At 64.7% G+C, this 57,671-nt stretch carries 50 protein-coding genes (2 of these 50 running past the window's edge); 28 read left to right on the forward strand and 22 right to left on the reverse strand.

The annotated features are described in order from the left end of the window. The 4 genes in view from F562_RS0113985 to F562_RS0114000 are tightly spaced (at most 27 nt apart) and all read left to right on the forward strand, a layout consistent with a single transcriptional unit that may run on beyond the window. On the forward strand, positions 1-367 hold the 3' portion of the coding sequence (locus F562_RS0113985; RefSeq protein ID WP_018157594.1) for an ABC transporter ATP-binding protein. Its footprint begins 503 nt before the window's first position; the window shows 367 of its 870 coding nt (coding positions 504-870); the start codon falls outside the window, past its left edge; it ends in the stop codon at positions 365-367. 11 nt (positions 368-378) lie between these two features. After that, positions 379-1,401, forward strand: coding sequence for an ABC transporter substrate-binding protein (locus tag F562_RS0113990; protein ID WP_040386006.1), 1,023 nt, complete (start codon positions 379-381; stop codon positions 1,399-1,401). Positions 1,402-1,428: 27 nt separating this feature from the next. Continuing rightward, positions 1,429-2,097, forward strand: a complete 669-nt coding sequence (locus tag F562_RS0113995) for a hypothetical protein (protein ID WP_156822672.1) — start codon at positions 1,429-1,431, stop codon at positions 2,095-2,097. Positions 2,098-2,104: 7 nt separating this feature from the next. Further along, a complete protein-coding gene (locus F562_RS0114000) occupies positions 2,105-2,449 on the forward strand; it encodes a hypothetical protein (protein WP_018157597.1) in 345 nt (114 codons plus the stop codon). Here the strand turns inward: F562_RS0114000 and F562_RS0114005 are convergent, their stop codons facing one another. Further along, entirely contained in the window at positions 2,450-3,670 is a 1,221-nt protein-coding gene (locus F562_RS0114005; protein WP_018157598.1) for an MFS transporter, read from the reverse strand. Between the two features lie 66 nt (positions 3,671-3,736). On the opposite strand from F562_RS0114005, the gene F562_RS0114010 reads away from it, so the two are divergent. Beyond that, entirely contained in the window at positions 3,737-5,005 is a 1,269-nt protein-coding gene (locus tag F562_RS0114010; protein WP_018157599.1) for an NAD(P)/FAD-dependent oxidoreductase, read from the forward strand. A 9-nt stretch (positions 5,006-5,014) separates the two neighbouring features. Here the strand turns inward: F562_RS0114010 and F562_RS0114015 are convergent, their stop codons facing one another. Next, positions 5,015-5,335 (reverse strand): putative quinol monooxygenase, encoded by a 321-nt coding sequence (locus F562_RS0114015; protein WP_018157600.1) that lies wholly within the window; start codon positions 5,333-5,335, stop codon positions 5,015-5,017. 140 nt (positions 5,336-5,475) lie between these two features. Here F562_RS0114015 and F562_RS0114020 point away from each other — a divergent pair, with 140 nt between their 5' ends. The 5 genes from F562_RS0114020 to F562_RS0114045 all read left to right on the forward strand — a co-directional run bounded on the left by F562_RS0114020 (position 5,476) and on the right by F562_RS0114045 (position 9,634). Beyond that, positions 5,476-6,231, forward strand: coding sequence for an IclR family transcriptional regulator (locus tag F562_RS0114020; protein ID WP_018157601.1), 756 nt, complete (start codon positions 5,476-5,478; stop codon positions 6,229-6,231). 503 nt (positions 6,232-6,734) lie between these two features. Then, positions 6,735-7,184, forward strand: coding sequence for a hypothetical protein (locus tag F562_RS19345; RefSeq protein ID WP_018157603.1), 450 nt, complete (start codon positions 6,735-6,737; stop codon positions 7,182-7,184). Between the two features lie 9 nt (positions 7,185-7,193). Then, positions 7,194-8,783 carry a GMC family oxidoreductase gene (locus F562_RS0114035; RefSeq protein ID WP_018157604.1) on the forward strand — a complete coding sequence of 530 codons (1,590 nt, stop codon included), beginning with the start codon at positions 7,194-7,196 and terminating at the stop codon, positions 8,781-8,783. Positions 8,784-8,849: 66 nt separating this feature from the next. Continuing rightward, complete coding sequence (locus F562_RS0114040) at positions 8,850-9,119, forward strand: hypothetical protein (RefSeq protein ID WP_018157605.1); 270 nt, start codon at positions 8,850-8,852, stop codon at positions 9,117-9,119. Then, positions 9,116-9,634 (forward strand): hypothetical protein, encoded by a 519-nt coding sequence (locus tag F562_RS0114045; protein WP_018157606.1) that lies wholly within the window; start codon positions 9,116-9,118, stop codon positions 9,632-9,634. The genes F562_RS0114040 and F562_RS0114045 overlap by 4 nt, the downstream gene beginning before the upstream one ends. Here F562_RS0114045 and F562_RS0114050 read toward each other — a convergent pair. After that, the gene (locus F562_RS0114050) at positions 9,621-10,121 is read right to left on the reverse strand and encodes a nitroreductase/quinone reductase family protein (RefSeq protein WP_018157607.1); all 501 of its coding nucleotides are present in this window, start codon (positions 10,119-10,121) and stop codon (positions 9,621-9,623) included. The two genes, F562_RS0114045 and F562_RS0114050, sit on opposite strands and share 14 nt — an antisense overlap. Positions 10,122-10,217: 96 nt before the next feature. On the opposite strand from F562_RS0114050, the gene F562_RS0114055 reads away from it, so the two are divergent. After that, positions 10,218-11,255, forward strand: a complete 1,038-nt coding sequence (locus tag F562_RS0114055; RefSeq protein WP_018157608.1) for a 1-aminocyclopropane-1-carboxylate deaminase — start codon at positions 10,218-10,220, stop codon at positions 11,253-11,255. Here the strand turns inward: F562_RS0114055 and F562_RS0114060 are convergent. Beyond that, positions 11,252-12,229 carry a formylglycine-generating enzyme family protein gene (locus F562_RS0114060; RefSeq protein WP_018157609.1) on the reverse strand — a complete coding sequence of 326 codons (978 nt, stop codon included), beginning with the start codon at positions 12,227-12,229 and terminating at the stop codon, positions 11,252-11,254. The genes F562_RS0114055 and F562_RS0114060 overlap by 4 nt on opposite strands. 233 nt (positions 12,230-12,462) lie before the next feature. Between F562_RS0114060 and F562_RS0114065 the strand changes: the two genes are divergently transcribed. From F562_RS0114065 to F562_RS0114075, 3 genes are all read left to right on the forward strand, one after another. After that, a complete protein-coding gene (locus F562_RS0114065) occupies positions 12,463-14,673 on the forward strand; it encodes an MMPL family transporter (RefSeq protein WP_026181285.1) in 2,211 nt (736 codons plus the stop codon). 109 nt (positions 14,674-14,782) lie between these two features. After that, the gene (locus F562_RS19350; RefSeq protein ID WP_018157611.1) at positions 14,783-15,427 is read left to right on the forward strand and encodes a winged helix-turn-helix transcriptional regulator; all 645 of its coding nucleotides are present in this window, start codon (positions 14,783-14,785) and stop codon (positions 15,425-15,427) included. 36 nt (positions 15,428-15,463) lie between these two features. Next, positions 15,464-15,844, forward strand: coding sequence for a VOC family protein (locus F562_RS0114075; protein WP_018157612.1), 381 nt, complete (start codon positions 15,464-15,466; stop codon positions 15,842-15,844). Here the strand turns inward: F562_RS0114075 and F562_RS0114080 are convergent. Together F562_RS0114080 and F562_RS0114085 are read right to left on the reverse strand one after the other, a co-directional pair. Beyond that, on the reverse strand, positions 15,831-17,021 hold the full coding sequence (locus F562_RS0114080) for a macrolide family glycosyltransferase (protein ID WP_425386862.1): 1,191 nt from the start codon (positions 17,019-17,021) through the stop codon (positions 15,831-15,833). The two genes, F562_RS0114075 and F562_RS0114080, sit on opposite strands and share 14 nt — an antisense overlap. A 97-nt stretch (positions 17,022-17,118) precedes the next feature. Continuing rightward, positions 17,119-17,712, reverse strand: coding sequence for a flavin reductase family protein (locus F562_RS0114085; RefSeq protein WP_018157614.1), 594 nt, complete (start codon positions 17,710-17,712; stop codon positions 17,119-17,121). Positions 17,713-18,245: 533 nt separating this feature from the next. On the opposite strand from F562_RS0114085, the gene F562_RS20830 reads away from it, so the two are divergent. Next, entirely contained in the window at positions 18,246-18,809 is a 564-nt protein-coding gene (locus tag F562_RS20830; protein WP_156822673.1) for a hypothetical protein, read from the forward strand. A 195-nt stretch (positions 18,810-19,004) separates the two neighbouring features. Then, positions 19,005-20,300, forward strand: a complete 1,296-nt coding sequence (locus tag F562_RS0114095) for a hypothetical protein (RefSeq protein ID WP_018157616.1) — start codon at positions 19,005-19,007, stop codon at positions 20,298-20,300. 71 nt (positions 20,301-20,371) lie between these two features. Here F562_RS0114095 and F562_RS0114100 read toward each other — a convergent pair whose 3' ends face one another. Beyond that, positions 20,372-21,145, reverse strand: coding sequence for a GTPase domain-containing protein (locus F562_RS0114100; RefSeq protein WP_026181286.1), 774 nt, complete (start codon positions 21,143-21,145; stop codon positions 20,372-20,374). A gap of 80 nt (positions 21,146-21,225) precedes the next feature. On the opposite strand from F562_RS0114100, the gene F562_RS19355 reads away from it, so the two are divergent. Together F562_RS19355 and F562_RS0114110 are read left to right on the forward strand one after the other, a co-directional pair. Continuing rightward, a complete protein-coding gene (locus F562_RS19355) occupies positions 21,226-21,966 on the forward strand; it encodes an MOSC domain-containing protein (RefSeq protein WP_018157618.1) in 741 nt (246 codons plus the stop codon). 48 nt (positions 21,967-22,014) lie between these two features. Next, positions 22,015-23,532 carry a sugar porter family MFS transporter gene (locus F562_RS0114110; protein WP_281164240.1) on the forward strand — a complete coding sequence of 506 codons (1,518 nt, stop codon included), beginning with the start codon at positions 22,015-22,017 and terminating at the stop codon, positions 23,530-23,532. A 25-nt stretch (positions 23,533-23,557) separates the two neighbouring features. Here F562_RS0114110 and F562_RS19360 read toward each other — a convergent pair whose 3' ends face one another. Then, positions 23,558-24,844 (reverse strand): aspartate aminotransferase family protein, encoded by a 1,287-nt coding sequence (locus tag F562_RS19360; RefSeq protein WP_040386010.1) that lies wholly within the window; start codon positions 24,842-24,844, stop codon positions 23,558-23,560. A 121-nt stretch (positions 24,845-24,965) separates the two neighbouring features. Here F562_RS19360 and F562_RS0114135 point away from each other — a divergent pair, with 121 nt between their 5' ends. Continuing rightward, positions 24,966-30,515, forward strand: a complete 5,550-nt coding sequence (locus tag F562_RS0114135) for an ATP-binding protein (protein WP_026181288.1) — start codon at positions 24,966-24,968, stop codon at positions 30,513-30,515. A gap of 7 nt (positions 30,516-30,522) precedes the next feature. Here F562_RS0114135 and F562_RS0114140 read toward each other — a convergent pair whose 3' ends face one another. Beyond that, the gene (locus tag F562_RS0114140; protein WP_018157622.1) at positions 30,523-31,017 is read right to left on the reverse strand and encodes a GNAT family N-acetyltransferase; all 495 of its coding nucleotides are present in this window, start codon (positions 31,015-31,017) and stop codon (positions 30,523-30,525) included. A gap of 24 nt (positions 31,018-31,041) precedes the next feature. Beyond that, positions 31,042-32,610 carry an alkaline phosphatase D family protein gene (locus F562_RS0114145; RefSeq protein ID WP_018157623.1) on the reverse strand — a complete coding sequence of 523 codons (1,569 nt, stop codon included), beginning with the start codon at positions 32,608-32,610 and terminating at the stop codon, positions 31,042-31,044. Positions 32,611-32,692: 82 nt separating this feature from the next. Here F562_RS0114145 and F562_RS0114150 point away from each other — a divergent pair, with 82 nt between their 5' ends. The 4 genes from F562_RS0114150 (at position 32,693) to F562_RS0114165 (ending at position 36,523) form a co-directional block, all read left to right on the forward strand. After that, positions 32,693-34,186 (forward strand): carboxylesterase/lipase family protein, encoded by a 1,494-nt coding sequence (locus F562_RS0114150; RefSeq protein ID WP_018157624.1) that lies wholly within the window; start codon positions 32,693-32,695, stop codon positions 34,184-34,186. A 65-nt stretch (positions 34,187-34,251) separates the two neighbouring features. Then, the gene (locus tag F562_RS0114155; protein WP_018157625.1) at positions 34,252-35,154 is read left to right on the forward strand and encodes an ABC transporter ATP-binding protein; all 903 of its coding nucleotides are present in this window, start codon (positions 34,252-34,254) and stop codon (positions 35,152-35,154) included. Next, positions 35,151-36,218, forward strand: a complete 1,068-nt coding sequence (locus F562_RS0114160; RefSeq protein ID WP_018157626.1) for an ABC transporter permease — start codon at positions 35,151-35,153, stop codon at positions 36,216-36,218. Before F562_RS0114155 ends, F562_RS0114160 begins: the two co-directional genes overlap by 4 nt. After that, positions 36,215-36,523, forward strand: a complete 309-nt coding sequence (locus F562_RS0114165; RefSeq protein ID WP_018157627.1) for a GNAT family N-acetyltransferase — start codon at positions 36,215-36,217, stop codon at positions 36,521-36,523. The genes F562_RS0114160 and F562_RS0114165 overlap by 4 nt, the downstream gene beginning before the upstream one ends. A gap of 16 nt (positions 36,524-36,539) precedes the next feature. Here the strand turns inward: F562_RS0114165 and F562_RS0114170 are convergent, their stop codons facing one another. Both F562_RS0114170 and F562_RS0114175 read right to left on the reverse strand, forming a co-directional pair. Then, the gene (locus F562_RS0114170; RefSeq protein WP_018157628.1) at positions 36,540-37,409 is read right to left on the reverse strand and encodes a GNAT family N-acetyltransferase; all 870 of its coding nucleotides are present in this window, start codon (positions 37,407-37,409) and stop codon (positions 36,540-36,542) included. Between the two features lie 75 nt (positions 37,410-37,484). Continuing rightward, positions 37,485-37,799: a hypothetical protein gene (locus F562_RS0114175; RefSeq protein ID WP_051080248.1), complete on the reverse strand. Its 315-nt coding sequence runs from the start codon at positions 37,797-37,799 to the stop codon at positions 37,485-37,487. Between the two features lie 584 nt (positions 37,800-38,383). On the opposite strand from F562_RS0114175, the gene F562_RS20340 reads away from it, so the two are divergent. Then, complete coding sequence (locus F562_RS20340; RefSeq protein ID WP_018157630.1) at positions 38,384-38,818, forward strand: FAD-dependent monooxygenase; 435 nt, start codon at positions 38,384-38,386, stop codon at positions 38,816-38,818. Here F562_RS20340 and F562_RS0114185 read toward each other — a convergent pair. The 3 genes from F562_RS0114185 to F562_RS0114195 form a co-directional block, all read right to left on the reverse strand. Then, complete coding sequence (locus F562_RS0114185; RefSeq protein ID WP_018157631.1) at positions 38,777-39,655, reverse strand: alpha/beta fold hydrolase; 879 nt, start codon at positions 39,653-39,655, stop codon at positions 38,777-38,779. The two genes, F562_RS20340 and F562_RS0114185, sit on opposite strands and share 42 nt — an antisense overlap. Before the next feature lie 5 nt (positions 39,656-39,660). Continuing rightward, complete coding sequence (locus F562_RS0114190) at positions 39,661-40,401, reverse strand: PIG-L deacetylase family protein (protein ID WP_018157632.1); 741 nt, start codon at positions 40,399-40,401, stop codon at positions 39,661-39,663. A gap of 102 nt (positions 40,402-40,503) precedes the next feature. Next, a complete protein-coding gene (locus F562_RS0114195; RefSeq protein ID WP_018157633.1) occupies positions 40,504-41,166 on the reverse strand; it encodes a hypothetical protein in 663 nt (220 codons plus the stop codon). 239 nt (positions 41,167-41,405) lie between these two features. On the opposite strand from F562_RS0114195, the gene F562_RS20345 reads away from it, so the two are divergent. Then, a complete protein-coding gene (locus F562_RS20345; RefSeq protein ID WP_018157634.1) occupies positions 41,406-41,990 on the forward strand; it encodes a 4'-phosphopantetheinyl transferase family protein in 585 nt (194 codons plus the stop codon). Between the two features lie 3 nt (positions 41,991-41,993). Here the strand turns inward: F562_RS20345 and F562_RS0114205 are convergent, their stop codons facing one another. After that, positions 41,994-42,794 carry a siderophore-interacting protein gene (locus F562_RS0114205; RefSeq protein WP_051080249.1) on the reverse strand — a complete coding sequence of 267 codons (801 nt, stop codon included), beginning with the start codon at positions 42,792-42,794 and terminating at the stop codon, positions 41,994-41,996. A gap of 128 nt (positions 42,795-42,922) precedes the next feature. On the opposite strand from F562_RS0114205, the gene ppc reads away from it, so the two are divergent. Further along, positions 42,923-45,703: a phosphoenolpyruvate carboxylase gene (ppc, locus tag F562_RS0114210; protein WP_018157636.1), complete on the forward strand. Its 2,781-nt coding sequence runs from the start codon at positions 42,923-42,925 to the stop codon at positions 45,701-45,703. An 83-nt stretch (positions 45,704-45,786) separates the two neighbouring features. Next, entirely contained in the window at positions 45,787-47,334 is a 1,548-nt protein-coding gene (locus tag F562_RS0114215) for a M20/M25/M40 family metallo-hydrolase (protein ID WP_018157637.1), read from the forward strand. A gap of 13 nt (positions 47,335-47,347) precedes the next feature. On the opposite strand, the gene pntB is transcribed toward F562_RS0114215, so the two are convergent. The 6 genes from pntB to F562_RS0114245 all read right to left on the reverse strand — a co-directional run bounded on the left by pntB (position 47,348) and on the right by F562_RS0114245 (position 55,806). Beyond that, positions 47,348-48,766, reverse strand: a complete 1,419-nt coding sequence (gene pntB, locus F562_RS0114220) for a Re/Si-specific NAD(P)(+) transhydrogenase subunit beta (protein WP_018157638.1) — start codon at positions 48,764-48,766, stop codon at positions 47,348-47,350. A 7-nt stretch (positions 48,767-48,773) separates the two neighbouring features. Continuing rightward, positions 48,774-50,300, reverse strand: coding sequence for a Re/Si-specific NAD(P)(+) transhydrogenase subunit alpha (locus F562_RS0114225; RefSeq protein ID WP_018157639.1), 1,527 nt, complete (start codon positions 50,298-50,300; stop codon positions 48,774-48,776). A 117-nt stretch (positions 50,301-50,417) separates the two neighbouring features. Continuing rightward, the gene (locus tag F562_RS0114230; RefSeq protein ID WP_018157640.1) at positions 50,418-52,673 is read right to left on the reverse strand and encodes a xanthine dehydrogenase family protein molybdopterin-binding subunit; all 2,256 of its coding nucleotides are present in this window, start codon (positions 52,671-52,673) and stop codon (positions 50,418-50,420) included. Next, positions 52,670-53,656: an FAD binding domain-containing protein gene (locus F562_RS0114235; protein ID WP_018157641.1), complete on the reverse strand. Its 987-nt coding sequence runs from the start codon at positions 53,654-53,656 to the stop codon at positions 52,670-52,672. Before F562_RS0114235 ends, F562_RS0114230 begins: the two co-directional genes overlap by 4 nt. Further along, the gene (locus F562_RS0114240) at positions 53,653-54,168 is read right to left on the reverse strand and encodes a (2Fe-2S)-binding protein (RefSeq protein WP_018157642.1); all 516 of its coding nucleotides are present in this window, start codon (positions 54,166-54,168) and stop codon (positions 53,653-53,655) included. The genes F562_RS0114235 and F562_RS0114240 overlap by 4 nt, the downstream gene beginning before the upstream one ends. A gap of 87 nt (positions 54,169-54,255) precedes the next feature. Then, complete coding sequence (locus F562_RS0114245) at positions 54,256-55,806, reverse strand: DHA2 family efflux MFS transporter permease subunit (RefSeq protein WP_018157643.1); 1,551 nt, start codon at positions 55,804-55,806, stop codon at positions 54,256-54,258. 520 nt (positions 55,807-56,326) lie between these two features. Between F562_RS0114245 and F562_RS0114250 the strand changes: the two genes are divergently transcribed. After that, positions 56,327-57,671: the 5' portion of an alpha/beta fold hydrolase gene (locus tag F562_RS0114250; protein WP_169333393.1), read on the forward strand. 350 nt of this gene lie beyond the right edge of the window; only the first 1,345 of its 1,695 coding nucleotides appear in the window; its start codon is at positions 56,327-56,329; its stop codon lies beyond the right edge, outside the window.

The raw sequence follows: 57,671 nt of genomic DNA on the forward strand, positions 1-57,671 counted from the left end.
GTTGCTGGACGAGCCCACCACATACCTCGATCTGGCCCACCAGCTTGAGGTATTGGAGCTGTGCACCACCCTCTACCAGGACGGCACCACCCTGGTCGCCGTTTTGCACGACCTCAACCAGGCCGCCCGCTACGCGACGCACATCATCGCCATGCGCAGCGGCGAGATCATCGACCAGGGACCCCCGGCCGAGATCGTCACTGAGGAACTCGTCGAGCGCGTATTCGGTGTGCGCTCGCGGGTGATTCAAGACCCCGAAACTGGCACCCCGATGGTCATTCCCCTGGCCGAAGGCGCGGTCTCCTTCGATGCCGTTGCCGGCGACACCGCCAACTTGCGGGCCACCGCAGACTCCCCGAAATCGTGAAAGGCACCACCATGAATACCTCTCGACGTACCGTCGCCGCTGCGGCCGCAGGCGCCCTCGCACTCACTCTTTCCGCATGCGTTAAGACCAGCGAGGAGGCGGCCGAGTCCGCTGGAACCTCTGGCTCCGCTAAGGGCAGCGCGACCACGCTCTACAACGACCCCGAAGCAGAACCCAACCTCGACCTTCCGGCGAACCCGCGCGTGGTCGCGTTGGGTTGGTCCGATGGCGAGATCGCGGTCAGCCTTGGGGTGAAGCCGGTCGCGATCTATGACTGGATGGCCTTCGGTGCCAAGACCAAGGGCGTGGGCTCATGGGCCAGCGACAAGTTCGGTGACTCCAAGCCGAAGATCATCTCGGCGCAAAGCGCGGGCAAGTTCAACTACCAGCAGATCAAGGAGTTGAAGCCCGACGTCATCCTGAACGTGCGTGGCGCCTCCGACGACAAGGTGCAACGCAGCCTGCGCAAGATTGCGCCCGTGGTCGCGGCACCCAAGGGCGCACCTGACTTCGCGGTCAACTGGAAGACCCAGACCACGCTGATCGGCAAGGCGCTGGGCAAGGGCCAGGACGCGACCAAGTTGGTTTCCCAGACCACGGGAGCACAGGACAAGATCAAGAAGGATCACCCTGAGTTCGCGGGAAAGACGTTCGTGTACGGCGCGAAGTTCGGCGAGGCATACGGCGCCTACACCGAGGGCGACGCCCGGTTCGACACCTTCGCGACGCTGGGCTTCACGCAGAACCCGCCGGTCGAGCAGCTGAAGAGTTCGGGCTTCTTCGCGGCGGTTCCCACCGAGAAGGTGAAGTCGCTCGACGCTGAGGTAGCGATCTTGACCACCATCGGCAAGCCGCTGAGCGAGCTCAAGAGTGACAAGAGCATCAACAGCCTGGGGGTCGTGCGTGATGATCGGGCCGTGATGTTGGACGGCATGGACCCCTCGATGCAGGCGATGTCGGCTGGCACGCCGTTGTCTCTGCAGTTCGCTCTCAAGGAACTGACGCCCAAGCTGTCGGCGGCAGCCAAGAAGTAGGACCTGGCCCATCCAATGCAGGATCCTGTGATCGAACCTGTCGAGGTGACCTGGGCCCCGGTGCGCAAGTCCATGATTGCTGCCGCCGTGGCCGGCTTGCTGTCCGCCGCCGTGATCTTCGGCATCACCCAGGAATGGATCGTGCGCCGAAGAACCTACGGCGAGCAGATTCCCGCGCAGGATGCGCCGCTGATGGCCGCGATCCTCCTTGCGGTCTGCGGCTGGTCCGCCTGCTTCCTGGTCAACGAGCTCTCGTTCAACAAGGGAAAGCGCGGCCCCCGGGTCATCGTGTTCAGCCCGCACGGACGAGTCCTTGCGTCGCTTGCGTATGCCGCCGTCCTCTGTTCGATGACCATGCTCCTGCCGCTGCTCCCGGACTTCCCCGACGACGGTTCGGCCCAGTCCGCGTGGCATGACCCGGCCGTTGTCCTGCTCGCGTTCCTGGGGGTGGCGACCCTCACCATGCTCAACGCGGGAGCGATGGCGCTGTTCATGACGAGGCAGACCTGGGCGATCGCGGCGGGGCTCACGGCGCTGCTCGTGGTGTCGCCGCTGGCCGGATGGTTCGTGCTGATGCGTCCGCTGGGGATGCCGGTCGCCGACGCGCGGGCGTACGTCCCCCTCGCCGGGGCCGCAATGGTTATCGCCCTCGGATGGGCATGGGGCGTCGGGCTCGCCACCCGCCTGCCGAGGTGATCCGGCGATGATGCTCGCACTGCTCGTGCTCTTCGGAGTACTGCTGATCGCGAGTACGTTCATGGTGATCATCGCGCGACGAGGGCTCGCGACCACCGACGACGGTTACGACGCCGTGCCCGATCATGTGCGCTCGGACCCCGAGCTAGCCCGCCGGGCCAACGCTGCGATCGGGCGGCACGGACTGTACGGCGTGATTCTGTCGCTAGCACCAGTCCTGTACGCGACGTGGATGCTGACGTTCGAGATGAGTCGTCACGTGCCCACCGAGGTCCTGGCGGCCGCTGCCGCCCTGGGCGCACTTGCCGTGATCGTGCTTCGGTTGCCGTTCGAACGGATGAAGCACTGGTGATCAGGTGAGCGTCGGCCTGGTCTCCCGCGCCATCAACCACGGCACCATCGCGATCAGGCTGATGGCTGCGGTCACCAGGAAGGCGGCGCCGAAGCCGGCCTGGTCGGCGACCACCCCCACGAGCACCGGACCAAGGATGGCGCCCGCGTCCTGGGTCATCTGGAAGGTCGAAAGCACCGTGCCACCGCTGCGGTCTTGACCCACCACGTCGGCGACAGTTGCTTGCTGAGCGGGGTTGAGGAGGCCGGCTCCGACACCGGACAGCACCGAGAGGGCAAGCAGCATCGCGATCGAGCCGCTCTGCCCGAGTAACCCGAGTCCGAGACCCGTCATCGCGAGCCCGGCCAGCGCCACCGGGCGACGACCGACGCCGTCGACCAAGCGACCCGCGACTTGCAGGGTCGCGGCGGTGCCGACTGCGCCGAGGGCCAAGACCAATCCGGCCACCCACGTGTCGTCGTGCAGCGCCACCGCGAACTGTGGCAGCACCGCGACTCGGACCCCAAAGTTGCTCCACCCATTGGCGAAGGCAGAGGCGAGCGCCGCGCGATAGGCCGAGTCGCCGAGGGCTTCGCGCACCCGCATCGGGGTCTGGGGTTTGGCATCGGGTGCGGGGCGTAGCGATGCCGCCGAGAGGCGTACGGCCACCACGCCGGCGGCGATCACTAGGGCGATGGCGTAGGCGATGAACGGCAGTCGCAGACCCCACCCGGCCAATGCGCCTCCGAGTACCGGGCCGACCATGCCGCCGATGAGGAAGGAGCTGGCGTATGCCGACGAGACCCGGCCGCGCATCTGGGGCGGGGCGATCCGTACCAGCAGCGCCATGGCCGACACGGTGAACATCGTCGAACCAATGCCGCCCACGCCGCGCAGCACCAGCAGTTGCCCGTATGACTGGGCGAACGCCGTCGCCACGGATGACGCGGCCACCACCAGGAGGCCGGTGAGGTAGATAGGCCGTTCTCCCAGCCGGGTGACGAGCGCTCCGCCGACGGGCGCAAAGATGAGCCGGAAGAAGGCGAAGGCTGAGACAACCAGGGACGCGGCGGCGACGCCGACGTCGAAGGAGCGGGCATACGCCGGGAGTACTGGTGAGACGAGCCCGAACCCGATCGCGATCACGAATGCGGCGGCGATGAGGACCTTGATTTCACCGGGCAGCGCAGGTCGGTCCGTTGCGCGCTGTGTCCGTAACCTCACGACGCAGAACAACCACATCGGACCGAGCCTTGTTCCACGCGACCCAGACAAAGGTGACCCTTACCACACGGGTAGATTCGAAGTATGTCTGAAACTCCGGTGGTGTTGATCGTGGGCGGTGGCTTCGCAGGGCAGCGCGCCTACCGCGAACTGAGTGGTCAGGGTTACCAGGTGCGCTTGGTGGACCGGCACCCGTATTCCAACTTCCAGCCACTGCTTTACCAAGTCGCGACCGGCGGCTTGAACCCCGGCGATGTGGCGTACTCGCTGCGGGAGTTCGTTGCTCGCAAAGGTGGCCGGGGCAGCATGTTCCGGCGGGCCACCGCCACCGGCATTGACCACGAGAACAAGCAGTTGCTGGTCAGCCGGGGCGAACCCATCCCCTACGACAAGCTCATCCTTGCTGCGGGGGTCGGGGCCAACTATTTCGGCATCCCTGGCGCTGAAGAGAATTCGCACACGATCTACACCCGCGGCGACGCGCTCAATGTGCGTGACCTGATCTTCACGGGGCTAGAGCGGGTCGCGGCTGGGGAGGACCCCGACGGGCGGTTCACCGTACTCGTGGTCGGTGGTGGTGCGACTGGCGTCGAGATGGCCGGCACTCTCGCGGAGATGAAATCCGAGGCGCTGCCGTTGGTCTATCCCGAGTTGAGCACGGACAGCATGCGGGTTGTGCTCGCCGAGATGGCACCCACCCTGCTCGGTCCGTTCAAGCCGGCGCTGCAGGACTACACCCTGGAAGAACTGCGCAAGCGCGGTGTCGACGTCAAGCTCAACACCGCGGTCGAGGAGGTACGCCCCGGCCGGGTCGATCTCGACGGCGATTCGCTTGACGCGGATCTGGTGATCTGGGCGTCGGGTGTCGGTCCGCACGAGACGGTGAAAGATTGGAACGTCCCGTTCGGCAAAGGCGGGCGCATCGTGGTGGACGAGCATCAGCGGGTTGAGGGTCACCCGGACGTGTACGCCGTCGGCGACTGCGCTATCCGCCCCGACGAGCCGCTGCCGCAATTGGCGCAGCCCGCGATCCAGAGCGGTCGCCATGCCGCCAGGCACATCATGGCGACCGACCGCGGCGAGTCGATCCCGCCGTTCAGTTATCACGACAAGGGCACGATGGCCACGATCGGCCGCAATGACGCGGTCGTGCAGTTTCCCAAAGGTCAGTCGCTCACCGGGTTCCCGGCGTGGGCGCTGTGGGCCGGCGTACACCTCGCGACGTTGCTGGGTGGACGCAACCGGGTCCAGGCCATGATCAACGGTGGTTTCCGCTACATGGCCTGGCCCAAGTCCGCCACCGCGATCGTCGGCGACGTGGTGACCCTCGACGAGCGGGACGAGCCCAACTGATCGGAGGGGCTAGCCGACTTCCATCTCGCCAAGGTCGTCCCACTCGTCGGCCTGACCCTGCATGTTGCGCACCTTCGGCGTCTCGGCGAGGTACTGCGGCAGGTCGGCCTGCGCCTGCTTGAAGTGACCGCTGGTGACGTGGGCTTCGGCAGCGTCGTCATCGAAGGCCTCGACCACGACATATTCGGTGGGGTCATCGACACTGCGCGACCAGTCGAAGAACCGGTTGCCCGGCTCGGCGCGGGTCCCCTCAGTGAAAGCGCGCGTGAGTTCTGGCCATTGGTCGGCGTACTCCGGCTTCACTTTCCACTTCACAACGATCAAGATCATGACTACTCCTCGCGTGGGAACATCTGTGCCGACACCAGCATCGCAGGCCGGCGCGGCGTGGGTGGAGGGTGCTCTCACCTGGTGATAACCGCAGGCTGAATCGCGACGCGGGCGCGACACCGTGACCTAGGCTGACCGGCATGTCCGGCTCGGTCTCTCGCACGCTCGACATCCTTGAAGTGGTGGCGACTCGTGGTGGTGCTTCCGCCAAGGACATCGCCGCCGAGACCGGGTTGCCGCTTCCGACGGTCTACCGCCTGGTGCGTGAGTTGCTCGACGGCGACTATCTCGTACACATCAGAGGCGAGCAACGCTTCGAGCTCGGGTTCAAGGTGCACGCGCTCGGTCGGTCCCTGCACGCCCAGGTGGGTGTGTCGCGAGAGGTGTACCAAGCGGTCACCGCGTTGCACCAGCAACTGCACGTCGCGGCCTATCTGGCGATCCACCGCGGGTCGCAGATCGTCGTGGTCTTCACCGCCGACTCGCCGGAATGTCCTCGGTTGACCCCGATTGAGGTCGGCTATCACGAGGCAGCGCACGCCACCTCGCTCGGCAAGATTCTGCTCGCCAACATGGACACCGAGGAACGTCTTCTGCATCTCGACCCGGAGCCGATGCCGAAGTTCGGCCCGGGAACCATGACGACGCACGCCGAGCTGTTTGCGCAGCTCGACGAGGTTGCTGGACGCGGAATCGCATGGGAATACGGGGAGTTCAAGGAGGGGGCGACCTGCGCAGCGGCCGCAGTGCGAGATCGCACCGGCACACTCATCGGCTCCGTCGCAGTGTCGGCACCCGACGCGCGGCTGGAGTATGGCAAGACCAAGACCGAGCAGGCGCTCCGCGCGACAGCCTCCCAGGTCAGCCGGTTCTATCGGCTGAACGCCAGCTCCTGACCAACGCCGGTCGAGCGCAACGCCGGTCGAGCCCCTAGCGCTGGTCGAGCCCCTAACGCCGGTCGAGCCGCTAACGCCGGTCGAGCTTGTCGAGACCTCTTGCCTTGGTCTCGATACGGCTCGCGCTGGGGCGCTCGCCTACTCGACCAGCGGTGTGTGGCGGGGTCTTACGACGGTTGGGCCCCTAGCGCTGGTCGAGCCCCTGACGCTGGTCGAGCTTGTCGAGCTTGTCGAGACCTCTTGCCTTGGCCTCGATACGGCTCGCGCCAGGGCGCTCGCCTACTCGACCAGCGGGACGACCGGCGGAGTGTTGCTCGCCCGCTCGCCCGGCGTGGTGACTGCGCCTTCTCACTGGCCGATAACTGCTCTGGGCGGCGGCCGCGTAGCGGCTCTATTGTGACTCAGGTCACGTCAGTGCGCGGTCTGGATACGGCTCGCGCCAGGGCGCTCGCCTACTCGACAGGCGGGACGACCGACGTGGAGTTCAGTATTCGGAGGTTCTGATGACCGATCTCAAGGCAGTGCTGGTGCGCGTGCTGCGTGCCGCCTACCCGCATGAGCAGTTTCCTGATGGGCCGTATGAACGTACGGCCGACACCATCTTGGCTGGCGTTGAGGATGACCTGTGGCATCGCGTCGCGCTGGAGAGTGGTCTGAAGTCGTTGCAGGACAGCGGATTTCAGGACCTGAGCGATCAAGCGACAGAAGCGGTTCTTCAGGAGATCGCCACTGCCGAGTTCTTTGCCCACATACGTGGAGTCGCGGTCGTGACGCTCTACAACGACCACGAAGTATGGGAGCTGCTGGGTTACGAGGGCGCCTCGTTCGATCAGGGCGGCTATGTCAATCGCGGGTTCAACGATCTCGACTGGTTGCCGGACCCGAGGGTCGAGGAGTACGACGGCCCCGACGAGTTCGTCGCCGTGGCCGACCAAGACCAGCCGACGGTGTGAGGAGCCGACATGAGTGACACCCAGACCCAGTTCGGAACTCCGATTGACCACGAGACCGAGGCAGTCGTCATCGTCGGTTCCGGTGCAGGCGGCGGCACGGTCGCCTACGAACTGACCCAGCGGGGCATCCCGTGTGTGGTGCTGGAGGCTGGCCCGTTCCTCAAACCTGAGGACTATGAGAACGACGAATGGGCGGCGTTCAACCAGATGGCCTGGCTGGACCAGCGCACCACGTCCGGCAGTTACCGGATTACCCGTGACTTCCCCAACCTGCCTGCCTGGATCGTGAAGGCGGTGGGTGGTACGACCACGCACTGGAGCGGCGCCACTCCGCGCTTCCACGAGCACGAGTTCAAGGCGCGCACCCACTATGGAGAAGTCGCCGGGGCGAACCTGCTCGACTGGCCCATCACGCTGGCTGATCTCGCGCCGTACTACGAGCGCGCGGAGAAGGCGATCGGCTCGACCCACCGACATGGACGACCACCGCTGCCAGCGAACAACAACTACAAGGTCCTGGCCAACGGCGCCGAACGCATCGGATACCAGTTTTACGCGACGGGCCCATATGGCACGAATGCTGAGCCGTACGACGGCCGCCCGGCGAGCATTCAAGATGGCTTCAACTTCCAGGGTGACAAGAGCACGGCGAAGTGGAGCACCGCCGTGCGAGAGATTCCGCGGGCGCTGGAGACCGGCAAGTGCGACCTGCGGGCGCTCAGCCACGTCGTGCAGGTGACGCACGACGCGAAGGGCCGAGCCAATGCCGTGCTCTACCTGGATTCTGAAGGCAACCTGCACCGCCAGGCGGCCAAGGTTGTCTGCGTCGCGGGCAACTCCATCGAGACCCCGCGACTGCTCCTGATGAGTGCTAGCGCTTCGCATCCGGACGGCCTGGGCAACTCCTCGGGACAACTCGGTCGCAACTACATGCGCCACACGACCGGGTCGGTCTACGCCCGCTTCGACCAGCCCGTACGGATGTATCGAGGGGAGACGATGGCCGGCATCGTTGCTGATGAGGCGCGCCTGGACACCAGCCGCGGATTCGCCGGGGGGTACTACATGGAGACGCTGTCCCTCGGCCCCGCCTTCCTCGCGGCCTTCGCCGAACCCGGTTCGTGGGGAAGGGAATTCACCGAGATCCTGGATGCGTACGCCAACACCGCCGGCATGTGGATCGTCGGTGAGGACATGCCTCAAGAGTCCAACCGAATCACCCTGGACGGCGCCGCGAAAGACCAGTGGGGTCTGCCTGCCTCCAACGTGCACTTCGACGATCACCCCAACGACGTCGCCATGCGCGAGCACGGCTATCGGCGCGCCGATCTGCTCTACGAATCGGTGGGCGCGACGGGGACCCACCACACCCCGCCGTACCCGGCGACGCATAACCTCGGGACGGCCCGGATGAGTGCTCGACCAGAAGATGGTGTGGTCGGTGCATACGGTGAATCCCACGACGTTCCAGGGCTTTTCGTGAGTGATGGCTCAGTCATGACGACCGGTGCTGCGGCCAATCCCACACTCACGATCGTGGCGCTCGCGATGCGCCAAGCCGAGCACATCGCCGACCGGTTCGCGCGGGGAGACCTGTAGCCCGCTGCGTACGTCATCGTCAAGATCTTCTTGACAAAACTCCGTGCGTCAATGAATCATTGACGCATGGCTACCAACATCAAGACCGTGGACTACTCCGCTGGCATCGCCTTGATACTTCCGGGTATCGCGTTGACGCTGGTGTCCGCCAGGTTCGACGGATTCGTCAAAGGCGCGTGCCAGGGCGCCGGCATCATGATGCTCCTCATCGGCGTCTATCTGATCGCCGCCCGGATGAGGAAACCAGCTGCGCGCGCGGACACCGACGGCATGTGGTTGCCGAGCCGCGACGGTGACGCCTCCCATGACGACACACCCCGCGACGACGCCCGATGACATCCCTTCCTGATGCCATCGGTCGGGCGATCCTTGCGGACACCGACGGGTCGCCTATCACTCTCGTACGGCGAGCTGCCGAAGCCGACCAGGCCGCAGGCGACTTGCTCCAACAGGCCGTGACTGCCGCTCGCGCCCAGGGCCATAGTTGGACCGAAGTTGGCGAGGCCCTCAACCTCACGCGCCAGGCTGCGCAGCAACGGTTTGGCAAGGGTGGGCGAGAGGACGAAGTCACTTCAGGTGAAGAGTCCGGTGAGCGCTGGCTCGGGCCGGTCACTGGGTTGGATGAGATGGCCGAGTTAGCGCTAGCGGGTGACCAGGGCTGGCACACGATCGGCGCCGGAATGCTGCGCCATCGGATCGTTCGTACCTCCACTCGGTGGGAGCACAGGCGCATTCTGTGGGGTCCGTTGTCGCGGTACGAAGCCCAGGGCTGGCAGGTCGGCTGCCGTGCCTTTCCCTGGATTTATCTGATTCGGGACACTGGCGAACCGGTCACCGTCAGCGAGCGGTAAGGCGGAACACCCGAAGCTCTCGATCCGTCCGGGTCTTGTAGACGGCGTACACCGAGGCGGATTCCACCATCGTGGCGAACCCAGCGTCAGCGTCGGCACCGCGCAGCCGTTCGGCGCGAACCGGCACCTCGACCCCGCCGATGATGATGTTCGCGTCGGGGTTGGCGATGAGATTGCCCGTCCAGGCGGGGTGGTGTTCCTGGCCGAAGTTGGATCCGACCACGATGATCGACTCGCCATCGCGGGCATAGAGCAGCGGGCTCACGCGCTTCTGGCCGGACTTGCGGCCGATCGATTCCAAGAGCATGGACTGGACGCCCACCGGGCCTAGCACGCTGCGCTTTCCGCGGGTCTTCACCATGACCTTGCGATCCAGCGGCATAAGTTTGCGGATGGCCCACGAGCCGGGCTTGGTGGAGGCGAAAAGTATCGCGCCCTTGTTGAGGGCTTTGATGTTGCCCCAGCGGTACTCCGGGATGGCTGTCATGACCTGATCTAACCAGGACCAAGCGCCCGGCGTCCGATACCGGCCACACTTGATTCAAGGCCACCAACCGCGCGGCCGTCGAGACCGGAGGCATTGATGAGACTGCACGAGTTCCCCCGCTACCCCTTGACCTTCGGACCGAGCCCAATCCATCACTTGAAGCGCGTCTCCGGCCACCTCGGCGGAGCCCAGGTCTGGGCGAAGCGGGAGGACGTCAACAGTGGGCTTGCTTACGGCGGCAACAAGATTCGCAAACTCGAGTATCTCGTACCGGACATTTTGGAGTCCGGCGCTGATGTCCTGGTCTCGATCGGCGGCTACCAGTCGAACCACACTCGACAAGTTGCCGCCGTGGCTGCGCACCTCGGCCTGCAGTGCCGACTGGTGCAGGAAACCTGGGTGCCCTGGGAAGACCCCACCAACAGTCAGGTGGGAAACATCCTGCTGTCCCGCATGATGGGCGCCGACAGTCGACTGGACGACGCCGGCTTCGACATTGGAATCCGCGACTCCTGGAAGCAGGCGCTGGAGGAGGTTGAAGCATCCGGTGGTCGGCCGTATGCCATCCCCGCCGGCGCTTCCGAGCACCGACTCGGGGGCCTGGGCTTTGCGAACTGGGCGTTCGAGGTCGCTGAGCAGGAGAAGGCCCTCGGTGTCGTCTTCGACACCATCGTGGTGTGCACCGTCACCGGCTCGACCCACGCCGGGATGATTGCCGGGTTCGCCGCACTAGAAGATCTCACAGGCATCACCCGCCGGGTGATCGGCATTGATGCCTCCGCGACCATTCAGAAGACCCGCGACCAGGTCGGTCGAATTGCCCGCCACACAGCCGAACTCATCGAACTAGGCCGTGAACTGCGCGATGACGAGATCGAGGTTCTCGACGGATGGGCCGGTGAACTCTATGGCCTCCCAGTCGATTCGACGATGGAAGCGATGAGCTTGGCGGCGCGGCTCGAAGCGATGATTACCGACCCGGTCTATGAGGGAAAGTCTTTCGCCGGGCTGATTGACCTGGTACGCACCGGTGAGATTTCGGCAGACTCGAACGTGCTGTATGCCCACCTCGGCGGCCAGCCTGCGCTCAACGCCTATCACCGCCTATGGGACCCCGACGCAAGCCCTCTCTAGCGGACGACGGCGCTGTCGCTGGCGACGCGGAAGCCGGTGTTCCCCGCGGTGCTGTCTGGCGTGTTGGCGGAGCGCGCGGCAACCCGATAGCGATTGCAGTAGGAGTCGTGACAAAGGTACGAGCCGCCCCGGATGACCTTTGCCGGCCCGTCCTTGGGTCCGGTCGGGTTCGCGCACGGGCTCGGGGAGTGCGTCGTACCCCACCAGTCAGCGCACCACTCCCAGACATTTCCCGCGACGTTGTAGAGGCCAAAACCGTTGGGGTAGAACGCATCCACCGGGCAAGTTCCTTTGTACCCGTCTTCTGCCGTGTTCTTGGTGGGGAAGTGACCTTGCCAGATGTTGCAGTGATGCTCGCCGCTAGGCGTGAGTTCGTTGCCCCACGCAAAGCGTTGTTGCTCGAGGCCGCCGCGGGCGGCGTACTCCCATTCCGCCTCGGTCGGGAGTCGCACGCCTGCCCAGGTGCAGTAGGCCATCGCGTCGCGCCAGGACACGTGCACGACCGGGTGCATGCCGCGCTCGCGGGTGTCGCTGCCGGGTCCCTCGGGCGCGTTCCAGGTCGCGCCGTCGATGCCGCACCACCACGGCGCAGCATCGGGCCGTGGTGCGCCTCGGCGCAGGTGAGCGGGAAGGAAGCTGGCGAAGACGTAGGACCACCCGAACTCCTCGGCGTCGGTGACGTGACCCGTCGCTTGAACGAAGGCGGCGAACTCATGATTCGTGACTGCATGGGGGGCGATGTGCAGCGGGGCGATCTCCACCGAGCGCACCGGAGCTTCACCGTCCCCGGGGAAGCCAGCCACGTCATCCGTACCCATCAAGAACGTGCCGCCCGGCAGGCTGAGCATCGGAACTGTTGTGCCGGAGGGGTATTCGCCGCCAGCAGTGGGTAGGGAGGATCCTGACACCGTGGGAGCGGTCGCCTCGTGGGATCCGCGGGAGGGCGCGCAGCACGCAGCGGGTTCGTCCGACATGCTCTCAATTGTTGCGGTTGGTGCTGCCGCGTGCCGACAACCCCACCCCGACCAAAGAACGAACCACTACGACTCACGGCTAGTTCTGTGTGACCTTGGCCTCTGAAGTGGCCGATTGGTACGGCACGGCCCAAGACCTACCGCAGAATGATCAGCAGGGGGGCGCCTGCGTCGGATCGACCTGGTCCCGTCATGCCGAAACCGCCTCTGGCGGACTGACTAGAAAGTGTGCGATGGCTTCATTTCTCTACAAGGTGGGTCACTTCTCGTACCGACGATGGTGGGCCGTGCTGGCTGCCTGGATCGTGGCGGCAGTGATTATTGGCGGGGTCAGCTCTGCCGTATCCAAACCGTTCCAGGACGACTTCGAGTTGCCTGGCAGCGAAGCGGTGACGGCTCAAGAGGTGCTGGCCAAGGAGTTCCCGAGTGCTACCGCCGATGAATTGTCGACTGCCACGATCGTCATGCAGTCCAGCAACGGCAAGAAACTGACGGAAGGCGCTAACGCAGCCGCCGTCGAGAAGGTCGTGCGCGAGTTGCGTGAGGTCAAGCAGATGACCCCGGCGCAGCGCGCGGCCGTCGTCAACCCGACGCGGGGGCCGACTGCCGCTGAAACGCTCAGCAAGGACGGCACCGTTGCGGTCCTGAAAATCGCGTTCGACGCCAAGCCTGAAGGCGCAGAGACCGGAGTGACTGACAAAACCATCGAGTCGGTGACTGCCGCGAAGAAGGCGGGCCGCGATGCAGGCCTGGTCGTCGAGTCCGCTGGTACGGCTAACGAGGCCATCGTCGAACCACCCGCCGAGCTGATCGGTATCGCGGTTGCGATCCTCGTCATGATCATCACCTTCGCCGCGCTGCTGTCGGCTCTCATGCCGCTCGGTGCCGCCATCGTCGGCATCGCCCTGTCGACGTCAATCATCGGGATCGGCACCGCTTTCCTGACCTTGGGCACCTCGACCACCGGCCTGTCGACCATGATTGGTCTCGCGGTCGGAATCGACTACTCCCTCTTCGTGATTTCCCGATATCGAGCCGAGCTGCAGACCACTGACGACCGAGCGCACGCGGCCGGAGTCGCGGTCGGTACGGCAGGCTCCGCCGTCATCTTCGCCGGTGCCACGGTCGTCATCGCCCTCGCCGCGTTGTCGCTGACGGGTCTGTCGTTCCTCGCCCAGATGGGCCTTGGCGCCGCGGTCACCGTGGTCCTCGCCGTGTTCGTCGCGCTCACCGTGCTGCCCGCCCTGCTCGGACTGTTCAAGGGGATCGTCTTCAAGCCGCGGATTCCGCTGCTGTGGACCCCGGAACGCTCGAAGCATCGCACGATGGGAGACCGTATTGGTACCGAGTTCACGAAGCGTCCGTGGCCGTACCTGCTTGCTTCAGGTGCGATCTTGATTCTCTCCGCCATCCCGATCACTCAGCTTCAACTTGGCCTGGACGTTGCTGCGCAGTCGGACAAGGCCGCGATGAAGATCGAGGCGCAGGCCTTTGGCGAGGGCAAGCGATCCCCGCTCATTGCTGTTGTGGACGCGGACAGCAAGCCCGAACTCACCGCGGCCGCAGGCAAGTTCGCGTCTGAGGTGAAGGGTCTGGACAACATCGCTGAAGGTGGCGTGATCGGACCTATCCCAAACAAGTCCGGAACCGCCGCCCAGATGATTGTCGTGCCCGAATTTGGGCCTTCATCGCCGGAGACCAAGGATCTGCTCGAACAGATGCGCAGCCGTGCGAGCTCGGTGGGCGACTCAACCTCTACCTATGTCGGGGTTGGTGGTGTCGCGGCGATCAACGCGGACTTTGCCGACGCGCTGACGAGCAAACTGCCGCTCTACATGCTGGTGGTCGTCGGGCTGGCCTTCATCTTGCTGATGATCGTCTTCCGATCTGTCGTCATTCCGCTGATCGCCTCGCTGGGATTCTTGCTCTCGATCGCGGCGACGTTCGGTGTCACAGTCGGCTTCTTCCAGAACGGTTGGCTGGGTTGGATCGGCCCCGACGACCAGGGTCCGATCTTGGTATTTATGCCAATCTTCTTGATAGGCATCGTGTTTGGGCTGGCGATGGACTACCAAGTCTTCTTGGTGAGCCGGATGCGCGAGGAGCACCATCACGGCGCATCGCCCCACGAGGCGATTCGTACGGGCTACCGAGCCGGTGCGCGCGTGATCACCGCGGCCGCGGTCATCATGATCTCGGTGTTTGCTGGGTTCACGCTCTCCAACGAGACGTTCCTGAAGTTGATGGGCTTCGCCATGGCGGCGGCCATCGTCTTCGACGCGTTCCTGGTGCGCATGGTGATTATGCCGACCATGATGGCGGTCCTCGGAGAGCGCGCCTGGTGGATCCCGCGCTGGCTCGACCGAATCCTCCCGCGGATCGACGTTGAGGGCGAGGACCTTCGGCCGGCCGCGGAGGCAGACACCGGGCCGGTCCAGGTCTAGCACCAAGCACGTGGTCCCCGTGGGCGCGGCGAGTATGCCGCGCCCACGGGGATTCTTTATGGGCCGGACTGTGGTAGTTTTTTGCTACTAGAATTCAGGAGGGGTCAACATGGGGCGTTCCTACGGCCAGTTTTGTGGTCTCGCTCGCGCCGCCGAACTCGTCGGTGAGAGGTGGACGCTGCTCATCCTGCGCGACCTCTCAGTCGGGCCCGCACGGTTCAGTGAACTGAAGTCGGGACTGACGGGTATCGCCGCCACCATGCTGACGGCACGACTGCGCGACCTTGAGGAAGCCGGCTTGATCAGCAAGCAGGAGACGAGAGTTGCTACCACCTATGAACTTTCGGAGTCAGGTCGCACGGTCCTTCCGGCACTCGCCGCACTCAGCCTCTGGGGTGCGTCCACGATGGCGGCGCCGCGGTCGGGTGAGGTCGTCACTGACCGGTCGCTAGCCGCGATGCTGGCCACGACGCGTACGTCCGCCCGGGTCTCGCCGTTCGTCGTCGAACTGCGCGCGCCGGGAGCAGCTGCACACGCCAAGGTGACGCGTACAGGCGTCGAGGCGCGTCCCGGTCGTGCCGAAAATCCCGGAATCATCGTGAGCGGCCAGGGCCTGCGGGCACTGCTCGCTGACCCGTCGCAAGCGGACCATCTCGTGGCGGGTGGGCACTTGACCACCGAGGGTGACTCTGACCTACTTACCCGCTTCGCGGCAGCATTCCATGCACCGTTTGCCGCGAAAACGCACGCCTGAAATCTCTTCACCACCAATGTGATTCGAGGAAATAGCATGAGCAAAACTATCCAGCCAGAGCCGATCCAAGGCCTCCCCATGGTCGGCATCCATGTGACCGACACGGACCGTTCGATCGCGTTCTATCAAGACGTACTTGGCCTGAATGTCGTCGGGGACGTTCCCATGGAACAACTCGGGGGCCGCATGGTGATCCTGACCGTGCCCGGTTCTCAGACGGTCTTGAGCCTGTTTCCCGGCGGGGACATGGCGCTGGCCTATACCGGAATTCGGCTCAGTGTCACCGATGCGGCCGCGTGGCATCGCTACCTTCAGGACGCTGGGGCAACGGTGAGCGAACTACTCGAATGGCCAGGCGTGCCACCAATGTTCGAGTTCGAAGACCCCGACCGCAATGGTCTGGTCATCGTGTCCTGAGCGCGTCCTCAAGGATGTCCACGGCGCGCGCGGTGCCACCTTCGCCTCGGGCAGCATCGGCGAGCGTGCGCAGCCGCGCTGCAACTGGTTCCGTGAGCAACTCACCAGCGGCATCGCGGAGGCGCTGAGCGGTGGCGTCGTCAGTGTCGATCCGACGTGCGACGCCAAGCTCGACCAGGGTGTCGGCGTTGGTGAACTGATCGACATCCTGCGGGACCGCGATCATCGGTACTGCGTGGGATAGACCCTCACTTGCGCCGCCCATCCCGGCGTGGGTCACGAAGAGGTCGGCCTGAGCGAGAACTGAGACCTGGGGGATCCACCGGTGAACCTCAACGTTTTCCGGAACATCACCTAACACCGCCGGGTCGACATGCTTGCCAATCTGCAGCACGACATGCCACTCAGGGAGCCCGCCGAAGGCGGCTAGGCACTGCCGATAGAACTCTGGTTGGTCGGTGTAACTCGACCCGAGTGAGACCAATACGACGCGCTCGGCGCTCACCGGGCGCTGCCACTCGCCCTGGCTCAGGCGGTCGCCAGTGCACGGGCCGACGAAGCTGATGCGAGCGGCGTCGACCCGGTCCGCGTGGGGTTGGAGCGCCCGAGGGATCATCGCGATGGCCTGAGGCGGAACGCCCGAAAACTCCCAGGCATCAATCGTTTTCGCCCCCTGCTCGCGCAGCCACGCGCCAAAATCGGCGGCGTATTCCCCGGCCCCGGGAAGGGAGGCAACCTGGTGCCCAATCTCTTCGGCGTAGCCCTCCCACGCGACGTACGTCGGCGAAAGCTGAACGAAGGGACGCCCGTGCGCCTCCGCCAGGACCCGACCGCCATACCCGCCGATGTCGGCGAGATAGAGATCGGCCGGTTCGGCGTCCAGCACCGCACGCACCTGCGCCAGGCCCTGCGCCGCGTCGTCGAAGAACGCGCGCATCGACGCGATCGGGTCGCTCGGCCAGTCCTCGTGCGGCAGCGTCGACTGGCACGGGATCAACTCGGCGCCAGTCTCTTCGATGAGGTTCCGAAGGTCAGGGGAGTTGACGACTCGGACCCGGTGCCCGCGTGCCACCAGTTCGCGCAAGATCTCCAGGCTGGGAAGGGTATGGCTGATGGCGTTGACGCCAAACATAGCGACAGTGCTCAATGGGGTGCTCCCTCGGTCGGGGCCGCCCAGCTGAACGCTAGGCGGTGGGCAGGCACCTCGTGGCTGAGGTGAACGGGACCCACGCTAAGCACGACGGCAGGCACCTCGCATCCCACTTTTCAGCGGGTCAGGGCCGAGTGTGGCGTACGACCTCTGGTGGTCGACCCCACTCGTCCCGCCCCAGACGACTCATGGGAGCCAGCGCCTCCATGGTCGGGTGCTCGTCGTCAAGGGCGTCCTCCTCGACGGTGATGGCCACAACCTCGCCGAGCACAAGCGTGCTGTCACCGATCGGGATGGTCGAGTGCAGCCGACACTCCAGTGATGCGGGGGAGTGGCGTACGCGCGGCACAGTGACAACTTCACTGGGCTCCATCTCGATGTTCAGAACGCTCGCCTCGTCCTGCTCGGGAGGTAGCGGCGCACTGCTAGCGTTGATCGAATCCGCCATCGCCTCAGTCGCGATGCTGATCACGAATTCCTTTGTGGCTTCGATGTTTCGGAGCGAGTCCTTGATGCCGACGGAGGTGAACTGCACGATCGGAGGGGAGGTGCTCGCCACGGTAAAGAACGAGTGCGGCGCCAGGTTGCCTACGCCGTCTGCGCCCAGCGACGAAACCCAGGCGATCGGCCGTGGCACGACCAGCGAGGTGAGCAGCGGGTAGGCCTTGACGTTCGGAGAGTCGGGTCGGAAAACCCGACGAGGCTTGATGTCGTTCATGGTTCGAGGGTAGAGGGGTCGATGGGCGACGGGGGTGGCCGCGTACCGTCTGCACGGTGAAAGCAGTGGAGTGTGACGAGTGAGTGCGCGGCATGCGGCACCTGGCGTTGGTGCTCTGGGCGCGACGCCCTGACCGCGACTTGGAACATGGGGATGTGATCACCCCAACGCAGGCGCAGAAGGGTGCGGTTTACGAAGGACGCCGCGTACCGAATAGCGATCAACCATGATCGCTGCCACGGAGAATCAGGGCTCTCACAATGGAGGCGGGTGTTAGGTGCTTCACCTTGATGGTTGGCGGGCGTGGGTTATGTCCTGGGTCACGTGTTTCCTCGTGACAACACTCATCACCTACGCCCTTCAACGCCGCCCGCTGTCGTCGATATTCTGCGGATTCTTCACGGCAGCATTTTTCGTCTTGTGGACGTATTGGCCGTTTCCCCGAAATGAAGATGACGTGAGTAGTCAGGGTAACTTCGGGCAAAAGAGGTGACGGGATGGCGGGCCTGCAAGGAAGTGAGTCGAGACCTTTCATGAAGTTGACCATCGTGCGGGAGCACGGATATATGGGCATTCTTCGCAGACTGCCAGTGGCAGTTAATGGCCAACTGTTCTGGTTAAGACCCGGGCATCAGGCAGAAGTGGAAGTCCATGCCACGAAAATCGAGATATCTAGCACGATGGACTGGCTCGAGCCGAGTTGTTGGGTCTTGTCTGGTCCACCGTCGGTAAAATCTGCTGAGATTCGCTTAAAACCGCATGGGTTATTTGATTCGCTCTCACCTGCGCAGTCGCAGTTGGAAGCGAAGGTGGTTGGCTCGTCCGACTTCGAACTCCGGCAGGTCGATTTTTCCGAGCTCGCAAGCCCGGTCGATTTTTCTGCTGACGACAGAGTGCGGGGGCCGCTTTTGGTGTCGCTGGTTGTCGTGTTTCTAACCGCCTGGGTCGCGGGTCTCGCTCGCGCCGCGGTGTCAGACAACCCGACGGGTTGGTGGCTGGTCGTGCCGCTCATTGGCATGGGAGGCGCGGTGTTGTCCGGGGGTCGGCTGTATTCGCAGCGGGTGTCCGCAGCCCGTGTCCGACGCCGCTCGAGATAGGGGCGCTCTCGGCCGTGGTTGGCATGTGACCAGGATGAACGGACGGTCAACGTACTCCCGAGTTTGTGCCACGGGGCTGCCATCTTTTGACCATTTCTTGGTAAAGCCCATACCGAGAGCGTGAACACGCTTCACATACTTCGCTCACAGGCCCCACCACCCAAGCGGGCCGTTGGCCGAAAGGAAGCGCACATCATGCGTGGAGTAAAGGTATTGGCACTGGTCGCATCGGCGAGCATCGGAGTTGCGGGCCTGGCCGCCCCCAGCGCCATGGCCGCGCCGTCGTCTCAATCTGTGGTTTCGGCATCGACAGCTGATGACGCGAAGCTCAAGAAACTCTACGACAAGCTCGTGGCTCTGATGCCTGCCGACGCGAAGGCGAGGCAGCAGGCGGCGAGGGCGAAGGTCGACATCCATCTCAGCCCGCAGCAGGAGGCGGCGCTGGGCCTGATGGAGCGCATGAGCAAGGACCGCGCGGCACTGAAGAGCAAGGGCGCCTCGCGAACGGCCATCGAAGCGATTGACCCGACCGACTACGACTGTGGGCCCACCAAACTCCAGGCGCAGGTTCAAGGACTACTGACTGGTGTTAATCAGTGGACGATGCTATCCCTTACGTTTTCCCGCATTCTGGAGTACGCGACATATGACGCGTTGTACTACGCGACGCCGAAAGACGCGGACTACGACTTGCGAACCAGCGCTGGCCCGCTCAACACCTCTTTCGAGCAGTCGAAGCGGTTCTGGGACGTGCCACTGAACGACGTCAAGCTGTTCGGGATGAAAAAGAACATTTTCGCTGACCTCAACAGACTCACTCAAGCAGTCCAAGCGACCCTCGGAGTCGGTCCAGCAGATGCCGCAGAGATCGCCAAGGTCACCCAGGCGACCATTCAAGCGGACCCGGCACTGAACGGTGGTGACCACCCCATCTTCACCCTGGGTGCGTTCGCCTTCAGCGGCGAGGGTGAAGCCGATCCGACACTGCGCAGGATCTCCGATCGAGTCATTGTCGGTGAAGGCATGTTGTCGGTTCTGGTGGGCAGCGGCAACGGTCGCGTCGGTCCGCAGGCCGTCGTGGCGCACGAGATGGCCCATCACGTGCAGTACGAAATTGGCTCGTTCGACTCCCCTGACAAAGGGACGGCAGAGGGAACCCGCCGCACCGAGCTGATGGCCGATGGCTTCGCGTCGTACTTCGGCGCCCACAAGAAGGGCATGAACGCCACCCCCTCGAAAGTGCTGGAGTTCCAGCGCACCTTCCACCTCGTGGGAGATTGCAGCTTCACCTCAGGCGGCCACCACGGCACCCCGAATCAGCGCCGCGCGGCCTCTGCATGGGGAGCGGCCACGGCGGCCTACGCCAAGGACCCGAACCGGATCAAGTCGGCGAAGGCTACGGAAACCGCGTTCACGAAGGTCTTGCCAGAGTTGGTCGCGCCGGACGCCCCGGTGACAGCTAAGGCCTACCGGTCCAAGGTCGCACCCTGACTTAGGTGAGTCGATCGGACTGATGGTGCGCTAGAGCGCACCATCAGTCCGATCGAACAACGGGGCTTTGCTTAGACGTGTCCGCTCAATTGCGCCATCCGAGTCTCCAGGGCGGCGATCTGGGCTTCTTCTGACTGTGCGCTGACGGCGATCACGTCCACAGCGAGGCGGGCACCGCCAGCCAGCGAGCGCAGTTCATCAAGTTTGTTGCCGAACGGCGATCCGCTGCCGGGGGAGTAGTAGTGCAGCGCCTCGGTGACCTGGTCGGGAAACAGATCAGACTTGGTGACCACGATGACCAACCAGATCGGCCGGTCGCGGCGTACGGCCAGTGAGGCAATGCGATGGGCAGTGATCGCCCAGTCGTCCAGTTCGGTGGACATCAACTGATCCCGCGTCGCCTCAGCGGGTCCGCTGACCCCCGCTGCACGGCGCGGGGTGGCGTGTCCGAACGAGACGACGTGCAGGATCCCGTCGACCGGTTCATCGTGGAAGACCTCATCCAGCGCGCCGAGTCGGGTTGCGGCGTTGTCGCCGGGCACGACCCGAAAACGGAAACCCTGCAGGCGAGCTGAGCGCTGCGTACGCCGCTCCATGGTCGCCGAACCGACCTCAAGGTGCTCGTCGGCTGTCGTGCGGCGCACGAGCCGGTCGACCAGTTTGGTCTTGCCGACTCCCGTCATGCCGGTCACCGCGACCAAGGGGTAGCGGCTGCGGAATGCGTGCGAGGCCTGATTCGGAAGCCGGGACAAAGCAGCAAGGGCGCCCGCGACACCGGTACTGATGGCGGCCCCGGCCGGGCTGCTGAGCGCGGCTCGACCGAGATGGCTGCTGGAAGAGTTCATGGGACTGCTGACCTCGTCGACGTCGATGTTCCGTGCCACAGTAGCCGCGTCCCATTGACGTTCCGACGAGAGGCGGCACCGTGCCGGTGACCCGGATTGGGCTGTCCCTGCTCAAGGGGACGCGCCACCGCACCCTGAACCGGCTCGACCTCGACGCCGCAGGAGCCCATGGCGATCGAGAACTGTGCCTGATCGACGTCGAGCGCGATCGAATACTTCGCACCATCGAAGTGCCTTCGCTCGTTCCGGTCGAGGCGTTCTGGGATGGCGATGACCTAGTGGTTCGGATGCCAGGCGGCGAGGAGGTACGCGCCCCGCTGGTGTCGAGCGCGCCACCAGCCAGCGCCGACTACTGGGGCCGTGCGGCGTCGATCACCCGGCAGGCGAGCCCGCATGCACAGGTGCTGTCGGCATACCTCGGGCGGCCGGTGGAACTTGCGCGCGCGGCGCGCGGAGACATCATCTTCCGCGAGAGCATTTCGGTGGTGACTTCCGGCGCCCTGACGCGTCTCGCCGAGCGGGTCGACCTTGCGACGGAGCCGCTCGCGGAGCGCTTTCGGGCCACCTTCACCCTCGACGCCGAGGACGATCCGCCGGTTGGTTCCCGGTTGCGCCTCGGGGAGGCCGTCATCGAGGTCACTAGACCGATCGATCGATGTGCGGTGGTCGACATCGCCCCGACGACAGGGGTGCGTACGTCGGGAATCCTGACCGCGCTCCCCCTCGTGGATGGAGCGCCCACGATGGGAATGGCCGCGCGGGTGGTGACGGCCGGGGCGGTACGCACCGGTGACCCGGGCAACGTCATGTCCACTCCGTGACCGGATGGCCCGATTCCCCCCACCGAGGCCGGGTGCGGGAGATACTCCCTGAACGCCTCGTCCAGTCAGGAGCTCGGTATGTCATCGCAGCCCGCATCACCCCCCAAGGACTATCGCATCGCGAAAGTCATCCAACTGGCCTTCGTTGCCGCGCTCGGAGGCTTCCTCTTCGGGTTCGACACCGCCGTGATCAACGGTGCGGTCACGCCTATGCGCGAAGACTTCGGGATGGGTGCCGGACTCACCGGATTCGTGGTCTCCTCCGCCCTGCTCGGCTGCATGGTCGGTGCCTACCTCGCGGGTCGACTGGCCGATAAGTGGGGCCGAATCCGCGTGATGGTGGTCGCCGCGGCGCTCTTCACCGTCTCGGCCATCGGCTCGGGCCTCGCGGTCGGGCCGTGGGACATGATCGTCTGGCGTGTCATCGGCGGTCTTGGCGTGGGCGCCGCCTCGGTGATCGCGCCGGCCTACATCGCCGAGGTGTCTCCCGCAGACATCCGTGGCCGGATGGGCTCGCTGCAGCAACTCGCCATCGTGTCCGGAATCTTCGTCGCGCTGCTCTCTGACTACGCGTTGGCTGCGGGCGCCGAAGACGGCGCAAACTCCAGCTTGGCGCTTGGCTTGGACGCGTGGCGGTGGATGTTCATCGTGGAGATCGTCCCAGCGGTGGCATACGGCGTGCTCGCGTTAACCATCCCCGAATCGCCGCGCTATCTCATGCACTTGGGGCAGGAGAAGAAGGCGCGCGAGGTGCTCTCCTCGGTGCTCACGGCGGGTATCGAAGAGCGGATCAAAGAGATTCGCCGCACGATCGTCGCCGACCACAAGTCCTCAATCCGCGATCTGATGAAGCCAGGCGGCGGGGTCCTGCCGATCGTCTATATCGGCATCGCCTTGTCGGTGTTCCAGCAGTTTGTCGGCATCAACGTGATCTTCTACTACTCCTCCACGCTGTGGCAGGCGGTCGGATTCACCGAGGACGACGCGCTCAAGCAGACCGTGATCACCTCAGTGACCAACATCGTGGTCACGCTGGTCGCGATCGCACTCATCGACAAAATCGGGCGTCGCAAACTGTTGATGATCGGTTCGAGCGGCATGTTCTTGGCGCTCGGCACGATGATGGTCATCTTCCTGACCGCTCCCCTCGAACTCCCGGCCACCGCCGATGTGCCTGGCGAAGGGACGGTGAAGTGCGTGACGGAGACGGCCGACTGTGTCCCCGCGCCGAACCTCGACATGGCCTTCCTCGGTGATGCCAGCGGACCAGTCGCGCTGATCGCGGCAAACGCCTTCGTCGTGTTCTTCGGAATGTCCTGGGGCCCTGCGGTCTGGGTGCTGCTCGGCGAGATGTTCAACAACACCATCCGCGCGACAGCGCTGGGTGTTGCGGCCGCCGCGCAGTGGCTCGCCAACTTCGCGATCTCGACGTCGTTCCCGGTGTTCGCCGATATCGGTCTGGGATTTGCGTACGGCTTCTACACCGTCTTCGCCCTGCTCTCCTGGTTCTTCGTCATGAAATTCGTGCCGGAGACCCGGGGCATCGAGTTGGAGGACATGGAGTGACCGCGACATCGGGCGGTCGCCGAACCTAGCGGGAGGCGACCGCTTCGATGGACTCCTGGAGAATGTCCATCCCGTGATTCAGATCGTCAACTGAGACGGTGAGAGGCGGAGCGAGGCGAAAGATCCCGCCCATCCCGGGAAGTTGCACGATGTTGACGTGCAGCCCGCGTTCCAGGCAGGCGGCCGTGACGTCGACCCCCATGGCGTCGGCAGGAGTCCGACTCGCGGAGTCGGTCACCAACTCCAGTCCTTGCAGCAGCCCGCGTCCGCGGACATCGCCGACGACGTCGTATCGCTCGTGCAGGTCGAGCAGTCGGGCGCGCAAGTGGTCGCCAAGCTCGGCCGCGCGGGCAACCAAGCCGTCGCGCTCGACGATGGCGAGCACGGTACGGGCGACGGAGGCCGCCAACGGGTCTGACACGTGGGTGGTGAAGAACAAGAACCCGCGCTCGTGGCAGGTCGCCTCGATGGCGTCGGACGTCACGACCGCCGCGACGGGCAGGCCCGCGCCGAGTGTCTTGGACAAGGTGAGAATGTCGGGCGTGACGCCGTCGCGCTCAAAGGCATACATGCTGCCCGTACGCCCCACACCGGTTTGCGCCTCATCAAGGATCAGGAGCATCCCGCGCTCGTCGCAGTACTCCCGCAGCCGCGCGAAATAGCCCACTGGAGGCTCGATGATGCCGCCTGAGGAAAGGATCGGCTCGACCAGAACGGCGGCGAGGCTGCCACTGGACTGCCGGTCGATCAGCCCAAATCCGTAGTCGAGTTCGGACTCCCAGTCGTAACTGCCGTCGGCGTGCCTAAACGGCGAGCGGTAGGCATTCGGGGTCGGGAGCGCCAGGCTGCCCGGCATGGCTGGTCCATACCCCTGATGCCCCGCAGAGAACGTGAGCGAACTACTGCCCGAGGTCATCCCGTGCCAAGAGCGGTCGAACGAGACGACCTCATATTTGCCGGTATATAGCTTCGCCATCCGCAGCGCCGCTTCGTTCGACTCCGCGCCCGTGGTCAGGAGCAGCACCTTGGATAGATCGGCCGGCAAGGTCGCCGCCAGCTCGCGCGAGAACTCGATGACCGGCGGGCTAAGCATCCCGCTGTAAAGGTGGTCGAGGTGGGTGAGCGCCTCCGTGGCGCTCGCGACGATCTCCGGGTGGCCGTGGCCCAGGATCGCGCTCATCTGCCCAGAGGTGAAGTCGAGGATGCGGCGACCCTGATCGTCGGTGAGCCATGATCCGCTGGCCTCGGTGATGGTGCGTGGGCTGAAAGCGGGGCTGTAGCGGACCAGGTGTTCTGCGGGCGTGGGGCTCATGGACTTACGGTGCCAGATCGGCATCCAATGTGGACTACTGGCGCGTGTACTCGCGCGTTCTCCTGCCGAAGTGGCAGGCTTCGATCAGTCCGCGTCGTCGTCCCCGGAGGTAGAGCCCTCGATGTTCTCCCGCATTGCCATCGTCAACCGCGGCGAGTCCGCGATGCGTCTCATCCACGCAGTGCGCGATCTCAACGCTGCCGCAGGCCCTGGCGGGCACCGCATTGAGACCGTTGCCTTGCATACCGAGGGTGAGCGACGGGCGATGTTCGTGCGCGAGGCCGACCATGCGTACGACCTGGGCCCGGCCGCGAATCGGCCCTACCTGGACTATGCGGTCCTGGAACGAGCGCTGGTGGAGTCCGGTGCAGACGCGGCATGGGTCGGCTGGGGTTTCGTCGCGGAGGATCCCCGCTTCGCTGAGTTGTGCGGCCGCCTCGGGGTGACCTTCATCGGTCCGAGCCCGGAGGCCATGCGCAAACTCGGCGACAAGATCGGGTCGAAGCAAATCGCCGAAGAAGTGGGCGTTCCGGTCGCACCGTGGAGCGGTGGCGGCGTCGACACGCTGGAGGACGCCAAGGCAGCGGCCGCGCACATCGGCTACCCGCTGATGCTTAAAGCGACCGCGGGCGGTGGTGGTCGCGGCATTCGCATGGTGGCTTCCGATGAGGACCTGACCGATGCCTACGAACGCACCCGCGATGAGGCCGAGCGCGCCTTCGGCTCAGGCGTGGTTTTTCTTGAGCGCCTGGTCACCGGCGCCCGGCACGTCGAGGTCCAGGTCATCGCTGACGGTCAAGGCACGGCCTGGGCTATTGGCGTACGCGACTGCACGGTCCAGCGCCGCAACCAGAAGGTGATCGAGGAGTCGGCATCGCCGCTCCTGAGTCCCGCCCAGACGGATGAACTGAAGGCGAGCGCGGAGCGCCTCGCCATCGCCGTGGACTATGCCGGCGCGGGAACGGTCGAGTTCCTCTACCACCCGGGCGAGCAGTTTTTCGCCTTCCTTGAGGTCAACACGCGCCTGCAAGTCGAGCACCCGATCACCGAGTCCACCACCGACACCGACCTGGTGAAACTTCAGATCCACGTCGCCAGCGGTGGCCGCCTCGAGGGAGACAAGCCACAAGAACAAGGCCACGCTGTCGAAGCGCGTCTCAACGCCGAGGACCCGGACCGTGACTTCGCGCCATCACCGGGGAAAATCACCCTGCTTGATCTGCCCTCGGGCCCGGGCATCCGGGTGGACACCGGTGTGGCCGAAGGGGATTCGATCCCGGCTGACTTCGATTCGATGATCGCCAAGATCATCGCCGTGGGCCGCGACCGTGACGAGGCCCTGGCGCGCTTGCGGCGCGCCATGACCGAGACCACGGTGGTCATCGAGGGCGGTGCGACCAACAAGAGCTTCATCCTCGATCTGCTTGACCAACCCGAGGTGGTCGGAGGCTCCGACGTCGCCTGGGCCGACACCGGCTGGATCGACCGGGTACGCGCCGAGGGGCGTCTGGTGGCCCACCAGCACTCGGGAATTGCGTTGGTAGCTGCGGGGATTGAAGCCTACGAGGCCGAGGAGGCCGTGGCGCGTACACGTCTCATTGAGACCGCGCGCGGCGGACGACCACAAGCACGTCATCAGAGCGGCCAGGCAGTTGATCTCAAGCTGCGCGGACTGTCATACAAGGTCACCACCTCGCGAATTGGCCCGAACCGGTTCCGCGTGGTTGTCGACGACGGCGCCGCTGAGCACACCGTGGACGCCGAAGTCGACCGGATCGACGGCTATGCCAGCCGCCTGACCGTCGGCAATCGCGGCCACCGCCTCATTACGGCCGCACACGGGCCGGTGCAGTTGGTTGAGGTCGATGGCATCACACACCGGGTCAGCCGGGATGAGGGTGGCGTCGTGCGTGCGCCCGCGCCAGCCCTTGTGGTGGCCACTCCCGTCCCGACGGGTGGCGAGGTCGCTGCCGGTGCTCCGGTGCTGGTGTTGGAGTCGATGAAGATGGAGACGGTACTCCCGGCACCGTTCGCGGCCCGCGTGAAAGAGCTGCTGGTCTCCACGGGAAGCCAGGTCGAGACCGGTGCTCCGATGGTGCGCCTGGAGCCGACGGGCGACGCCGAAGAAGAGACGGTGACTGACCAGCCGGGCATCGATCTTGAACTGCCCACGGGCGAGGCGGCGGGTGATCTGTGGTCGCGTGCGCAACGCCATCGCGACCACCTCTCCGCAATGCTGCTCGGATATGACGTCGACCCTCGAGACGAAGGTCGAGCGCTGAGCGGATATCTCCAAGCGCGCGAGCAGTTGCATGCACAGGGCGAGTCGACGGTCGAAGCGGAGTTGGGTCTGCTCGAGGTTTTCGCCGACTTTGCCGAGCTGTCCCGCAACCGTCCAGCGGGCGAGGACCTGCATCTGGAAAACCGTGTGCACAGTTCACGGGAGCACTTCCACACCTACCTGCAGAGCCTCGACGTGGATCGGGGCGCGCTGCCCGAAGCCTTCCGCGGCAAGCTCGCGCGCGTCCTTCGGCACTATGGCGTCACCGACCTGGAGCGCACCTCTGACCTTGAGGGCGCCGTCTACCGCGTTTTCTTGGCGCAGCAGCGCTCGGCCCCAGAGGTCAAGCTCGTCACGGCCCTCTTGGAAGACTGGCTCACCGTCGCAGCACCTGAGGCGCCCCTCGATGCCTTGGTCCGCGACACCCTCGACCAGTTGGTGACAGCAACCCAGTTGCGTTTCCCCATCGTCGGAAACCTCGCTCGCAGTGTGCGATTCCGCTGGTTCGACCAGCCGTTGGTCGACGCGGAACGGGAGTGGGTACTCGGCGGTGTGAGCGACGAACTCGCCGCACTCGACGGGACGCCCGCCGGGCCCGATCGGGATGCCCGCATCGACACGCTGGCTTCAATCCCCGAGCAGATCGTCGGCTTCCTAGCCGAACGGATTCAAGGCAGCGATCTGCCGACCGACGAGCCCATGCTGGCCGTGCTCATCAAGCGCCACTACCGCGAGCACGCACTTCGACACCTCCGTGAGGTGACGGTCGAAGGCCGCCCCTGTGCGGTCGCCGGATACACCCTCGACGTGCGGCCGACCTACCTGGTGAGCACGATCGGGCGCGTCGAAGAAATCGCGCCGGGCAGCGTGCTCGAGCGGGTGCTGGCAACCCAACTCGCCGAAACCCCAGAGGAACACGAGGCCGTCGTCGACCTCTATCTGTCCTGGGAGGGCGCCCCCACCTCGCAGCGCGAGATGTCCGAGGCGCTCGCCGCCCGGCTGGGCGATCTCGACCTCGGAAGCGAGGTGCGCCGCGTCGCGGTGGCAGTATGCCCGGCGGGCGCTGCCAATGACCGGTTGACCGATCACGGAGTTGGCTACTTCACGTTCCGACCCTCTGACGAAGGAACAGGCTTCGTCGAGGACGTCCTGGTCCGCGGATTGCACCCCATGGTGGCGCGCCGACTGGACCTGTGGCGGCTCACCGAGTTCTCCGTGACACGTCTGGAAGCTCCGGAAGACGTTCTGCTCTATCGCTGTTCGGCTCCGGACAATGATTCCGACCAGCGACTGGTCGCCATGGCGCAGGTCCGTCAGATTGCCGTCGTACGCGACGACGACGGTGAGATCGTCGGGCTGCCCCACGTCGAACGCGCGATCGCGAACTGCCTTGAAGGAATCCGCCGCGCCCGCACCCTCGATCCCAGTGGGTCGCGGCTGGACACCAATTACGTGTGGGTGCACATCTGGCCGACCATCGATGCCGACATCGAACAGCTCACGGCGTTGAAGGACCGCATCGCCCCGCTCACCTCGGGCGCCGGGGTGGAAGAACTTCTTGTCGGCGGTCGGATTGCCTTCGAGAACGGTGCCGAGATCCCACAGGTTGCCCGCTTCCGTTATCAGCCTGGTTCTGGTGTGGTCGTCAACCTTGAGGACCCACCGACCGAGCCGCTGAAGCCGCTGGATGACTACGCGCAGAAGGTGGTTCGTGCGCGTCGGCGCGGCGTGGTTTACCCCTACGAACTGCAGGAAATGATCGCAGGCGCTGGTGGCACTGCGACCGAGTACGACCTGGACGACACTGGGCGACTTGTGCCGGTGAGCAGGCCATACGGCAACAACACCTCAGGGATGATTGTCGGTGTCATTGAGACGCCGACCGATCGGTACCCCGAAGGCGTGAAACGCGTTCTGCTGTGCGGAGATCCGCTGCGAGCCTTGGGTGCGCTGGGTGAAGAAGAGTGCGCCCGCGTGAGTGCGGCAATTGATCTGGCCGAAGAACTCGACGTTCCAGTCGAGTGGTTTGCGATTTCAGCAGGTGCTCGCATCGCGATGGACTCCGGAACCGAAAACATGGACGCGGTCGCTCGCGCCCTCAAGCGGATCGTGGAGTTCACCCAGGCCGGTGGCGAGATCAACATCGTCGTCGCTGGAATCAACGTCGGCGCGCAGCCCTACTGGAATGCCGAAGCCACGATGTTGATGCATACCAAGGGAATTCTGGTGATGACTCCGGACAGCGCCATGGTGCTGACCGGGAAGCAGTCCCTCGACTTCTCCGGCGGCGTCTCGGCCGAGGACAACTACGGAATCGGTGGCTACGACCGGGTCATGGGCCCGAACGGTCAGGCGCAGTACTGGGCGCCCGACTTGGCCGGCGCGCTAGACGTGCTGCTCGCGCACTACGACCACACCTACATCGCGCCGGGCGAGAGCGGCCCACGTCGCGCGCCGACGAGCGACCCGCACGATCGGGACGTGCAGACCTACCCGCACGATCCGGCGGACTCGGGCTTTAGCACGGTCGGCGACATCTTCTCCAAGGCCACGAACCCGGACCGCAAGAAGGCGTTCGACATTCGTACGGTCATGGCGGCACTCGCGGATCAGGACCACGCCACGCTGGAGCGTTGGGCGGGCATGGCCGATGCCGAGACCTCCGTGGTCCAAGACGCCCACCTCGGCGGAATCCCGATCACCCTGATCGGTATCGAGTCCAAACCCGTTCCACGCCAAGGCTTCCCGCCCACAGATGGCCCGGATTCCTACACCGCTGGCACGTTGTTCCCGAGATCTTCTAAGAAGACCGCCAGGGCGATCAATGCGGCCAGTGGAAATCGGCCGGTCGTCGTGCTGGCGAACTTGTCCGGATTCGACGGTTCCCCAGACTCCCTGCGCAATCTGCAGTTGGAATACGGCGCCGAGATCGGCCGGTCCATCGTGAACTTCGAGGGTCCGATCGTTTTCTGTGTCATCTCGCGCTATCACGGCGGTGCGTTCGTGGTGTTCTCCAAGGCGCTCAATCCGAACATGACGGTGCTTGCAGTGGACGGCTCCTATGCCTCGGTGATCGGTGGCGCACCTGCAGCGGCAGTGGTTTTCACTCGCGACGTCGACAAGCGAACGGCCAAGGATGAGCGGGTGCGCTCGGTCGAGTCGCGACTGGGAGATGCCAGTGATGTGGAGCGGGCGGCGCTATCGCGTGAACTCGAGGAAACCCGCAAGGAGGTCCGCAGCGAAGTGTTGAGCGCGGTCGCCACCGAGTTCGACAGCATCCACAGCATCCACCGGGCGGTCGATGTCGGCTCGGTCGATGAGGTGATCTCGGGTGCCGAGTTGCGCCCCAAGATTATTGCGGCGCTCGAACGCGGTCTCGGCCTGGCGTAGCGAGGCCTCAGCCGTCCGCGGAGGTCAGGTCTAACAGGTAGTACGCGCTATGCGGGTCGGCCGTGTAGGTCCCAAATGGGGCACACGGTGTGAAGCCCGCGTTCTCGTACAGCGCTCGTGCAGGTGCGAAGAACTCGTCGCTGCCCGTTTCGAGGGAGATCCGCTGCACGCCACGGTTGCGGGCGTCGGCGACCAGGTGGGCAACCATCCGGCGCCCGAGTCCGCGACCGCGCAGGCCTGGGTCGGTGCGCATACTCTTGAGCTCCTCGTGGCCGGGTTCGATCGGTGCCAGGGCACCGACAGCCGCAACCTGGTCGGCGAATCGGGCTTCCCAGACACGGATGCCCTCGGCCCGCAGCTCCTCGACCCCTAGCGAGTGCTGACTCTCCGGAGGGCTCGTCGGGATGAGGTCGGCATGGTGCGCTTCGAGGAAGGCCACGACGGCCGGGTCATTGAGGTCAGCGCGCTTGATGGCGAGCTCAGGAGCGGAGTTCTGTTGCACGCCCTCAAGCGTAATCAGGCGTGCTCAGACCTGCTGCGGCCCGGGAACCCCATCTTCGACGCGGAAGCTCTTCACCGTGCGCACCGAGGAGATCCGCGACGCGACCGAATCGACCATCTTCAGGTCTACGCGAAGTTCGTGGGGACGCACGGTCGCCACCTGGTAGCCGCGCTGGTCGCCGTCGAAGTACTTGATGTGCGGGTTGTGTTTGATCATCGGGCCGTAGTAGGGACCGTAGACTTCCTTGTCGCCGTTAGACGAGATTGACGTACTCACGAATTCACTTGCAACCACGGGTGATTCGGGCTTATCGAAGTCGGCGTGAATGTCGTTGACGAAGGTGGAGTGCCAGTCGCCGGTGAAGGTCACCGGGTTGCGGGTGCCCGCCCGCTTCCACGCCTTCAGCAGCCGCTGCCGTGCCGCCGGATAGCCGTCCCAAGCGTCATTCCAGAGCAGATCACCTTCGGCTCCGTCGTGGTCGAGCCGGCCGAGCATCACGTTGGAGCCCAACAGATTCCAGCGGGCATGAGAGCGCCGGAAGCCGCGATAGAGCCAGCGCTCCTGTTCGGCGCCGAGCATCGAGATGTCCGGGTCGTAGGCGGCCTTGCACGCCTGCGCCTCGCCCCAACCGCAGGGCGGGACGTCGCGATACTGCCTGCCATCGATCAGGTCGAACTGCGCCAAGCGCCCCCAGCTCGCCCGCCGATAGATCTTTGGCGAGGCGAAGCCGCGACTTGCCCTGAGACGAACCGGTTGGTGCTCGTACCACGCCTGGTAGGCCGCTAGCCGCAGCGCGGTGATGTCACCGCTGCCGTACTGCGAGCTATTGCCGGCGTAGTCGTTGACCACCTCGTGGTCATCCCAGGTGACCATCCATGGGTGCGCATGGTGTGCCGCCTGCAAGTCGGGATCGGTTTTGTACCAGGCGTATTGCTGCCGCCAACGGGTCAGGTCCTCCGGCGCGGTCTGCAACACCTCTGGTACCGGCGTCTTGCGATAACCGCCGTCGGCCGGGATACCGCCCTCATAGACGTAGTCGCCCAGGTGCACCAGCAAGTCGAGGTCCTCGGCCGCGAGGTGCCCAAGCACGGGGTAGTAGCCGTCCTGCCAGTTTTGGCACGAGGTGAAGCCCAGACGCAGTCGACCGACTCCCTGGTGTGCCGTGGGGGTGGTCCGGGTGCGCCCGACCGGCGAGACGGTGGAGCCGTAGCGAAAGCGGTACCAATACTCGCGATTCGGCTTCAGTCCCCGCGCGTCGACGTGCACCGAGTGAGCGAGTTTTGCCGTGGCGCGGGCCCGGCCCGAGCGGACGACCTTGCGGAAGCGTTCGTCGCGAGCAACCTGCCACTCGACGGTGACGTCTCGACTTGGCATACCGCCGTCGACCGCGAGCAGGTCTGGAGCCAACCGGGTCCACAAGATGACGGCATCCTCGGTGGGGTCCCCACTGGCCACCCCGAGGGTGAAGGGGTTACGGCCCCCACGGAGGCGTGGAGTCGCACCGGCCTCGTGCATCGGAAGCCCACTCAGCGCAGCGGTGGTGGCGAGCGCGCCGAGCCCGGTCAGGACGTGGCGACGTTGGGGGGCAGACATGAGGGGCTCCTAGCAGGGGGCAGACATGCGGGGTGGTCGAAGCCTATGGAGATGAGGTGACCACAGGGTCTACGGTCGGCAAATGGATCCTGTCGTCTCGACAAGCAGCGGCCAGACGCGTGGCGTAGCCGTCTCCCATGGCTACGCCTATCTCGGTATTCCCTACGCGGCGCCGCCCGTCGGCCCCGGACGCTATGCCGCGCCCGAGCGGCCGCAGCCCTGGGACGGTGTTCGTCTCGCGGACACCCTGAGCTCGACGCCGACCCAACTGCCCTACCCGGAGCCCTTCAGCGGGCTGTTGCCCAACCCGACCATTCCCGGCGACGACTATCTCACCGTCAACGTCTGGACCCCGGACCCCAGCCGCGATGCCCAACTTCCGGTCATGGTGTGGATCCCTGGTGGAGCATTCGTCCGCGGTAGCAACGCCATTGACGTGTACGACGGGACGAACTTCGCGCGCGACGGAGTGGTGCTCGTCAGCGTGAACTACCGCCTTGGCGCACCAGGATTCGCCGTCCTCCCGGACGCGCCGCACAACCGCGGCTTGCGGGATCAGATCCAGGCCCTGGAATGGGTGAGGGACAACATCGCGGCGTTCGGCGGCGACCCAGAGCAGGTCACGATCTTCGGTGAATCCGCGGGCGGCATGAGCGTCATGACCCTGGTCACCTCGCCCGCTGCGCGCGGCCTGTTCCGACGGGCAGTGGTGCAGAGCGGTTCGGGTCGAGTTGCGGGCGAGCAACGAGATCTCGCCTTGCCCACCGCCAACTTCGCCGAGCGGTTAGGGGTTTCGGCCACCGCCGCCGAGCTCGGCGCGATCGGCCCCGAGGCGACGGTCGCCGCGCAGTTCCAGACGATTGACGCGATGCGGGGCGGCGCGGACCCGGCAGTCTGGGGTGCGACGACGGTGACCCGAGGCGGTGGGTTGATGCCGTTCTTCCCCGTGCTGGACGAGGAGATCGTTCCGCAGATCCCCGAGGACGCCCTGGCAGCAGGCGTGGGCCGTGACATTGATCTTCTGATCGGTACGACCGCTGATGAGTTCCGCTTTTTTGTGGTCCCACCGGGCTTGGCGGCCATGATCACCCCGGAGGTCCTCGCCGGAATGGCGGCGAAGCAGGGTTGGTCCGATGAGCTGGTGCAGACGTACACCGCCAACCGACCTGGCGCGACGGCTGGCGATGTGTACTGCGCGATGGTCACCGATAGCTACTTCACGGCACCCTCGCGCCGCGCCGCAGAGAAGCACACTGGTCGCACCTATGCCTATGAATTCGCTTGGCCCAGCGAGCATCTGGACCTGCGCTCGGCGCACGCGTTGGAGATCGGTTTCGTGTTCGACACGTTGGATCAACCGGGTGCTTCCATGCTGACCGGCGGAGTCCGGGGGCCGCAGGATCTGGCCGACAGCATGCACCGTTCTTGGGTGGCCTTCGCTCAGGACGGCGATCCGGGATGGGCGCCGTATGAGTCGGCCGACCGGGCCGTTCAGGTCTTCAATCACCCCAGCAGTGGCACCGGGCATGACCCGCGAGCTGACGAGCTCGCCTTGTGGGTGCAGCGGCGAAAGTAGCCAGGCACGCGAGCGATTGCGCTTTCTCTGAGACAGGAGCCACGCCGCCGTCTACGGTGTCTCACATGGAGCATGTGATCGCAGCTCGGGGGATCAGCAAGCGGTACGGCGACCTCACCGCCCTGAACTCAGTGGACTTGACCGTTGAGCACGGCATGTTCTTTGGCATTCTGGGCCCCAACGGTGCGGGTAAAACCACGCTGCTCGAGTGCATTGAGGGCATCCGCGAACCGGATGAGGGTTCCGCGACCCTGTTTGGGGAGCCGGTATGGCCGCGCAACACCAAACTCCTGCCGCGCATTGGGGTTCAGTTGCAGGCATCCGCCTTCTTTGAGCGGTTGAGCGTCGAGGAGCAGTTGAGCGTCTTCGCCGACATCTATGGGGTTAACTCCAAACGCTGTGACCAGATGATCGAGCAGGTGGGGTTGGAAGAAAAGCGCAAAGTGCGTACCGAAGATCTCTCCGGGGGCCAGCGCCAGCGCTTGTCGATTGCGTGTGCCTTAGTGCACGACCCGGAGATTGTTTTTCTCGATGAGCCCACTGCGGCACTCGACCCGCAGGCGCGGCGCAACCTGTGGGATGTGTTGCGTGGGATCAACGACGAGGGCCGCACCGTTATCCTCACCACCCACTACATGGATGAGGCGGAGATCCTCTGCGACCGGGTGGCCATCATCGACAGCGGCGAGATTCTCACTGAGGACACACCGCGCGGCCTCATCAATAGCCTGGGCAAGGCGCAACGCATCCTGGTGGAAGCCGGTGCCATCGACCTGGCCGAGGCGGCCGAACTCCCGGCTGTCGACGCGGCCACGGTCGACAACGGCACCCTGGCCCTCACGACCCACGACCCAGCACCAGTCCTCACGGCATTAGCCCAGCGCGACGCACTGAGCGGACTCCAGGTGACGAGCGCGACGCTCGAAGATGTGTTCCTTGAACTGACGGGGCGGGAGTACCGGGCATGAAGGATTTCAAGGCACTAGCGCGAGCTCAATGGAAAGGGTTCTGGCGAGATAAGCAGAACTGGTTCTGGTTGTTGGCCTTCCCGCTGATGTTCCTGTTCCTGTTCGGTTTTCTCTTCAAGGACGCGGGCGCCAGCAAGAGTGAGATCGCCGTGGTCGGCGATGTGGGTTTTGTTCAAGAGATGCCCGCCGATGCGAAGAAACAGTTCAATGAACTGTTTGACACCACCTCATATAAGGATCGCGATGCCGCGCTAGAGGCGGTGCGCAAAGGCGACCTCGATGGCGCGGTAGAAGGCAAAGGGCGCACTCTGGTCCTGCACTACTCGGGCGCCGATCAGGTGGTGGCAGCGCAGGTTCAAGGAACCTTCCAGGGGTTCGTTCAGAGCGCGAACATTGCCGTCTCGGGCAGGCCACCTACCTTCACTTTGAAGCCAACTCAGGTCGAAGATGAGGCGTTGAAGCCGATCCAGTTCCTGGCGCCCGGGCTCCTGGGCTGGGCGGTCGCGATGGGTGCGACGTTCAACATTGCGATGCCGATGGTGACGTGGCGTACGAACCAGTTGTTGCGCCGATTGAGGTTGTCGCCGGTGCGTATCGGGTCGCTGATCTCGTCGCGGATGCTGGTTTCCTTCACGGTGGCGATGCTGCAGACGGCGATCTTCCTGATCCTTGGGGTCACCGTCTTCGGCCTGCAATTGTCCGGTATGTGGTGGTTGGCGTTGCCATTGATCCTTTTGGGGACCCTGGCGTTCATGGCGGTAGGCATGCTGATTGGCGCGGTGTCCAAGACCGTTGACGCGGCATCTGGTCTGGCCAATGTGGTGCTGTTGCCGATGGCGTTCCTGTCGGGGTCCTTCATTCCGCTCGATCAGGCGCCCGACTGGTTGTCGACCGTGTCCAAGGTGCTTCCGCTGGGACAACTCAATGATGGAATGCTGGATGTCATGGTGCGCGGCGAAGGTCCCTCGGCACTCGTGGTTCCGGCGTTGACACTCCTTGGCTTCACGGCGGTCTTTGGATTGATCGCGGCCAAACTCTTCAGATGGGATGACAAGCAGGCATGAGCACCACAGTCCGGGGCCTTCCCGAGCATCAGCGGTATGAGATCGAGGTGGACGGCGAGCGTGTTGGCTTGCTGAGCTACCGCCGCGATGGCGAGCGAATCACGATGCACCACACCGAAGTTGATCCTGCCTTCAGTGGACAGGGCCTTGCGCTTGAGTTGGTGCAGTTCGCCCTCAACGAAGCGCTCACTGAGGGCACGTCGGTGTTGCCGACATGCACCTATGTCGCTAAGACCATCCGCGAGGACCCCGACCGCTACTTAGAGCTCGTTCCCGAGGGTGAGCGGCACCGCTTCGATCTCTAGATCCACCGGCTCCACATCATGGGCGGGTGGTGTCGAGGCGCTCGGGGAGCGCCTCAAAACCCGCCGCTTGATAGGTCTTCACCGCGCCAGTGTTGGAACTCGGCGTTGCGACGCCAGCGCTTGAAGCCCCCATCTCTCGCAGAGCGGCAGCTCCGGCCAGCGTGATGGCCCGGCCATAGCCGTGCCCGGTGTGGTCCTGGTGCACTCCCATGGGCTCGATGATCCCCGGCCGCCCGGGTCCTGCGGACCAGACGGTGATCATCGCGACGGCCTCGCCGCCTGGGGCATAGCCGAGCAAGCTGCGGGCGTTGGCATAGGGAAGGCCAATGACCACCTGGTCCCACCGGCTCCGGACGAATCGCTTGCTCTTGAAAGCCGATTGGTGCACGGCCAGCCGGTCTTCGACCTGATCGGTTCCGGTGTCCGTGATGGTCAAACCGGCCAGATCACCCACCGCTACCTCTGCTGAAAGGTCGAGCTGCAATGGCGTCCACGACTCGCCTGCTACCCAGCCTTTCGCGGCCAAGAGAGGGTGGACCAAGGCGCCGGTCGGTGCTTCGAGGGACGCCTCGCCTGTGCCGAAGATCCCTTGATCAGGGTCGTCGAGGTCGGCCGCGATACGCGCCGCGATGTCCTCGTCATGCTGCGCATCGGGTGCAGACGTCAGCCTCATGACACCGTCGTCGACGATGCCCAGGGCGACGATGCGCCCATCCCGGCGCCACGCCCGCATTCCCGCAGCGAGTGCGTCGGCGCCAAACTGCCAGTTCCACCCCAGGTCTCCGGGATGCAACTGGAAGGGAGCAGCATCGTGCTGCCATTCCCCAAGCGCCTCGACGTATTCCGCAAGGCCGTCCACCGAGGGCGTTTCGAGAGTGATGGTCATGGCGTCAACGTAGCCAGCCCGATCGAGCGGAGCAACGGAATTTTGCTGGTCTAGGAGCGGTGCTGGACGCGGAAGTCAGGCGCGGTCGTTCAGCGCGTACGCCGCGCCAGCGGACAGCGCGGCGGCGGAAAAGACCGCCGGCCATGCGCCGATCTTCTTGGCGAGCGGGTGGGAGGCTCCAAAGCCCCCGAGGTAGATCGCACCGAGCCCGGCGGCGACCGCAGGTCCGGACTTCTCGACCCAGGTGCGGACGGCATACCCACCGGCCGCGGCGAGCACGATCCCGCCGAGTGGGCGAATCCCCGTCTCGCGGGCAGCCAGGTATCCGCCGATCAGCCCCAGGGCAGCCAGGGGCGCGGTCTGAACATCCTTTGCATCACGCAGCGTCATGCCCAGCACGCTACTCGGGCTGCTGCGAGGGTGTGCACCTGGGAAGGTTGCCTCATGAGGACTCGACGAGTCGCCATCGTCGGCGGCGGCATTGCGGGGCTCACCCTCGCGGCGTCGCTCGATCCGGCACAGTTCGAGGTGGAGATCCACGAGGCGCAGCCCGAACGCGCGGCGATCGGGAGTGCCATCGGCCTGTGGGCAGCGGCCGTACGCAACCTCACCTCCCTCGGCGCCCTTCCCTCCGACGGCCATCGTGCTCGCGGTGGAGCACTCTTCAGACTCGATGGTCGTCGGGTCGCCAGCGTTCGTGCCACCGGCCCGCTTCTGGTGGCGCGGCCGAAACTCCTGAGTTGTCTGGATGCCGCGGTTCCAACAACGGTTCGTCGCATCACCCACGAAGTGATTGACCCGACCCAGCTCGATGCCGACCGTGTGGTGGGGGCTGACGGCGTTCGCAGTCGGGTTCGGGCCTGCGTGGCCCCTCCCGCGCCGAGCGACAGCAAACGGCGCACCTGGCATTGCGCGGAATCAGTGAACGCCCAGCCGATCCAGCCGTGGTGGGTGAGTATTGGGGGCGCAACGCCATGTTTGGCATTGCACCGCTCGCGGGCGAGCGCACCTATTGGTTCAGTGTTCATGCGAGCGATCTCGCCGAACCGATCGATGCCGAAGCCGCCTTTGCCCAAGCCGCGGAGCGCTTCACGCGCGCCGCACCCGCCGTACGAGAACTGCTGGCCAACGGTGCTGCGGACACGGTACCCACTCGACTGTGGACCACTCTGCCTATGAGCCGGTACGTCAACGGCCGCTATGTCGTCATCGGTGACGCTGCGCACGCCATGATGCCCAACCTGGGACGCGGTGCCTGCTCGGCGATCGTGGACGCCGCGACACTCGCCGCAGCGATGAATCGCGGGCAGGGTCTAAGCCGCTGGGAGGCGCGACGGGTTCCAGCGACTCAACTTGCTCGGCTCGGGTCAGGCGCTCTGATGAGACTCGCGGTCCAGCGTCTGGCGTAGCACCGCCGAGAACCCTTCCGGGTCGCCTGGCATCATTGGATCGTCGGCGGAGCCGAATCCCCCGTGATGGGAAGGGAATTCGACCGCGTCCAGATCGAGAGCCTGGGCCATCGCCGTTGCCGCCCGACCGGGCAGTCCCTGCCCTGAGTCGGCAGAAACTCCGAATACGATGCGACACGACGCCGACCGGAGGGCAGCCAGATCAGGCACCCAGCGTGTGACCTCGGCGTTGAGACCAAGGAGCGGGTCATCGCGGTTGCCGTCATCCTCGGTGGGAAGGCCGAACTGTGCGGGTTCGGGAAGTGGTTGTTCGCAGAAGTCCGCCGGGAACGGTCCCTCAAACATGACGATGCGGAGAAAGAGAGCCATCGCTGCACCGAAACCCCGCTGCTGATAGGTCTCCTCCAGCAGTTGTGCGGCAGCGTCGAGCACGTGCCGATCGGGGAGGACCGCATTGATCGGAGGCTCGTGGGCAATCAACGTGCGTACGTCGGACGGGTTCCGCTGCGCCAACACGAGCGCATTCAGCGCCCCGCCGCTGCTGGCGAACAGATCAACCTGATGGACGCCGAGCGCGCCGATCACGGCGGCCAGATCGTCGGCATGTTCGTCGACGGTGTTCCGCAGTGCGCCGTCGGTGCGGGGGCTGCGCCCTGCCCCGCGTGGGTCAAAAGTCACGATGGCACGGTCAGTGAATTGGTTTGCGAGCGCACCGAACCCGTCGGCCGCCATAGGAGATCCAAAGACCACGAGCGGAACGCCAACTTGCAGGTCACCACGGACGTCGTAGGTAAGTGCGCAACCGGCTCGGTCGATGACCGCAGTCCTGAGGTTCATGGGAGTCAGTCTCCCATCAGGCCGCCCATGTCGTGCACGCGAAAAGCGACGGCGTAATCGGTGCCCATGGCCTCGCCGCCCTGGGTCAGGATCTGCGGGATGAACTCCTCGGGTTCGGGATGCCCGGTGACGTGCTGCAGGTATGCCTCATGGCAGCGCAGTGAGGCAACGGCCGCATCGACAGCGACCTTGTCGACTGCCAGACCGTGGGTCGGGTTCTCGTCACCGGCGACGAGCAAGGCGCGGGTACGCCATTTCGGCAGGCCCTCGTCTTCGGCCAGGTCGCGGAACACCCACGTGTTGTCAGCGTCCCGGATGCCATCGACAACGGAGATGCCGGCGGCTCGGTGGTCGGCCATGTTGAGCATTCCGTAGGCCTCGACCTGGAAGTTGGCAGTCACCACCGCATCGGGTCTGAACGTGCGGATAGCCCTCGCGATGTCACGGCGCAGGGGCAGCCCTGGCTCCAGCATCCCGTCGGGGTGGTTCAGGATCGTGAGGGAGGACACGCCGACGGTGTCGCACGCCGCCTGCTGCTCCTGAGCGCGCAGGGGCCCGACGTGTTCGGGGGCGTCGGACATACCGGCCTCGCCGGAGGTGAGCAGAAGGTAGGCGACCTCGACCCCACGTGCCGTCCAGGTCGCGACGGCCGCCGAAGCGCCGTACTCCATGTCGTCGGGGTGGGCGACGATGCACAGGACTCGCGACCAGTCGTCATCCGGAAGCGCGGGAAGATGGCTGGTCATAAGGACCTCCGGTCGGTGAGTGTGCTTGACACTACCTAGTGATACACCTCGTCCCCGCCGACGTGACCAAGAGGTCGCGCTGACGGGGACGAGGTTGGAAAATCAGTTGGCGCAGGAGCAGGTGATCGTGGGCTCCGACATGTTGATGTCGACGCCGCCGTTGGCGTTTGCCGTGCCGGTAACGCGCGTCCACAGTCCGATGGTCGTGGTGGCTGCTGTCGCCACGAACGTCGTGGTGATGCTTCCGGTGACCGGGGAGCTGTTGCTGTTGACCTGCTGTCCGCTGCCGACTCCGTTGACCTGGAAGCGGGCCACGAGCGGCCGGTCGTTTCCGACTCCGGTGAGTTCGTAGGTCGAGACCAGGGTGTAACTGCAACCCGCGATCGTGTTCGCCGTGGCCTGAATGACCGTCTCGATGCTGGCGCCGGCCTGGGCCTGCGGGTCAAGGGTCATGCGGAAACCGCGACCTGCGAAGTTGGAGTATGAGAAGCCGCCCTTGTCGGGGTTGCCGATGCGCCGCGCGGTCCAGCCATTCGCCGTGTAGGGCAAAAGGTTGACGCTGGGGGGCTGCTGGTCGTCCTTGTCGAACATCTGGATCGGCGCGGGGAACGGTTGAATGCCGTTGTCTTCGCAGCGGTCGCTCGCGGCGTGCGCTGGTGAAGTCGCGGCAAAGGCGACGGCGGGGACGCTCCAGGCGGCCCCGGCTGCCAGAGTTCGCCGGGAGACGTGCTTCTTGGCAGGATTAGTGGAGGTGGTGGCGCTCATCAGTGACTCGTTGCCCCTTCTCGGCATGGTGCGGGGCTGGGTCACCCTCCTTCGGGCGCATATCACCCTGCCCCCAGAGTGAATGATGTTCACAGTAGTGCGGTGAATGATATATGTGCAAATAAATCTTGGGTGCGAAGTGGTGGCGGATTCCTGAACGCCGTCTAGCCGGTGCGTACTGTTGAGATGTGCCGCATCCAAGGTGGACGGTGGTCAGCTCGGCCAGTCCTTTAACCGACGTGAAGGACCTTGCCGACCCGTGGTCGTCGCTGAGTCGTGTTGAGCGGGGGCGCCATGAACGGTTGCGGATGCCCGTCGATCGAGACGATTTTGTGGCCGCACGGGTGGCGGCTCGGCGGTTAGTGCTGGCCTATGACGGCGCTGAGACAACGCGCGAGTCCATGCAGGCGGTGCGCTTTGAGCAACACTGCCCGACCTGCGGTGGACCACACGGGCCACCTCGCATCGTCGGTCGTGACGATCTCTTCGTCTCCTGGGCTCATGCCAAGGGTGTGGTGGCTGCCGCGGTGGCCGAATGCCCTGTCGGTATCGATGTCGAGCGCATCGGCGCCGAGCCCCCGCCGGGCCTGCGCGGAGAAGGTGTCTTGCCATGGCTCACGTGGACCAGGGTGGAGGCCGTCACCAAACTCGGTCTGGCCGACCTTGACACGGCCTTGTCGTGGGCCCCGCTTCTCGCGCATCCATCGGCCACGAGGGAGCGAGTGAACCTTCCCGCTGGCCCGGTGGTGCTCACCGATCACTGCGATACGAGGCTCAATGTGGTGGCTTCGCTGGCGACTCCAGCAAGGAAAACAGGGGAGTAGCGCCTAGGCCTCCGTCAGAGCGGCCTCGTCAGCCTCCATCTGCGCCACGAACTCGCGCTTGCTGGCCTGCCAGGCATCCTCGTTGTGTCCACTGCGCCAGTAGCCGGAGATTGAGACCTGGTCGCGCGGGACCTCACGCTCAACAAAGAGATAGCGCCGCAGGTCCTTGATCATGCCCGCGTTGCCGTGGACGAATGCATGCACGTTGCCCTCCGGCCAGGGCGCGGCGCGTACGGCCGCGGCGAGGGGGGCGCCGTACTCCGAACCGCGTCGGTGCACCGTAGTCGTGGTGATGTGTGGACCTTCGGCCAACGGCACGGTGGAATCGGGGTCGCTGGTCTCAATGAAGACCAGGGCGCGGGAGCCGTCAGGAAGGGCATCCAGTGCGGCGGCAATCGCTGGTGCTGCGGATTCGTCGCCGACCAATAGGTGGACGTCTGCGTCGGCAGCCGGTGCGTACCCGCCGCCAGGGCCGAAGAAACTGATGACGTCACCGGGCTTGGCTCGGGCCGCCCACGGTCCCGCGAGCCCTTCGTCGCCATGCACCACGAAGTCGATCGCGAGCTCGCCTGCGGCCCGGTCCAGACTGCGAATGGTGTAGGTGCGCGTCACTGGCCACTCCGCGCGCGGACGAGACTCGCGGATCTCGTCGGGGTCGAAGGGCCAGGTGTAGTCCGCGCCCTCCGGCGGATACAAGAGCTTCACGTAGTGGTCGGTATATGTGAGGTCGGGCAGCTCTACCAGGTCGGAGCCGCCGAGGAACACGCGGACGAGGTCGCGTCCCACCTGCTCAGTGCGGGTCACGGACAGAGTCTTCGGTACGCGTTGGGTCACTGAATAAGGCTACCCTTATCCGCGCGGTTGGGTCGCGTGCGGTTCACGTGACGAACATCAAGTGTCCTGAATGCCGTTCGCCCACCATGCTTGGAGGCATGGTCCACCAGGAACTCATGGTCTTCGACATCACCGACGAGGGGCGCGCCGCAACCGAGCCGCTTCGTCAGGACATCCGCCTCCTCGGTGATTTGCTCGGGCAAGTCATTCGACAGAAGGAGGGCGACCGGGTCTTCGATCTGGTCGAGGAAGCCAGGACGCGCGCGTTTGCTGTCCGGCGGCAGGAGGTCGACCGCGCGGCGTTCGCCCACCTCTTTGACGACAGCAGCACCCAAGACTCCCTGCACGTCATTCGAGCTTTCAGCCTGTTCGCATTGCTCGCCAACGTTGCCGAAGACTTGCACCGCGAACGCCGCCGCGCACTGCACGTGCGAGCGGGCGATCCCGCTCCGGACGGCTCGCTCGCGGCGACCTTCACCAAATTCGCGGCAGCTGGCGTCGATGGGGACAAGGTCGCCAAGGCCCTGACCGACGCGACAGTCGTGCCAGTCATCACGGCGCACCCGACCGAGACGCGGCGCCGAACGGTTTTTGACGCGCAGAACATCATCAAGCAGACGATGCGCCGTCGTGAACGGATGACCCTGACGGAAGAGGAAGAGCGCGAGGCCCTGCACGACATCACCCTGCAGGTAGTCACCCTGTGGCAGACCGCTCTGATTCGGTTGCAGCGCGTGCATATTCAGGACGAGATCGAAGTTGGTCTGCGGTTCTTCGAGGCCTCGCTGTTCGATGTGCTGCCGCAGATCAATGCGCGCGTACGAGACGAACTGCGCGCGCTCTACCCCGATCAGGCGCTCCTGCCCGAGCCGCTCCTGCGCGCCGGCTCCTGGATCGGCGGAGACCGAGATGGCAACCCGCTCGTGACTGCAGAGGTGGTCGAGCAAGCGTCGGCGCGGGCGTCGCAGGTGGCGATCACTCATTACCTCAGTGAGCTCGCCGCGTTGGAGACCGCGCTGTCGATGTCCCGGCGCATGTCCTCGATCACCGACGAACTGCTGGTCCTTGCTGACCTCAATGCGGCGGATGCGCGGGAGGACGAGCCCTATCGCCGCGCCGTGCGCTGGGCCCGTGGTCGACTACAGGCCACCTACGAGCGCTTCTTCAACACCACGCCCGAGGGCGCGAAAAAGGTTGATGGCGCAACGGCCTATGGCGCCCCGGCCGAACTTCTCGCCGACCTTGATGTCATCGACCGTTCGCTGAGAAGCGAGGGCGACACCATCCTGGCCGACGATCGGTTGCTGGGACTGCGAGAAGCGGTGCGTACGTTCGGATTCCACCTCTATGGGCTTGACCTTCGGCAGAACTCCGAGGTGCATGAGGAGACCATTGCCGACCTGTTCGCTTGGGCAGGCGTCCACGAGGCGTACGCCGATCTGGACGAGGAAGCCCGCGTCGCCCTGCTCGTCACCGAGTTGGGTTCGCGCCGACCACTATTGAGCGAGCGCGCAGCAGCGGATCTCAGCGAGCAGACCCTCAAAGAACTCGCCATCACCAACGCCGCAGCGCACGCCGTGCGTACCTTCGGGCCGGAAGCGGTGCCGAACTACATCATCAGCATGTGCACGAGCGTCTCGGACATGCTGGAGGCTGCGGTCCTTCTGAAAGAAGCCGGACTGCTCGACCCCGTGCGCGGGACGTGCTCGGTCAACGTTGTCCCACTCTTCGAAACGATTGAGGACCTGCAGGTCTCCGCGACCACCATTCGCGCCGTGCTCGCTGAGCCGGCCTACCGACAGTTGGTCGACTCCAAAGGTGGCTTGCAGGAGGTCATGCTCGGCTACAGCGACTCGAACAAGGACGGCGGCTACATGGCCGCCAATTGGGCGCTGTATCGAGCCGAACTCGATCTGGTGGAAGCCGCTCGGGATACCGAGATTCGGTTGCGCTTGTTCCATGGCCGGGGCGGAACGGTTGGCCGGGGCGGCGGCCCCTCCTACGACGCGATCCTCGCTCAGCCACCAGGCGCGGTGAATGGGTCGCTGCGACTGACCGAGCAGGGCGAGATTATCGCGGCGAAGTATGCCGAACCCAAGCTCGCGACCCGCAACCTCGAAGCGATCGTGTCGGCAACCTTGGAGTCCTCGGTCTTGGATATCGAGGGCCTTGGCGGCAACACCGAGTCGGCCTACCAGGACCTTGATGAGATCGCGGCACTGGCGCGGGGTGCATACTCCGAACTCGTCCATGAGACACCAGGTTTCGTGGATTACTTCAAAGCCTCGACACCTGTCTCAGAGATCGGGTCGATGAACATCGGGTCGCGTCCAGCCTCTCGCAAGCCGACCCAGGCGATCTCGGACCTGCGTGCCATCCCCTGGGTGATGAGTTGGTCCTTGTCGCGCGTCATGCTGCCCGGCTGGTACGGCACGGGCTCGGCACTGGAGCAATGGGTTGGCGAGGACGAGCAGCGACTGGCGACGTTGCGCGACTACTACGAGCAGTGGCCGTTCTTCCAGACCGTCATGTCCAACCTTGCTCAGGTGATGGCGAAGTCCGACCTCGGTATCGCAGAACGGTATTCGCGACTTGTTGAAGACGAGGAGTTGCGGGAGCGGGTCTTCAGCAAACTCGTCGATGAGCACGCTAGGACTGTCCGCATGTATGCCCGGGTGACAGGTCATGACGACCTGCTCTGGGACAACGCCGCACTCAAGCGGTCGGTCTTCAACCGATTCCCCTACCTCGAACCGCTGAATCACTTGCAAGTCGAGCTGCTGCAGCGGTATCGCAACGGCGACGACGACCCGCAGGTTCGTCGGGGAATCCTGTTGACCATGAACGGTTTGGCAACAGCGCTGCGCAACTCTGGCTGAGCGAGATTCAGGGTTGAGAATCGACCTATGTCGAGCGTGTCCGCGCTACGGTCGAAAGACTCGACAGCTTGAGGAGATGGACCATGGCCGACAATCAGAACCAGCCGAGTAGCTCCCGGGAGCCCCGGCTTGGGCGGCGTCAACTCCTGACCGGAGTCGGCGGCGTTGCCGCGATCGCCGCGGCAGGAGTCGGGACCCGCGAACTGCTGAGTTCAGATCCAGCTACCGCTGTGGCGGCAACCCGACCGCAGTCGACCGATTCACTGAAGCTGCTGAAGAAGATGTTGTCTTTTGACACGCAGAACTTTGGGGAGGGCGGCAAGACCAAGAAGCACGGCGAATGGTTGAAGTCGGTCTGGGAACAGGCCGATGTTCCCGTCGAGATCATCCCCACCCCGCAGCCGGACAACATCCACGTGATTGCTCGCATCAAGGGCAAGACCAACGCCAAGCCACTGCTCCTGCTCGGGCACTCCGACGTGGTGCCGGTCGAACGCGAGAACTGGTCCGTCGACCCGTTTGCGGGGACGGTCAAAGGCGGCGAAATCTATGGTCGCGGCGCGCTCGATATGAAGGGGGCCAATGCCGCAAGCGTCAGCGCGCTGCTCAAGCACGTATCAGAGGGCGGCCGGTTTGAGCGCGACATCATCGTGCTGACCGACTGCGACGAGGAGGCCGGTTCCTATGGATCCGGTTGGCTCGCAGAGAACCATTGGGACAAGTTGGACTGTGGCATGGTGCTGACCGAGGGCGGTTGGTTCCTTGCTCAACGGGATCGGACCACTCCGATGCTCATTTCTGTCACGCGCCAGGACAAGGTCTATTTCAACCTTGATCTGTACGCCCGCGGTACCGCGACGCACTCCAGCAAACCGATGCCTGACTCGGCGATTGTGCGGCTCTCACGGGCGGTTGCCGAGATCGGCGATTGGCTGGCACCTGTTCACCTGACGGACGTGACACGCGAATATTTCGCCGCGCTCGCGCGAGCCACCGACAATCAACGCTTCGCCAAGGCAATTCGCTTGATGCTGAAGGCAAAAGACCGCACGTCGCGCGAGCGGGCCGCCGCGATGGTCGTGAAGCAGTCAGACTTCCCCTACTTGCACAGTGCCCTGCTGCGGACGACGACGGCGTACGTCATCGAAGACTCCGGATACAAGGAGAACGTCATCCCGTCGGAGGCCCACGTGCGGGTGAACTGCCGCGCCGTGCCTGGCGGGCAGAAGCCCCGTGACTTCTTGGCCGAGCTGCGAAAGCGTCTCGCTAAGAAAGGAATCGAGGTCAAGGTTGGTGCCCCCAAGGGCACGAGTGAGAAGGCGTACCTCGCTCAACTCGACAAGGACTGGGCTACCGAGCCGGCTGACATCGACACACCGCTCTACGACGCCATCCGCCGCGCGAGTCGCAAAACCTATCCGGACGCTGTCTTCGCGCCAGCGTTGTTCGAGGCGGGCACGAGCCTAGGACCGTGGCGGGAGAAGGGAATTCCCGGATATGGCGTGTATCCCTACGTCATCGACAACGACCAACTGATCGGCATGCACGGAAACGATGAGCGGATCTTCGTGGAGTCTCTCGCCAAGGGAACGGACTTCATGTATCGGGTCTTTGACGGCTTCCGCGCCTGACCAGTCAGGTCGATCACAGGGTGCGCAGGATGTCGCTCACCCGCTCCTTGGCGTCGCCAAAGAGCATGGCTGAGTTCTCGCGGAAGAAGAGTGGGTTCTGGACGCCGGCGTAGCCGGAGGCCATCGACCGTTTGAACACCACGACGTGCTTGGCTTCCCACACGCTCAACACCGGCATACCGGCGATCGGGCTCGACGGGTCCTCTGCCGCAGCCGGATTCACCGTGTCGTTGGCACCAATCACGAGAACGACATCGGTGCTAGCAAAGTCGTCGTTGATCTCGTCGAGCTCGAGCACGATGTCGTAGGGCACCTTGGCTTCGGCCAGCAAGACATTCATGTGGCCGGGCAGGCGTCCGGCGACGGGATGAATGCCGAAACGAACCTCCACCCCTCGATCGCGCAAGGTCCGGGTGAGGTCAGCCACCGCACCCTGGGCCTGGGCCACAGCCATGCCGTATCCGGGGGTGATGATGACCGACGAGGCGGAGCCAAGCTGCTCGGCCACCTCCTGCGCCGTGGTCTCCCGGTGCTCGCCGTAGTCGGTGTCACTCGCCGGGCCGGCTTCGATACCAAAGCCGCCCGCGATCACCGAGATGAACGAACGGTTCATCGCCTTGCACATGATGTAGGACAAGTAGGCACCTGAACTGCCGACCAGCGCGCCGGTCACGATGAGCAGGTCGTTCTCCAATAGGAAGCCAGCCGCGGCGGCCGCCCATCCGGAGTAGCTGTTGAGCATGGAGATCACGACGGGCATATCGCCGCCGCCGATCGACACGACGAGATGCCAACCCAACAGCAGCGCGAGCACCGTCACCACCACGAGCAGCCACAGCGCCGGGGAGACGACAAACCAGATGGTGAACCCGACAAAGGCCACCAGCGCACCGAGATTGAGGAGGTTCTTGCCCGGCAAGGTCAACGGCGCCGACGAGATCTTCGCGGACAGTTTGAGGTACGCCGCGACCGACCCAGTGAACGTCACCGCTCCGATGAAGACACCGATGAACACTTCGGCGTGGTGAATCCCTAATGTTTCCAACGCTCGTAGCCGCTGCGCCTCCTCACCATCCAGGTGCGCCTCGACGTGCAGATAGCCGTTCCAGCCCACCAGCACCGCGCCCAGGCCGACGAAACTATGCAAGAGCGCGATGAGTTCGGGCATCCCGGTCATCTCGACGACCCGCGCGCGATGGAGACCGATCAATGCGCCAATGACCATGGCAGCGGCCAGGATTCCGAAGGCGCTGGCCGAGAGACCTTGATCGAACGCCAACGCGATGGTGGCGACGAGCGCGACGACCATGCCGGTCATCGCGTACGCGTTTCCCGCCTTGGCTGTGTCGTGCTTAGACAAGCCCGCCAGGGCGAGGATAAACAAGAGCGCGGCAACGAGGTAGGCAGCCTGGGACGCTGTTGTGACAGTCATATCCGCCTCACGCCTTCGCAAACATCGACAGCATGCGGCGAGTGACGGCGAAACCACCGAAGATGTTGATGCTGGCCAGCAGGATCGCGACCGCAGCGAGCACGGTGATGGCTGCCCCACCGCCGATCTGCAGGAGCGCGCCGACCACGATGATCCCGGAGATCGCGTTGGTGACGGACATCAACGGGGTGTGGAGCGCGTGATGCACATTGCCGATGACGTAGAACCCGATCACGATCGCGAGCGCGAAAACGGTCAGGTGGACCCGCAGTGCTTCCGGTGAGAATCCGGCGACGAGGAAGAGCGCGGCGGCTCCCACGCCGATGAACGCCACTCGACGGTGTGGTGATGGTGGTTTCTCGGGTGGTGAATCTGTCGGAGACGCAACCGGTTTCGTGGCCGCTGGTGCCGCCGAGACCTCGACCGGAGGCGGGGGCCACATGCTCTCGCCGTTCTTGACGACGGTGATCGACCGCTGTACGACGTCGTCCAGATCGAGCACCAGTCGCCCGTCCTTCTCCGGCGTCATGAGGGTCAGGAGATTGACCAGATTGGTGCCGTAGAGCTGGGATGCCTGGGTGGGGAGCCGCCCGGCCAGGTCGGTATAGCCCAGGATCGTGACGCCGTTCTCGGTTACGACTTTCTCGCCCGCCACTGCGCCCTCAACATTGCCACCATTGGCCGCGGCCATGTCGACGATGACGCTTCCGGGCCGCATCGCCGCGACCATCTCGGCAGTGATCAGGCGAGGCGCGGGGCGACCGGGGATGAGCGCAGTCGTGATGATGATGTCGGACTGCGCAGCATTCTCGGCGTACAACTGGGCCTCAAGCGCTTGGTAGTCGGCGCCCATCTCCTTGGCGTAGCCAGTGTTGGGCTCATCGGAGTCATCCGACGCCTCGACCGCGAGATACTCGCCGCCGAGGGAGCGCACCTGATCGGCGACCTCGGGGCGAGGATCAGTGGCGCGTACGACCGCGCCAAGGCTTCCGGCGGCGCCGATCGCAGCCAGGCCGGCGACACCGGCCCCGGCGACCAGGACATGTGCCGGCGGCACCTTGCCCGCCGCTGTGACCTGACCGGTGAAGAACCGGCCGAACTCGTGGGCGGCCTCCACGACCGCGCGGTAGCCCGCGATATTTGCCATCGAGGACAACACGTCCATGGACTGCGCTCGCGAGATGCGCGGGATGGCATCCATCGACAGGGCCGTGATCGGGTAGGTCGCCAGATCGGCCACGGCCTGCTCGTCGAAGCGCGGGTTGAACAGCGCAATGACCGTGGCACCTTCAGCCAAGGAACCGAGTTGCTCGCGCGATGGTGCATTGACGCCCAGCACGATGTCAGCTCCGGTAGCAGGCCCCACAGTCGCGCCCGCCTCGACGTAGGCCTGATCGGCAAAACTGGATGACGCACCCGCTCCGGGATCCACCACCACGTCATAGCCGAGGGTGCGGAGTCGTTCTACCGTCGCAGGTGTCGCCGAGACCCGGGTTTCACCGCTCGCGGCCTCGTTGAGAACTCCGATCTGCACGCATGTCTCCTCATCGACGGGGCTCCGCCCCCAGCATGCCGGACGATGGACCCTGGCGGGGCGAACGTCCAAGATCGTCCGCGAGGCGACGACCTCGCGGACGAGTGCAGAACGGCGTTAGGGCAGGCCGGGGAGGACGCGATCCAGGGTGATGGGTAGGTCGCGGACCCGCTGGCCGGTCGCGTGATAGACCGCATTGGCCACCGCCGCGCCGACGCCCGTGATGCCGACTTCGCCCGCGCCGACCACGCCAAGCGGCATCGTAGGATCGGGATCGTCGTGCATGTGGATGTCGATCGCAGGCACGTCCGCGTGCACCGGAATGTGGTATTCGGTGAGGCTCGGATTGACGATGCGCCCGGTGCGCGGGTCATACAAGGTCTGCTCCATCAGGGCCAGGCCCAGTCCCATGATGATGCCGCCTCGCAACTGGCTGCTCGCCAACTTGTGGTTGATGACCCGGCCGATGTCGAAGACCCCCAGCCAGCGCGTCACCCGCGTCTCGCCGGTATCGGCATCGATCCGAACCTCGCAGAACTGGGCGCCCGAGGCCGCCTTGGACCACCGTCGCATCGCGTCGAAGGCGCCCTTGCCGAGCTGAAGGTTGCTGCGCACCGCCCCCAGGCCAGAGTTTCCGCCCACCACGGCTTCGAGGTGTTCTGCGCCAGAACTCTGGATGGCGTCGGCCATGGATCCTGCGCCGTGGGAGCCGAGCCCAAGCGCCTCGAGCTGGCGTTGCAGATCCTCAATGCCCACGATCAGGCTTTGCGCGATGCTTGCGGACTGCATCGAACCGCCCGCCATGGGGCCGTACGGCACATCGGTCGTGCCGTACTCGATGTCGACCTCGTCCGGGTCGATGCCCAGCAGGTGCGCCGCCATCTGAGCCGTCGCGGTAGCGGTGCCCATGCCCATGTCGTGGAATCCGCACCGGACCAACAACCGGCCGTTGGGGTGCAGCCGAAGGGTGAGGCTGGCCTTGAAGGTCATCGCTGGGTGCACCGCGGACGCCACGCCGTAGCCCACCAGGTGGTTGCCATCACGCATCGAGCCAGCGGGGCCCCGGTCGGACCAGCCAAAGAGTTCGGCGCCGAGCCGAAGCGACTCACCCACGGTGTGATGGCTATATCTGTTGCCCGTCAGCGGGTGATGCTCGGGCTGGTTGCGTAGCCGTAGCTCCACGGGGTCGAGTTGCAGAGACTCGGCGAGCTCGTCGACCGCGGATTCAAGGGCGAACGTCCCAACCGACTCACCTGGGGCGCGCATGAAGGTCTGGGGAAGGCGATTGAGTGGAGTGATGCGCTGCTCGAGCAAGATGTTCTCGCTCGCGTAGAGGTCGGCAGAGGCGCTGACCACTTGTTCACCCATCCCGCCGACAGTGCTATTGCGCAGGTCGACTTCGTGAATGATCGAGGTGATCTGACCGTCCTGAGTGGCGCCCAGAGCGACGCGCTGCAAGGTCTGCGGGCGACCGCCGACGGTTCGATAGACACCTTCCCGGCTCAACGCCAGACGGACTGGGCGGTCCACCTCGCGCGCCGCCATCGCGGCGATCACCTGATGGGCCCAAATGCCACCTTTACCGCCGAATCCACCACCGACAAAGGGGGACACGATGCGTACCTGTCCGACGCCGATGCGGAAGCGCGCCGCTAAGAACTTGCGGGCAAACTCCAGACCCTGGGTGCCATCCCACAGGGTGAGGTGGTCGCCATCCCAGCGCGCGGTGCACCCGTGCAGTTCCATCGCATTGTGGTTTTGCTCTGGCGTACTGAACTGCAGGTCCACCGAGACGGGTGCCTGAGCCAGTGCAGCCTTCGCGTCACCCTTCTTTCCACCGGTGCGCGGGTAGGGCATGGCAGGCATCTTCTTGGCGGCGTGCCGTTCGGTCGCGAGGTCGATCCTGGCGCTCAGGGGCTCGAGGTCGACGGTCACGAGTTCTGCTGCCTCTGCGGCGATCTCGGCTGTCTCTGCCACAACGACGGCTATCGCTTGGCCGTCATAGTGCACCTCGTCGGTGTTGAGGTAGTCGACTTTGGTGCCACGAGCCAGAAGGTCGCCCATGTTGGGCTTGCGGAGGCCACTCACGGACGCAAGGCGCGGGGCGTTGAGGTGGGTCACGACGGTGAGCACGCCCGTTAATGCCAGCGCCTCAGAGGTGTCGATCGACCGAATTCGGCCATGGGCGCCGACCGCGTGGACGATGGCGCCATAGCTCAGGTTGTCGTGCGGGTAGTCGTTGGCATAGGGCGCTTCGCCGTGGGCCTTGGCTGGTCCGTCTCGACGGCTGCGCGGTGCACCAAGCACGGCGACGTCGGAGACGTTCTGGTCTGTCGTTTCGCGCGATTCAGTGGGCGCGGTGGTCTGGGTCATGCGGACACCTCCACGAGGTCGCGCAAGGTCGCGGTGACCGTACGCCGGGCTAGTGCGACTTTGAATTCCAGGTCGGGCGTCGGCTGGGCGGCGGCGAGTTCGGCGTCGGCGGCTGCCGTGAACTCCGTCGCGGTCGCCGGGCGGCCACGCAGGTATTCCTCTGCTGCCGTCGCACGCCACGGCTTGGTGCCGACGCCACCCAACGCGAGGCGCACATCAGTCACGACCCCGTCCTCGACGCGCAGTGCAGCAGCGACCGAGACGAGGGCGAAGGCGTACGAGGCGCGGTCGCGTACTTTGCGATAGGACGAGCGGAATCCGCTTGGCAGATAGGGAATCTCGATGCTGGTGATCAACTCACCGGGCTCGAGAGCTGTCTCGATGTCGGGACGATCACCGGGGAGGCGATGGAAGTCGGTCAACGCAATCTCGCGCTCGCCGTCGCGGGAGCGAACCTGCACGGTCGCGTCCGCCGCGGCCAGTGCGACGCATAGGTCAGAAGGATGCGCAGACAGGCAAGCATCGCTGGTGCCGAGCACGGCACCCAACCGATGGAAGCCCGCACGTGCGTCACAGCCACTGCCGAGCTGACGCTTGTTACAGGCGGCGTGAGGGTCGTAGAAATAGGAGCAACGGCTGCGCTGCATCAGGTTGCCACCCACCGTCGCCATATTGCGCAACTGCGCCGACGCGCCACTCACCAAGGCAGCCGATACCAGGGGGAGGCGCTCGCGGAGCAGGGCGTCGTTGGCCAGGTCGGAGTTGCGTACGCCAGCCTCGACGCGTACTCGGTCGTCGAGGTGGGTGATGTTGGTGAGCCCCAACGCCGTGACATCGATGAGCTGCTCGGGCTGCTCGATATTTACCCGCATGAGGTCGACCAGGTTGGTGCCGCCGCCCAGCGGGCGACTGCCCGGTGTGTCGGCGAGCAGTTGGACAGCGTCTTCGACACTCGAAGGGCGTTGGTAGTCAAAGGGCTTCATGATGCCGCCGCCTCTGACTTTGCATCGCTAGCGACAGCTTCGATGGCCTCGACGATGCCGTTGTGGGCGCCACACCGACAGAGGTTGCCGCTCATTCGCTCGCGGATCTCTTGTCGATCCAACGGGGGATGACTGGCGACATCGGCGGTGACATGGCTGGGGGCGCCCGCGCGGTGCTCGGCGAGCATACCCAGCGCAGAACACACCTGACCGGGAGTGCAGTAGCCGCATTGGAGCCCGTCGGCTTCGACGATCGCATCCTGCAGCGGATGCGCGACACCCTCAATGGTGGTGACCGGTCGACCGTCCGCCTGGACGGCAAGTGTCAGGCAAGAGAGGACGCGACGGTCGTCCAGCAGCACTGTGCACGCACCGCATCCGCCCTGATCGCAGCCCTTCTTGGTGCCGGTGAGATCGAGTCGCTCACGGAGCGCGTCGAGCAAACTGGTTCGGGGGTCAATCTGCACGGAATGGGCCTGGCCATTGACCAGGAGAGTGATGGAGGCAGCCATGGCTCAGTGTGAGCCACGGCTGCCTCCATTTCCAGGAAGGAGGACCTCATCGGCGGATGGGATCCCGCCAGGATTAGTGCCTACCGATCAGTGCATCACGACCGGTGGTGCCGCTTCGCCCTGGTCCACCAGCTTGGACTCGTCCTTCTTGCGCGGAAGGAAGTACGCCGGGATCAGCGTGAGTGTCACCAGGATCGCCGCGACCATGAAGGCTCCCGCGAAGGCGTCAGCCGCTTGCGAAAGCCCCTGCTGGACGACGGCCTCGCCACCCAATTTGTCGACCAACGCTGGGTCCTTCCACGTTGCGGTCGCCGGGCCGGCAAGCGCGGAGTCCTTGAGGTTGTTGGTCAACACAACGGCCATGATCGCGACCCCGACCGAGCTGGCGATCTGCTGGACGATGTTGAGCAGGGTCGAACCCCGTGCCACCTCATGGTGCTTCAGTGTCTTCAGCGCCGAAGTCATGATCGGCATCATCGTGCCGCCCATGCCCAGACCGAGGACGAACAACACCGCGATGAGGTAGGTGTAGGAGGTGTCGGCATCGATCTGGGTCATCGCAAACATGCCCGCGATGATGGTGACCAAGCCGAACGGGACGATCCGTCCGACCGGGAACTTGTCGGCCAATGCGCCAGCGATGGGCATGGTCAACATGGCACCAAGACCCTGCGGGGCCACCAGCAGGCCGGCATCCAACGTCGACTCGCCGCGTACCTGTTGGAAGTAGGTCGGCACGAGAAGCAGTCCACCGAAGAAGGCGGCCGCGAACAAGAACATCGTCAGGGTCGACGCGGTCAGGTTGCGGTTCTTGAACAGTCGCAGGTCCAGCAACGGGTGCTCGGGACGGAAGGAGTGCCGCACGAAAGCGGCAATCAAGGCGACACCAGCGAGCATCGTCAAGAGCACCTCGGCGTCCAGAATGGTGCCCGCCTCCGGGATCGTGGACACGCCATAGAGGAAGAGCGCCAGCCCTGGTGACATCAACGCAATTCCGACGAGGTCGAGCGACTCCGATGGTGCGGCCGAGTCGTTCGGCAGCGCCCAGAAGGCGTACGCGATCGCGCCGATACCGATCGGAACGTTGATCAAGAAGATCCAGTGCCAGCTCTGGTTTTCGATGAGCCAACCGCCCAGGATCGGGCCCAGGATGGGGCCGAGCAGCATCGGGATACCGAGGATGGCCATCAGTCGACCCATGCGGTCGGGGCCGGCTGCCTTGGTCATGATCGTCATGCCGAGCGGCATGAGCATTCCGCCGCCGAGACCCTGAATGATGCGGAAGAAGATCAGCATCTCGATTGAGCCCGCGGCCGCGCACAGCGCGGAACCTGCGGTGAACAACGCGACCGCAAGCAGGTAAAGCCGCTTGGTGCCGAATCGGTCGGCGGCCCAGCCGGTCAGCGGAATGACCGTGGCGAGCGCCAGCGTGTACGCCGTGACCGTCCAGGCGACAGTCGAGTACGCCACGGGCTCGTCTGGGCTCGTCGCGAACTCGGTCTGGAAGACCGGAAGGGCGACGTTGACGACGGTGATGTCGAGAATCGACATGATCGCGCCGAGGACGACGACGCCAGCGATCTTGAGGACCGCCCCGTCAATCTTGTCCGGATACTCCGGAGCAGTGGGGGTAGACATGACCCTCCCAGGGTGTGTCGAAGAACGGATATCGCCAGGGTGCTGGCGATATCGGACAGGTACGGTCCGGTTTTCCGGAGGGTGCCTGGTATTGGTCGGCTTGGCCGCCCACTGTCCTTGGGCGAATCGTGTCGTCGATCAACGCCATTCAGCGTACGCCCTGTGGTATGGCGCCCGTCTACCAATTTTGCACTTCAGGGACGTGGGGTGCATCACACCGTTGGAGCACCGCGCCCGCTCGCAGTCGACTCAGCCGCCCGATTGGGTCAGCGGCCAGTCTGTGGCCGCTCTGCGCCATTGCAGGAACCTGCCAGGTGCTCTATCTGTGCTGGCGGGCTGGGGGTCCTGTACTAGGGGCCTGGTCTGACTGCAGTCAGCGGTCGACGAACCTCGGTGGAGGAACAACATGTCGTCACGTCGTGGAATGGGAATTTTCGTCGCGCTAGCGCTGGCGGCCTCGAGCGCCGCCACGTTCACAGGGTCCGCGCCGGCGGATGCCGCTGCGCCGGCAACGCCGAATGTGGGCAAGCTGGCAGGCTCGCTGGCGAAGCAGAAACTGGCGTGGACGCCGTGTGTCAAAGAACTTCAGAATGAGGCTAAGGAGGTGATGTGTGCGACGGTGAAAGTGCCAAAGGACTGGCACAACGTAGACGTGAAAGACACCTGGGATGTCGAGATTAGCCATCTGAAAAACCGGGACCCGAGCCATTCGCGTTATCAGGGAACCATCTTCATGAATCCCGGCGGCCCGGGAGGTAGTGGCCTGCATTATCCGGGGAAGGTGGACGAGGCGATGCCGGACCTCATGCCGTACTACAACATTCTTGGTTTTGAGCCTCGCGGCATTAAGGGTCTTGGGAGCAGCGATGCCGGATGTACTTATTCTTACGCCGAAGGCGCTTCTGAGTGGGAGCAGATGGAGGCGTTCGGGAAGACGTGTAGTCAGAATAAAGATATTAAAACTTTGAACACGGAGCAGGTGGCCTATGACATGGACTTCATTCGGCACCTGTTGAAACTGCCCAAGGTGGACTACATCGGATATTCGTATGGCACCTGGCTGGGCGCGTGGTATTCGAAGGTGTTCGGCGCCAAGTACGGTGGTCGTTTTGTGCTGGATTCGGCCCTGGACGTGAACCAGCCCTGGCTGGGCCACGCCTGGGTGTGGAACCAGGTCATCGCTCGAGAGCGTCAGCAGACGATGCACTTCGATCTGTGGGAAAAGCGTAAACCGAAGGATCCTGGAGAGCCGAAGGGCAGCGCTCGGGCCGGGTCGGACAAACAGGCCAGGGCCACATTGACCAAAGCAGGAGCGGGGTCGTTCGACTTTGCCTCGCGTGCGGCGGTGTCAAAGGAGTTGGTGGGCCGAAAGCCCGCGGGGCCTGCGGACGTGCGGTCGATGCTGACCACTGAGGAGATCGGCTCGGCCAAAGGTTTGCACAGGTCGGTGCTGAAGGACCAGTTGCGGATGCTGGACAAGCTCAGCGCCTTGGACAAGGCACCGCAGAAGAAGGCGCCGCGCCGGACTAGTGGCTCGGCGAAAATGGTGGAGGTCACGGACAGCAGTTACGTCTACCAGATCGCCTGTAACGATGGGCAGTGGCGGCAGGGCAAGGATTGGTACGAGCAGGGTTTTGCCAAACCCACCAAGGCCCAGCAAGAGGAGGCCGGCAATTCGGCTGTCGCACCGTGCGCCTACTGGCGGACGGACACCGTGATGCCGGATATCCCGGACCCGAAAACCTACCCAGAAACCATCGTGGTGCAGTCCGAACTCGATGGGGCAACGGCATGGGAACTTGGGCGTGCCAGTGGGCTGACGTTGCCCAACACGAGTTTCATCGCGGTTGACAACGAGAGTGCGC

The organism is Demetria terragena DSM 11295 (assembly GCF_000376825.1).
GTDB lineage: Bacteria > Actinomycetota > Actinomycetes > Actinomycetales > Dermatophilaceae > Demetria > Demetria terragena.

Coding starts and splice junctions, on each gene's coding strand:
- F562_RS0114245 (WP_018157643.1), bottom strand. CDS start 55,806: ATGTCTACCCCCACTGCTCCGGAGTATCCGGACAAGATTGACGGGGCG.
- F562_RS0114185 (WP_018157631.1), bottom strand. CDS start 39,655: ATGAACCTCAGGACTGCGGTCATCGACCGAGCCGGTTGCGCACTTACC.
- F562_RS0114215 (WP_018157637.1), top strand. CDS start 45,787: ATGGCCGACAATCAGAACCAGCCGAGTAGCTCCCGGGAGCCCCGGCTT.
- F562_RS0114020 (WP_018157601.1), top strand. CDS start 5,476: ATGTCCGGCTCGGTCTCTCGCACGCTCGACATCCTTGAAGTGGTGGCG.
- F562_RS0114075 (WP_018157612.1), top strand. CDS start 15,464: ATGAGCAAAACTATCCAGCCAGAGCCGATCCAAGGCCTCCCCATGGTC.
- F562_RS20340 (WP_018157630.1), top strand. CDS start 38,384: ATGTTTGGCATTGCACCGCTCGCGGGCGAGCGCACCTATTGGTTCAGT.
- F562_RS19360 (WP_040386010.1), bottom strand. CDS start 24,844: ATGAGCCCCACGCCCGCAGAACACCTGGTCCGCTACAGCCCCGCTTTC.
- F562_RS0114060 (WP_018157609.1), bottom strand. CDS start 12,229: ATGTCGGACGAACCCGCTGCGTGCTGCGCGCCCTCCCGCGGATCCCAC.
- F562_RS0114150 (WP_018157624.1), top strand. CDS start 32,693: ATGGATCCTGTCGTCTCGACAAGCAGCGGCCAGACGCGTGGCGTAGCC.
- F562_RS0114235 (WP_018157641.1), bottom strand. CDS start 53,656: ATGAAGCCCTTTGACTACCAACGCCCTTCGAGTGTCGAAGACGCTGTC.
- F562_RS0114170 (WP_018157628.1), bottom strand. CDS start 37,409: ATGACCATCACTCTCGAAACGCCCTCGGTGGACGGCCTTGCGGAATAC.
- F562_RS0114005 (WP_018157598.1), bottom strand. CDS start 3,670: ATGTGGTTGTTCTGCGTCGTGAGGTTACGGACACAGCGCGCAACGGAC.
- F562_RS0114165 (WP_018157627.1), top strand. CDS start 36,215: ATGAGCACCACAGTCCGGGGCCTTCCCGAGCATCAGCGGTATGAGATC.
- F562_RS0114145 (WP_018157623.1), bottom strand. CDS start 32,610: ATGTCTGCCCCCCAACGTCGCCACGTCCTGACCGGGCTCGGCGCGCTC.
- F562_RS0114190 (WP_018157632.1), bottom strand. CDS start 40,401: ATGACCAGCCATCTTCCCGCGCTTCCGGATGACGACTGGTCGCGAGTC.
- F562_RS0114000 (WP_018157597.1), top strand. CDS start 2,105: ATGATGCTCGCACTGCTCGTGCTCTTCGGAGTACTGCTGATCGCGAGT.
- F562_RS0114040 (WP_018157605.1), top strand. CDS start 8,850: ATGGCTACCAACATCAAGACCGTGGACTACTCCGCTGGCATCGCCTTG.
- F562_RS0114010 (WP_018157599.1), top strand. CDS start 3,737: ATGTCTGAAACTCCGGTGGTGTTGATCGTGGGCGGTGGCTTCGCAGGG.
- F562_RS0114135 (WP_026181288.1), top strand. CDS start 24,966: ATGTTCTCCCGCATTGCCATCGTCAACCGCGGCGAGTCCGCGATGCGT.
- F562_RS0114160 (WP_018157626.1), top strand. CDS start 35,151: ATGAAGGATTTCAAGGCACTAGCGCGAGCTCAATGGAAAGGGTTCTGG.
- F562_RS0114065 (WP_026181285.1), top strand. CDS start 12,463: ATGGCTTCATTTCTCTACAAGGTGGGTCACTTCTCGTACCGACGATGG.
- F562_RS19345 (WP_018157603.1), top strand. CDS start 6,735: ATGACCGATCTCAAGGCAGTGCTGGTGCGCGTGCTGCGTGCCGCCTAC.
- F562_RS0114230 (WP_018157640.1), bottom strand. CDS start 52,673: ATGACCCAGACCACCGCGCCCACTGAATCGCGCGAAACGACAGACCAG.
- F562_RS0114240 (WP_018157642.1), bottom strand. CDS start 54,168: ATGGCTGCCTCCATCACTCTCCTGGTCAATGGCCAGGCCCATTCCGTG.
- F562_RS0114155 (WP_018157625.1), top strand. CDS start 34,252: ATGGAGCATGTGATCGCAGCTCGGGGGATCAGCAAGCGGTACGGCGAC.
- F562_RS0114195 (WP_018157633.1), bottom strand. CDS start 41,166: ATGAGCGCCACCACCTCCACTAATCCTGCCAAGAAGCACGTCTCCCGG.
- F562_RS0114045 (WP_018157606.1), top strand. CDS start 9,116: ATGACATCCCTTCCTGATGCCATCGGTCGGGCGATCCTTGCGGACACC.
- F562_RS20830 (WP_156822673.1), top strand. CDS start 18,246: ATGAAGTTGACCATCGTGCGGGAGCACGGATATATGGGCATTCTTCGC.
- F562_RS0114085 (WP_018157614.1), bottom strand. CDS start 17,712: ATGAACGACATCAAGCCTCGTCGGGTTTTCCGACCCGACTCTCCGAAC.
- F562_RS0114035 (WP_018157604.1), top strand. CDS start 7,194: ATGAGTGACACCCAGACCCAGTTCGGAACTCCGATTGACCACGAGACC.
- F562_RS0114175 (WP_051080248.1), bottom strand. CDS start 37,799: ATGACGCTGCGTGATGCAAAGGATGTTCAGACCGCGCCCCTGGCTGCC.
- F562_RS0114015 (WP_018157600.1), bottom strand. CDS start 5,335: ATGATCTTGATCGTTGTGAAGTGGAAAGTGAAGCCGGAGTACGCCGAC.
- F562_RS0114055 (WP_018157608.1), top strand. CDS start 10,218: ATGAGACTGCACGAGTTCCCCCGCTACCCCTTGACCTTCGGACCGAGC.
- F562_RS0113990 (WP_040386006.1), top strand. CDS start 379: ATGAATACCTCTCGACGTACCGTCGCCGCTGCGGCCGCAGGCGCCCTC.
- F562_RS19350 (WP_018157611.1), top strand. CDS start 14,783: ATGGGGCGTTCCTACGGCCAGTTTTGTGGTCTCGCTCGCGCCGCCGAA.
- F562_RS0114050 (WP_018157607.1), bottom strand. CDS start 10,121: ATGACAGCCATCCCGGAGTACCGCTGGGGCAACATCAAAGCCCTCAAC.
- ppc (WP_018157636.1), top strand. CDS start 42,923: ATGGTCCACCAGGAACTCATGGTCTTCGACATCACCGACGAGGGGCGC.
- F562_RS0114095 (WP_018157616.1), top strand. CDS start 19,005: ATGCGTGGAGTAAAGGTATTGGCACTGGTCGCATCGGCGAGCATCGGA.
- F562_RS0114100 (WP_026181286.1), bottom strand. CDS start 21,145: ATGAACTCTTCCAGCAGCCATCTCGGTCGAGCCGCGCTCAGCAGCCCG.
- pntB (WP_018157638.1), bottom strand. CDS start 48,766: ATGACTGTCACAACAGCGTCCCAGGCTGCCTACCTCGTTGCCGCGCTC.